Origin of the sequence: Kitasatospora indigofera (genome assembly GCF_014655955.1) — a bacterium.
Classification (GTDB): domain Bacteria; phylum Actinomycetota; class Actinomycetes; order Streptomycetales; family Streptomycetaceae; genus Kitasatospora; species Kitasatospora indigofera.
Genome location: NZ_BNBO01000059.1, coordinates 1 through 54,385 on the forward strand (window position 1 = coordinate 1; position 54,385 = coordinate 54,385).

A 54,385-nucleotide genomic window follows, 5' to 3' on the forward strand; every position below is an offset into this window, starting at 1 on the left:
GCGGCCAGGGTGGCCGCCACGGTGAGCAGGCAGGCGGCGGTGAGGGTACGGGATCTGCGAATGGTCATGCTCACGACACTCCTTGAGGGCGGCGGTGGGGGCCGTCGGGGGTTTCGGTCCTGAAGGTCCGGAGCCGGCTCCGGTGCCGGCCGGCGGCTCCGGGCGGCTGCGGGTACGTCGGGTGACACATGGTCGACCTGTGCCGAGGCCGGCGGACGTGCGTGTTCGGGTGACTCCGAGCGCCGCCGGGCGATCCCGGGGGGCCGGGTCGCTGGCGTTTACAACGTTATACACATCGGAAGCGGGCGCGCCAAGAGATCGCTCTCCCGGTTTCCGGAACATTTCCTTACCGTGACCTGGGCGGCCCCGTGGAGACCTTCGCGGACACCACCGCGCACGGCCGTCCGGGCGCCGCGTAAGCGCTGGTCCAGCACTGTGGGACCGGGGGCGGGACGGCGCCGGTGCGGCGGTGCCGGTTTCGGGCGAACTGCGCCGGACCTCTGGACACGACTCCTGACGCGTGCTCTTATGCCGTTGGCAGCAACGTTTCCAACGTTGGAAGAGCGTCTCCTTCGACCCCGGCCTCCACCCGGCCGAGCCGCCGTCACCCGCCGCGTCACCCCGCGGCACCCACCCGGCACGTCCCCCGCCGGCACCACCGCGCCCCGGTCGCACGGCGGGCACCCCGCCGCCCGGGCGCACGCCGGTGCGGCCCACCCGCACCCCCACGTCCCCCGGACGGGCGGACCGCCGCCTCCGAGGGGTGCCCCACCACCCTCCGTCCCCCCGTGTGAGGAGCCACCGCATGACACGACAGCCGGCCACCCGACACCCACGCAGGATGTGGGCGCTGCTGCTGGCAGCGACCCTCTCGCTGCCCGTCGCCGGTCTCGTCCCCGCCGCCTCGGCCGCCGAACCCTCCGACAGCACCGCGACCTTCGCCGCCGCCGACCCCGCCACCCAGGTGCACGGCCTGAAGGGCGAGTACTACCGGATGTCGGCCCCGGGCGCCCGTGACTTCGCCGAGCTCGGCGGCGTCGCGCTCGACCCGCAGATCAACCTCCCCGGCCTGGCCTCCACCTTCCAGGAGACGACCGGCCGCCAGGAGAACACCACCGCCCGCTGGACCGGCCAGATCGAGGCCCCCGCCGACGGCGACTACACCTTCTACGCCATCGGCGACAACGGCTTCCGGCTCTTCGTCGACGGCGCGCCCGTCATCGACCACTGGGTGCCCGACTGGGACCGCGAGCAGACCAGCGCCGTCCTCCACCTCAAGGCCGGCGAACGGCACGACTTCCGCCTGGAGATGTTCCAGGACGTCGGCGGCGCCAACATGTACCTGCGCTGGTCCAGCCCGGAGATGCCCAAGCAACTGGTGCCGGAGAGCGCCTTCACCCCGCCCGCCGGGTTCAGCGTCTACCCGGTCGCCCTGTCCGTCGCCGAGGACGGCCTCAAGGTCCAGGCCACCTTCGACGGCAAGGTCGCCGGCGTGGCAGGCGTCGCCGGCCACCTGACGGTCGAGTCCGACACCACGCCGATGCCCGTCAAGGCGGTCACCACCGCCTCCGACGACAAGCGCTCGGTGATCGTCAAGCTCTCCGAACCGATCCAGAAGGGCCAGCAGGTCCGGGTCCGCTACGACGGCAAGGGCGGCCTGACCTCCGCCGGCCAGAACGTCCCCGAGATCGCCCGCACCGCCGCCAACGCCTCCGAGCACCGCCTCACCACCCCGTGGACCGACAAGGTCGACAAGAACCACCCGCTGCCCGAGTACCCCCGCCCCCAGCAGGTGCGCGACGACTGGCTGAACCTCAACGGCCCCTGGCAGTTCGCCGGCGCCGCCGCGGGCGAGCAGCCCGTCTTCGGCAAGGACCTCGGCGAGAAGATCATCGTGCCGTACCCGGTCGAGTCGATGCTCTCCGGCCTGGAGCGGCACGAGGACCACATGTTCTACCGCCGCACCGTCACCGTCCCCAAGGGCTGGAAGATCGGCTCCGGCCAGCGCCTCAAGCTGAACTTCGGCGCCGTCGACAACCAGGCCACCGTCTGGGTCAACGGCACCAAGGTCGCCGAGCACACCGGCGGCTACACCGGCTTTTCCGCCGACATCACCGACGCCCTCAAGGGCACCGGCCCTCAGGAGATCGTCGTCGCGGTCACCGACACCGCCGGCGCCAACCAGCCCCTCGGCAAGCAGTCCGCCAACCCCGGCGGCATCGTCTACACCCAGTCGTCCGGCATCTGGCAGACCGTCTGGATGGAACCCGTCGCGGCCACCTCCGTCGACAGCGTCACCACCACCCCCGACATCGACACCGGCACCCTCGCCGTCACCGTCAACTCCCCAGGCGCCCCGGCCGGCACCCTCGTCAAGGCCGTCGCCAAGGACACCGCCGGAAACGTCGTCGGCTCCGTCAGCGGCCCCGCCAACACCCTGCTCCACCTGCCGGTGAGCAACCAGCACCTGTGGACGCCCGACGACCCGTACCTCTACGACCTCAAGGTCACCCTGACCAGCGGCAAGCAGACCGACACCGTCAAGAGCTACTTCGGCATGCGCAAGGTCGCCATCCAGGACGTCGGCGGCTACCAGAAGATCGTCCTCAACGGGAAGCCGATCTTCTCACTCGCCGAACTCGACCAGGGCTTCTGGCCGGACGGCCTCTACACCGCACCCACCGACGCCGCCATCACCTTCGACCTCAAGGCGCAGAAGGACCTCGGCTTCAACGCCGTCCGCAAGCACATCAAGGTCGAGTCGCCGCGCTGGTACTACCAGGCCGACAAGCTGGGCCTGCTCGTCTGGCAGGACTTCGTCTCCGGCGACTTCAGCACCCCCGCCGGACAGCAGGAGTTCGTCGCCGAGGGCATGGCCGAGATGAAGCTCCTCCACAACTCCCCGTCCCTGATCGGCTGGATCGTCTTCAACGAGGGCTGGGGCGAGTGGAACCGCGAGGAGACCGGCAAGCTCACCGAGGCCGTCAAGGCCGCCGACCCCTCCCGCATCGTCAACGCCCACAGCGGCGTCAACTGCTGCGCCTCCAAGGGTGACTCCGGCAAGGGCGACATCATCGACCACCACGACTACGGCAACAACGACCCGGCGTTCCCGGACAGCAAGCGCGCCGCCATGGACGGCGAGCACGGCGGCTTCACCCTCCGCGCCCCCGGCCACATGTGGCCCGGCGCCCCGACCGTCATCTACAGCGGCGTGACCGACAAGGCCGCCCTCACCCGGAAGTACGTCGAGAACACCGAGACGTTCTACCTCGCCGCCGCCGGCGCCGAACTCTCCGGCTCCGTCTACACCCAGGTCACCGACCTGGAGAACGAGCTGAACGGCCTCTGGACGTACGACCGCCGCCAGATCAAGGTCGACCCGGCCCAGGTCCGCGCGATCAACCTCAAGGTCATCGCGGCCGGCGCCGCCGCCGGCGCCCGCTCCGAGCTCAAGGGCGGCGCCTCCTGGCCGCTCGACGAGGGCACCGGCACCACCGCCGCCGACCAGGGCCCCAACAAGGCCCCGCTCACCCTGACCGCCGGCACCACCTGGACCCCCGGCGTCAGCGGCAGCGCCCTGAAGTTCGACGGCCAGGCCCAGTACGCCCAGACCGCCGGGCCCGTCCTCGACACCACCGGCAACTACTCGATCTCCGCCTGGGCCACCCTGGACGCCCTGCCCGGCAACTACGCCACCGTGGCCAGCCAGGACGGCCGCCGCACCGAGAACCCCTTCTACCTGCAGTACGGCCAGGGCGCCTTCGCCTTCAGCGTCCCCGGCGGCGTCCGGGCCCGGCTGCCGATCACCCCGCAGCTCGGCCACTGGTACCACCTGGTCGGCGTCCACGACGCGGCGGCCGGCACCATCTCCCTGTACGTCGACGGCACCCTCGCCGCCACCGTCCCCTCCACGTCGGCCGACGTCTCCACCGGCCCGCTCAGCCTCGGCCGCGCCAAGTGGAACGGCGGCAACGTGGACTTCTGGAACGGCTCGATCGACCAGGTCCACGCCTACGACAAGGCCCTCACCGCCGCGGAGGTGAGCACCCTGCACACCGCCGAGCAGCCCGCCTAACGCCCGGCGGCCCGCACCGCACCATCTCGCACCGCACCATCTGGCACCGCATCGCATCATCTGGCACCGCACTGCACCACCCGGTGCCGCACTGACCGCGCCGCCCCCGGCGGGAGGACTTCCCTCCCGCCGGGGGCGGCGCCGGCGGTCGGCCGCCGGGCCGCTGCCGCCGTGCCGTTGCCGCTGTGCCGTCGGCCCAGGCAGCCATGTCAGCCCATGTGCAGGTGAGGCCGGCCGGCCCGGCACCGGGCCGGCCCGCCCTCCCCGGCCCGGGCGGGCCGTGGCAGCTCGGCGCCCGCCCGCCGTTCCGCAGCGAGCCCGCTGCTAGCATCCGCCCGGTCCAGACGGAAGATCGAACAAGGCGGGCCCCGGATGCACGACAGCACGGACGACGACCGGCAGGACATGAGGGCGCCGAGCCGCCGCAAGCTCACCCTGGGCATCGCGGGCGGGCTGCTCCTGCTCGGCCTGGCCGGCGGCGCCCTGCTCCTGTCGGGCCCGGACGGCCCCGCACCGGTCGGCTCCGGGACCGGCCCGGGCCCCTCGCCCAGCCCGACCCCCGGCGCACCGGACCCGACGAGCCCCACCCCCACCGAACCGGCGCCGCCGGCCGCGGCCCCGGCACCCACCGCGGCCCCCACACCGGCGGACGACCCGGCACCCACCGCCGCCGCGGCACCGGCGGCAGGCCCCTCACCCAGCAGGACGACGGCCGCCACCAGGCCGGCCGCCCCCGCACCCACCAAGGCGCCACCCACCAAGGCACCCGCCTACCCCAGCCCGCCGCCGAGACCGGTGCCGGTCCTGCCGACGCTGCCGGCCAGCTGCCCCCCGTTCCAGTACCCCACCTACATGGGATGCGCCACCCTGCCTCCTGCGATCACCCTCGGCCCGGTACCCACCGCTTCCGCGCGGCCGTCCGGCTGACACCGCCTCGGCGGGCCGAGCCCGCTCCGGCGACCCCGCCCCGGACCGCACCGCACCGCCCCGATGTCCCCGGCCGCCGACAGGGTCCGGCCGGGCGTGCACCGCGACCAGCCCGGCAGGAGGCGTGGGATGTTCAACCGCAAGCGGTCCGGCCGCCGGACGGACTCGGCCACCTGGGAGGTCGCCCTGACCCTCCTGACCGGCCTCATGGCCCTCGGCCCCGGCTCCCGCACCCACCACATCGTCCTCGGAACCGCGTTCGCCATCGCGCTCACGGGCCTGCTCTGCGACGTCGTGGGCCGCCTGCTGCTGCGCCGGGCGGCGGCGGCCGGCCGCCTGAAGGGCCGCCACAGCCTGACGGACCACCACCCGGCACCCGAGCCCCCCTCCCGGCCGCCCGCCTGAAGCACCGCGCCCGCCCCCGCGCACAGCGGGGGCCCCGACCGTAGGGCAGCCGCGCACGCCCCGGCCGCCTACCGCCGGGCCGGCTCGAAGAACGGCGGCGGCAGCTGCTCGTCCTCGTCCTCAAGGGAGAAGGCCTCGGTGGTGGTCCGCCCGCTCAGCAGGCCGTGGAGGAACCCGACCGCACCCACGTCGTGAGCCTCGTAGTACCAGCTGCGCGGACTCCAGGCGACGACGGTCCAGCTGTCCGGTTCACCGTCGGTGAGCCAGCAGAGCCGGGCCCCACTGTCGACGCCGGCCCACGGCAGAAGCCCGCCGGGCTCCGGGTGGAACGGGTACGGGCACTTCTCCGGGTTCCTCCGCCGGAACGACCGTTCGCCGTCGAGCAGCCCCTGGGCCTGCTCGACCAGCAGATTGCGACCGCCGAAAGGCGTCAACGGGCTGATGAAGCCGACGAACTGACCGAATCCGTAGCGCTCGACCAGGGCCTTGAAGTCCGCGGGCAGCCCAAGCCCGAGGGCGGCTTCGGCCTCCGCCCAGTCGCCGCTCCCGTGGACCGGGTGCGCGGGCGGCTCCACCAGGCGGATCAGATCGTCGATCGTCGTCATGCCGGGGAGTGTATTGACCCCCCACCCCGGGCCCCGGGCCGGTCTGCCAGGACCTCGCCGCGACCGGCGCCGCAGGGCAGCACCGCCCACCGCCAGGGCCCGTCCGTCACCGCCCGGTGGCCGGTTCGGTCAGTGTGCGGGGCCGGTGTTCTCGGGGAGGGCGGCCACGGTGAGGAGGACGGCCTCCTCGGGGGTGGCGGTGCGGGCGATGAGCTCTCCCTTGTCCCGTACGAGGTACCACCCGGTGTGGTGCGGGTCGATGGAGTACCCGGCGCGTGTGTAGGGGAAGGTGGCGCGGGTGGAGAACCAGAGGACGAAGTGGCTGGTGACCGGCCTCAGCCGGCGCAGGGCGGGCTGGGCGTGAGCTGCCTCCAGGAGCGCGAGAACGTGGGGGTGGCGGTCTCCCGGAGATGTGTGGAAGCTGTCGATGAGGTGCCTCCAGGCGAGCTCTACCTGGTCGAACGGCTCACGTTCGTGGTCGAGGGCCCAGGGCCTGAACCGGATGAACGGGGCCGTTTCCCGGGTGCCTTCGAGACCGCAGCCGCCCGTCCAGGCTGCCACGGCCCAGGCGACGGCGGCCAGGTCCGCGGTGACGCCGCCGGCCAGCCAGGCGCCTCGCGCGCGGCAGCGCACCCGGAAGCCGGTCTCCTCGGGCAGGGCGAACACGGTCACCAGGCGGCCGCCGCCGTCGTCGTGGAACTCGACCTGGCGCTCCCACTTCTCCTCCAGGGCGGGCAGGTCGAGGCCCAGTTCTGCCGCCGTACGTCGCAGTCCGGCCGCGAGGGTGGTGCTGCCGGCAGCGGGACCAGGAAGGGCAGGAGGGAGGGCAGCAGGGGCCGGCGACCGGTCCGGCGGCAAGGAGGTCATGGCTACAGTCTGCTCCCCGGCTCCCGGCCGGCGGTTCCTGAGGTCCTGACACCCCTGACGTCCTGACGCCCGGCCCGTCCGGTCCGCCCGGTCCGCCCGGGGTGGTGACCGCCCTCGCTGCGCCGCTCCTCGCTGCGCCGCTCCCCGCCGCGCCGGTCCTGGCTGCCGAGGCCCTGATGTGCCAGGTGGTGGCCGGGCAGGCTACTTTGCTCGGGTGAGTCTTCTTGATGATGTGGCCGAGCGCGACGGCTGGCGCTGCTGGGTGTGCGACGAACCGGTCGACCCCGACAAGTCGGTGAACGACGCGCGGGGGCCCAGCGTCGACAGCCGCACCGCGGACCGGAAGGCCAAGGTCGCCGAGCGGCTGGCGCACCGCGGGTGCAACAGCCGCAAGGGTGCGGTCAAGGTGGTCATCGCCTGGCCGGAGCGCCTGTACGTGGCCGAACCCGCGCCGCTGATCACCGTGGCCGGGCGGCTGGAGCGCAAGGGGGGCCGCGAGATGGTGGGCCGGTGCCCGACCAGGAAGGACGCCCAGGAGACGGCGGACTGGCTGGTGGACCGGTTCTCCCGGCTGGTGCCCGGGCTGCCGGTGACCGCCGACGTCGAGGCGGGCGGCGGCCAGTTCCTCGTCGTCCTGGCCACCGGCCGCCGCTGACCGGGGATCACCTGCGCGTACCCGCGCCGGCCCCGAGCCGGCGCATGCGGGCGGGACGGCGCCGCCGGGCGTTGCGCGTTCCGCCGTCCCCGGCCGCTGCCGGGTGCGTCATGACCCATCACCGGGTCAGGGGCCGGAACAGGCCCGTGGCAGACTTTCGCTCCTTGCTCCCCGGCCGTTCGGGCGGGAGCACAACGGGAGGAACGAGACGTGGCACTCTTCGGCAACGCGCACCAGGTGGACCCGGCGGCGGCCCGGCAGGAGTTCGCCAAGCTGTTCGGGAACGACGAGCAGGTGCACGCGGCGTACCAGCTGATCCGCGACACGTTCATGTTCACCGACCGCCGGCTGATCCTGGTCGACAAGCAGGGCATCACCGGCAAGAAGACCGAGTACCACTCGATTCCCTACAAGAGCATCACGCACTTCGCGGTCGAGACGGCCGGCAGCTTCGACCTCGACGCCGAGCTGAAGATCTGGGTCTCCGGCAATCCGCTGCCGATCCAGAAGACCTTCACCAAGGGCGTCGACATCTACGAGGTGCAGGCCCTGCTGACCCAGTACGTGGCCGTGAAGTAGCCCGCCGGGCCGCCCGGGCCCGGGCGGCCTTGTGCGACGACGGTGCCGGCGCCGGCCCGGCCGGCGGGACCGGGGCCGGGCGCGGGCACCTCGCCGGGGGCGGGTTCAGCCGGTGTGCCCGAGGCCCCGGTCGGGCGCGGTCATGTCCCCGGTCCCGGGCGTGCCCCCGGCCAGCCCGTAGCGCAGGTGCACGGACCCCTTCGGGCCGGCCACCGGTGCCTCCAGGAGCGTGAGGTTGGTGGGCACCGCGCCGCCGTCGAACACCTTCTTCCCGACACCGAGCACGATCGGGTGAACCAGGAGGTTCAGGCGGTCGAAGAGCTTCTCCCGCAGGAGCGTCTGCACCAGGTTCAGACTCCCGACGACCTTCACGTGCTCGTGCCGCTCGCGGACCTCGCGCACCGCGCCGGCCAGGTCCGTGCCGAGCTGCGTGGACCCGGCCCACGACAGGTCGGGCTTGCCCCGGGAGGCCACGTACTTGGGGATGCTGTTGAACAGCCTGGCGATCTCCCCCTCCTGCTGACCCGGCCAGTAGGCGGCGAAGATGTCGTACGTCCGCCGTCCGAGCAGGAGGGCGTCCGTGCCCTCGTACGAGGCGATGATCCGCTCCCCGGCGAAATCGTCCAGCATCGGAACCTGCCAACCCCCGAACGGGAACCCCTCCGGGTCCTCGTCGGGCCCGCCCGGCGCCTGCGCGACGAGATCGAGGGTCGAGAACAGCTCGATGTGGATGAGTCCCATGCCGTACTCCCGCTGATCGGTCGGCCCGACCAGGACGTCGGGACCGCGGAAACCGCGGAGCCGTCGCTCCGCGCCACCCAGTCTCGCCCGACGCACCGGCCACCGCCCCGCAGCCACGAGCACGGGCCGGGGCCCGCTTCCACGCGGCAGCCGGGCGGCCGGCCCCGCCGCCGCCCTACCGCCCCGGCCCCGGCCCCCGGGACCGCCTTCGCCGACAGCCGTGCCGGAGGGTCACTTCCAGGTGATGCCGTTGCCGAGGGTGCAGGGGGAGTCCCAGTATTCGACGGCCGTGACCCTGGAGGTCGTGGGGGACATCACCGGTATGCAGAAGTCGGCGGACCTGCCGTTGGTGAACTCGCCGGGCAGCGAGCCGTCGGAGCACTTGGCGACCGAGGGGGCCGCAGTGAAGGGATCGCTGCCCGCGGGGGCGGTCGGGACGGCCGCCGGGGTGGTGAAGGCCGTGGAGGTCGTGCTGTCGGACGCGGACCCGCCGTCGCTGCAGGCGGTCAGGGCAACGGTGAGCGTGCCGGCCGCGGTCGGGCCGGCCAGGACCGTCGTGCGGCGACTTCTGCCGATGGGCTTCACGTGACGTCCCCCGTTCGCGTGGGCCACGGGGTCGCGGCCCTCCTGAGGGGTCTTCATGCCGCAGCCCGCGGAGGGGGCACCACCTCGATGACGGCTCGCTGGAAGCACGATGACGGACACTCACCAGCCGGGCTGCCCGCCCGGTGCGGCCGCCCCGAGGCGTCCTGCCCGGCCCCCTGCCCGGGTCCTGCCCCGGGCCCTGGCTGCCACCCGCCACCCACCGGCTGCGCCCTGCGGCACTCCGGGGCCGCCGGGCCTACCCCGGCCTACCCGGCCTACCGGGCCGCGGCCTCCGGGCCGGCCAGGGTGGCGCGCCAGAGCGGGCTGTCGACGTAGTGGTTGTCGTACTGCTCGGAGGAGTCCTTGATCTCCTGCGGGCTGGCCTCGCCGCGCATGACCCGGCCGAGCAGGCGCAGGTAGTCGAAGCGCGGCATGCCCGGGGTGAAGGTGAACAGCACGTCGGCCTCGGAGCCGGGCGCCGCCGCGAAGGCGTGCGGGGTGTGCGGCGGGACGAGCAGGAAGTCACCCTCGTTGAGGGTCTTCACCTCGTCGTCGACCAGCACCTGGAGTGCGCCGCCGATGACGAAGAACAGTTCCGAGGCCCTGGTGTGGAAGTGGGCCGGGGCCCCGACGGCGCCCTTGGCGAAGGTCGAGCGGTAGCTGGTGACCGGGCTGCCGTCGGTGCCGCAGTCGGCCAGCAGGGTCATCGTGCTGCTCGGGTCGCTGGTCGTCTCGGCCTCGGCGGCACGGGTCAGAACGGGCTTCAGCGCGGCGGTGCTCATGGTGGTCTCCCCTGGTCATCGGCCGTTCCGGCGTTCCCTCCCGGCCTTGTGTCCACCACTCTATGCCGCGAAAAGACCCATGAAATGGTGCAATCCTGATGAACAATCATGGGTCAATTGCCGGGTCGCCGATCACCTGGAAGGCGCCGCTCCGGGTGCGCCACTGCGGTCCGGGGCAGCACGGCGGCCCGGCGCGGCCCGGCGCCGGCCGAGGCCGAGGCCCGCCGGCAACCTGCCTGTTGTGCTTGGTCCGGCCCGCCCGCGCTCAGCGGGGACGGCTGTCGTGCCGGGTGGTGTGGCCGGGGAGCGGGCCGTAGGTGGCGCACTGCTCGCAGTCGCAGGTGGTGAGGGAGTTGGCCGGGCAGTGGGGGGTGGGCCAGTACAGGGATGTGCAGGGGCCGGGGTCCACCGGGGTGTCGTCGGTCAGGGTGCGCTCGCACCAGGTGCACCGGACGGCGGCCGGCACGCCGGCCCGGCGCAGCTTCCGGGCCGCGGCGGCGGCGTCGACGAACGGCTCGTCCGTGCGCACGGTGACGGGTGCGCCGCCCAGCAGCAGCTTGCTGTGCCACAGGCTCAGGCCGGTGACCTCGCCGACTGCTCTGAGCGCCTCGGGCCCGCCGACTGAGGTGCCGGTCAGCAGGACGGTGAACTGCGGATCCTCCACCGGTTCCCTCCACCTCGGGTCGATCGTGTGCCGCCGGTCCAGTCAACAGCCCGACGGCGGCGGCCTCAAGGGGATATCGGCCAGCCCCCGGCGCCCGCCCGCGGGCCTCGCCGCCGGCCGCTTCGTGGAACCGGGCCGCGGGGCCCGGCGTCCCCCCACGAGTCCGCACGACCGGCTCTGCTGAAGGATGCGCCCATGACCGCGACGGCCGCCCGCTACCTCTATCTCGCCCGCCACGGCGAGGCGTCGCCGGACGAGAGCGAACTGACGGACGCGGGCCGCCGGCAGGCGGTCCTGCTGGGGGAGCGACTGCGCGCGGTCCCGCTGGCGGCGATCCACCACGGGCCCCTCGCCCGTGCCGAGCAGACCGCCCGGCTGGCCGGTGAACGGCTGCCCGGCGTCCCGCGGCATCGCTCCGAAGCGGCCGGCGACTACCTTCCCTACCTGCCGGCACGTGAGGAGCTGCCGCCGGTGGCGGCGGACGCCTGGCTCGGGTTCCTGGGCGGGTTCACGGCCGAGGAGCGCGAGCGGGGCCCGGGGCTCGCGGCGGCGGCACTCGCGGAGTTCACCGGGCCCGTGGCCGGCGAGGAGCCGCGCCACGAACTCGTCGTCACCCACAACTTCCTCGTCGGCTGGCTCGTGCGGGCCGCCCTCGACGCGCCGAAGTGGCGGTGGCTGGGCATCAACCACGCCAACGCGGCCCTGACGGTCATCCGCTACGCACCCGACCGGCCCCCGGCGGTCCTTCTCTTCAACGACACCGGTCACCTCCCCGTCGGGCTCCGCTGGACCGGCTTCCCGGAGGAGCTGCACGTCTGAGGCCGACGGGCGCACCGCCGCCGCCCATCCGCCGGAGGAACACCTGCCTGCCGACGGCCGGCGGCGGCATCGCCGTTCAGGGGTCCAGGGCCCGTAGCGCTCGGGCACGTCCCGGCGGCCGCCACCGGTGCGAAACCGCCACGACGGCATCCGTCGCGTCAGAACGCGCCAGGGACGCAGGCCGACAACCGAGCCCCGCCGAGATCGGAACCTCGAACCGGCTCCTAGCCCGGCCCGCCGGCCCTGTGGGACGCTGGCGTGAGCGGGATGCGGCCGCGGCGGAACACCGGGACGGGGAGTCGAAGTGAGCGCACGCCTGGTCGGGTCACGATGAACATCAGCGTGGTCGTCCCGTCCTACAACGCGGGCCCGCAGGTGCGGCGACTGCTGTCGTGCCTGGCCCTCTGCGAGCTCGACGCCGGCGACTCGTTCGAAGTCGTCGTGGTGGACGACGGCTCCGACGACGGCACCGGGGAACTCCTCACCGCACTGGCGCCGCGCTACCCCCTGGAGTACCTGTTCCTGCCGCGGACCTCGGCCTCCGGCCGGGCGGCGGCGCGCAACGCCGGGATCCGCGCGGCCTCCGGCGACGTGGTCGTCCTGGTCGACGCCGACCAGGTCGTCGAACCCGGCTTCCTCGCCGCGCACGCCCGGTACCACCGGCTCCGCACCGACCTGGTCGTGGCCGGTCCCCGGGGCGACATGGCCGAGGGGGAGATCGACGACGAGCGCCTGGCACGGGAGTTCTCGCTCGACGCGATGCCGGAGATCGTCGGATGGGACGGCCGGGAGTTCCTGCTGGCCGAGTTCTCGGAGAACTTCGACAACCTGGAGACCTGCTGGCACTATGCGTTCACCTGCAACCTGTCGGTGCGCCGCGAGCACCTGCTCGCGGTCGGGGGCTTCGACGAGGGGTTCCTGGGCTGGGGCCTGGAGGACTCCGAGCTCGGCTACCGGCTGCGGCGCCGGGGGCTGGCGTTCGCGTTCCAGCCGGAGGCGCTGTCCTACCAGACGCGGCGCGAGGTCACGGCGGAGATGCTCGGCCAGTGGCGCACCAACCTCGACCATTTCGTCGCCAGGCACGCGGGGGCGGCCGATGTGGCGATCCAGCAGGTCATCTGCCGGGCCTTCGACCCGGCGGAGGCGGAACGCGGCCTCGGCTGGCTGGACTGCACGGTCCGGATGGAGTACGCCGCGCGGGCGCTGGCCGGCCGCCTGCCCGAACCGACCTCGTACACGTTGCTGGAGGTGGACGACGGCAATGCCCGGGACGTCCTCGCCCGGCTGCCCGGGCTGGCCGCCGAACGCGATCTGCTGGTCCTGGACGACACGGAGCGGGCGGTGCTGGCCGGGCCGGCGCAGTGCGCCGGGACGACGCGTGAGCTGGTGTACTTCCACCGGCCGTCCGCCGACGCCAGGAAGAAGATCCTCGCCCGCTACCCCGTCGGGCCCGTCGGCCTGACACCCCAGCTGATCGTTTCGGAGTGAGTGCGGTTCGGTCCTAACCGCCGCCCATGCCGCCCTGGCCGGCGATCATGGTCAGGTTCAGCCGGGTCACGGCCCGGCCGAGGCCCGGCGCCTGCTCGGTGAGCCGGCCGGTGAGCCCGGTGATCCGCCCGGCGTGGGCCTTCCGGTCGTGGCGGGAGAGCACGAGGCGCAGGTGCCCGTGGGCGGCCAGCGCGGCCAGGACGGCGTCGGCGTACGGCACCTGCGCGAGGGGAGCGTCGCCGCGGACGAGTCCGGCCACCCGCAGCTGCAGGTCCAGGGCCTCGCGCGGATCGTCGACCGTCACCGTCCGGTGCGGCTGGACGGGGCCGTGCGGGTCGCGGTCGGCGCTGCTCGTGACGCCGAGGACGGTGAGCTGCTCCTCGACGGCCTCCAGCGTGTCCTCACGGCCGCGCCTGATCCACGACTTCCAGGTGCGGGGCCGCTCGCCCAGCTCGGTGAGCAGCGCGTCCAGGACCCGGTCGCCGGTGGGGTCCGCGAGGGTGACCCGCACGCGGCCGTCCGGGTCCTCGGCGGCGGCCCCCCGGTGGGCGAGTTCGGCCAGGGCGGCGGCGCGTACCAGGTACCCGGCGCGGGTGCGGTCCTGCAGCGACCGGGCCCGGGTGTCGAAGGCCAGCAGGTAGGCGGCCAGATGCAGTGCACGGCTCATGCCACCGACGATACGGCGCGTCCTCGTGTCCGCCGTCAACCCGGGGGACCAACCGGCCCTCCACCTGAAGGGGTATACCGGCCGGGCACCGCCGGCCCTCCCGTCCGGCCGCCGGCCCCTGCCGGCGGGGGCGCGGGTGGCTGCCGCGGCCCGCGGGGTACGGGCGCGGGCCGCCCGGCAGAGGTGCACCGGGCGGCCCGAGGGGGGCTGGAGGGGTCAACAGGGTCAGCGGGCCAGCAGGGCCAGCGGGGCCAGCAGGTCCGGAGGGATCGGTGCGGGCCGGAGGGTGGTGCTCAGGCAGTGGTGGGCAGCTTGGCGGTGTACGCCGTCGGGACCTTCACCACGTCCGTGAGGCTGTACTTGCCGGGGCCGAAGTCGGCTGCGGTCAGGGCCTTCTTCTGGCCGGCCGCGGTGACCAGCCAGACCGTCGCGTTGTCGGGCGACAGGAGCAGGGTGCCCTGGGCGGGCGCGGGCCTCGCGACGGCGGCCTGCTCCCAGGTGCCGGGGACGCTCTGCAGGGGCCGCTGGTCGTAGCCCAGCGCGGTGAAGTCCCCGCCGGACAGCGGGACGGCGGCGCCGCCCGCCATCACGTAGACGCTCGGGTCGGTGCCGGAGATGTTCTTGACCACGGTGCCGTTCGCGGGGGACTTCGCCACGGCGCCCTGGAGCCAGGTGCCCGGCGCACCCATCAGCGGGCGGGTGTCGTAGCCGTTGGCGGTCCACTCGGCGCCTGAGATCGGCAGGGCGGCGCCGGCGACCATCACGTACCGGGACGGGTCGGAACCGGACTGGTTCATCACCACGGTGCCGTCGGCGGGGGACTTCGCCACGGCGCCCTGGAGCCAGGTGCCGGGCACGCCCATCAGCGGGCGGGTGTCGTAGCCGTTGGCGGTCCACTCGGCGCCTGAGATCGGCAGGGCGGCGCCGGCGAGCATCACGTAGACGCTGGGGTCGGTCCCCGAGATGTTCTTCACGACGGTGCCGGACCCGGGGGTGCGGGCCGCGGCGGCGTGCAGCCAGTCGGTGGGGACGCCCATCAGCGGCCGCGAGTCGTAGCCGTTCGCCGTCCACTCGGCGCCGGAGATCGGCAGCGCCGCACCGTCCACCATCACGTACCGGCTCGGGTCGCTGCCGGACTGGGCGGACACCACCAGGCCGGAGGAGAGGACGCCCTGCCGGGCACCCTGCAGCCAGGAGGTCGGCACCCCGAGGGCCGGACGGGTGCTGTACCCGTCACCGGTCCAGTCCGAGCCGGAGACCGGCAGCGCCGCACCGTCCACGACCACGTACCGGCTCGCGTCGGAGCCGGACTGGTCGAGGACGACGGTGCCCGCCGGCGGCACACCGGGCAGCGACCGGAACGCGGTGTCGTCGACGAGCACGATCCGGCTCAGGTCGTAGTGGTCGGCGGTGACGTCGGAGGCCGCGACCGGGAGCCCGGCGCCGGCGATCATCACCTTCACGTCGGGCCCGGCGGCCGACTTGACCAGCGTCCCGGCCGGCAGCGAGAGCGGGTCCGGGGGCGTGGTGGACGCGGCGCCGACGGCGTTGACGATCCGCTGCGCGTCGGCGGCCTCCAACTGGTAGCGGTCCGGGTAGTTCGACACCTGGACCGACTGGCACACCACGCCGACCTGCTTGTTCTGCCACGCGTTGTTCGGGTACAGGTTGAGCAGCCGGTTGAGGAACAGGTTGGTGCTGATCGCCGGGTTGAGCCGGTCGGACGTGCTGCCCCAGCTCGCGCGCTGCTGGAACAGCCCGACGCTGTCCAGGTCGATCTGGTTGGGGTTGTTCTCCAGCACCGACTCCGTGATGGCGGTCGTGACGGCGATCACCGCGAGCTGGTCCGGCAGGCCACGGGCACGGACGGCGTCGACGATCGCCCGGGCGCAGGAGAACCGGTAGGCGGTCATCGCGCCGTTGCGCAGCTTCCCGGTGAGCACCTGGTTCAGGCTCGCGGCCGCCGTGCTGTCGGAGCCGGTGAGCGTCCCGCAGGAGACGTTGGGCTGCCCGGCGGCGTACGACGGGACGGCTCCCAGGGCCAACGCCCCGGTGAGGGCCGTGCCGGCGGCGAGGGCGGCGATCGTGCGGTGCAGACGCTTGGTCATGACAGTGGTGTCCTTCGTCGACGCGTGCGGCGGGGCGCCACCGGGGACGCGAGGGGCCCCGACGGCAGCTGATGGGAGGTCAGGAAGGCGGCGCCGCGGACTCGTACCCGGTGATCGGGCCGCCGTCCCGCCCGGCGCTGCGCCTTGCTGTGGTGTCAGCTTTGCCGTCGCACGGGGCGGGCGGAAGCGTGCGGGGCGGGACGGAACCGGCCCTGGACCGTTCCGTCCGGCGGCGGTCCCGGCAGCCCCGGCGGGCCCGGCAGCCCCGGCGGACCCGGCGGTCCTGCCGGGCCCGGAGCGCCCGCACGCCGTGCAGCGCCGTCCCGTCTTCTGCTCCGGTGCGGGAGGAAGTCGGGACGGCGCTGCGGGGTGTGGGGGGTGTGGGGGTGTGGGGGTGTGGGGTGCGAGGGGGCTCAGCGGGCGGGGAGCCAGCCTGCCCGGGCGGCGTTGACGCCGGCCTGGAAGCGGCTGCGGGCGCCGAGCCGTTCGATGAGGTCGGTGGCGGTGCGGCGGGCGGTGCGGGGGGAGACGCCGAGGCGTTTGGCGATCGCTTCGTCGGTGTGGCCGTCGGAGAGCAGGCGGATGACGGTCTGTTCCTGGGGGGTGAGGCCGTTGGTGTCGCGCGGCGGTGTGCTGCCGAGGGGCCGGGCGGCGGCCCAGGCGCTGTCGAAGAGGGCGCACAGGGCACTGAGGGTGCCGTGGCCGGTGAGGACGACGGCGCCGGCGGCGGTGTCGTCGCTGCTGACCGGGATGACGGCGTTCGTCCGGTCGATGATGATCATGCGGGTGGGCAGGGTGGCGGTGGTGCGGACCTCGCCGCCGTGCTCGGCCAGCCAGTCGGCGTAGGCGACGGTGGGCGCGTTGTGGCGGACGCTGTCGAGGTAGAGGGTGCGCATCCGGACGCCGCGTTCCAGGAGGCGCAGGTCCAGGGGGCGGGAGGCCTCCATGTTCTCGGTGCTCTGCGCGCCGTCCGGGCTGAAGCTCATCACCTCCTCGCGGACGTCGCGGGTCAGCCGGGTGAGGCGTTCGCGGATCCGGTCGATGCCGACGAGGTGCTCGACACCGGCGTGGGCGGTGGCCGGGCGCAGGTCCGCGTACTCGGAGATGAGCTGTGCGGCCGCCGCGCGCGAGGCCTCCACGCGGTGCTGCTGGGCGGCGAGCTCGGCCTGCTGGCGGGCCATCAGGATCTCCATCCCGATGTCGGGGGAGACCGCGCGCAACTGCCCGTTCTGTTCGTAGGAGGGCCGGGCGAGGGCGAGTTCGCTCAGGGTGTCCAGGCCGGCGCGGACGTCGTCCTCGCCCCGCCCGAGTGCGGCCGCGAGCGCGGCGACGCCGTCCTGCGGCCGGGCGAGCATCGCCCGGTAGAGCGCCTCCGTCGTCGTGTCCAGGCCCAGCGCTGTCAGCATGTCGGTGTCCTCCATGGTCCGTGTCTTTTCCCGTCGGCTGTTCGTGTCAGGGGTCGCGGACCGGCCCGGCTGTGCGGAGCCGCCGGACCTCCGGCGCCGGGACTGCCGGACCTGCGCCCGCTCGCCGCGGGGACCGGGCCACGTCGGCGGCACGGCCTGAAGCTGCGGGGCGGACTCGGCGGTGGCGCGGGAGGCGGCGAAGGTGACTGCGTGGGGCGGGGGCGAACCGGTCCGGGCCGACGAAACGCCACGGCGTCCCCGACGAACCGGACCCGGTCACGATCGGGCAGCTCTGCGAGTCATGGCGGGGCCTTGAGGACTGTCCGCCGACGAGGATGCTCAGCGACGGCCGGCCCGCCGGTCAGTCGACGCCTTCGACGATGCGGAAGTCGCGCTCGAAGCCGTCGGGGAGGGCCACCAGCGCCTTCCGGTACGCCTCGCTCCCGTACGCCGCGACGGCCTGTTCAAAGCTGTCGAACTCGATCAGAACGACGCGTTGCGTGATTCCGGCCTCGTGGGCGACGACCCGACCGCCACGGGACAGGAGGCGCCCGCCCCCGGCCCGGACGGCCGGACCGGCCAGCTCCTCATAGGCAGTCAGCCTCTCAGGGCCGGACACGGCGGGGTAGACACTGACCCAGTAGCCCTTGGCCATGGAAATCTCCTGTGTTCGGCGGGACACGTCCGACGTCGGGTCGACATCCGGATCGATCGACCCGGCGATCGGCAACGCGGCCGGGGGAATCGTCATATGCGCAGGCTAGGGCCTGATTTGCCCTCTAGGGAAAGACCGGTACGGCATAGACTCAGAACGGATCGTTATCAATCGGCGGGGAGGGAGGGCGCATGGCGCCGGACACGGTGAGCCTGCGGTACTTCCTGGTGCTGGCACAGGAGTTGAACTTCACCCGCGCGGCCACGCGGATCGGAATCGCCCAGCCCGCACTCAGCGCCCGGATACGCCGGTTGGAGGCGGAACTCGGTACGGCCCTGCTGCTCCGCAACACGCGGAGCGTCGTACTGACCACGGCCGGTGCGGTTCTGGCGGAGTCAGCGCCGCCCGCGCTGGCGGCGCTGGACCGGGCATGGGACACCGCCCGGAGCGCGGCGGCCGGTGAACTGGGCACGCTGCGCATCGGATACAGCCTCAGCACCGGGTCCGAGACGGCACCGGCCCTGGTGGACAGGCTGATTCGCGACAACGGCGGACTCAAGGTCGACGCGGTCCCGATGGCGACACCGGAGATCTCCCCCGCGGTCGCCGACGGCCGCATCGATGCCGGGATCACCCGCGGTGAACAACCGGGCCGTGGCGTGCGCCGGTTCCTGCTGCGGCGTGCGCGCGTCGGGGTCCAGCTGGCGCGGCACCATCCGCTGGCCGGACACCCGGAGATCGAGATCGCCGACGCGGCCGCGTACCCGCTGCGGCTCCCGGACCGTGCGGCCAACCCCGTGATCCACGATCAACTGGCCGCAGTGTTCCAGGACACCCGGCCACAACCCCGCTTCCACACGCCCGCGGTCTCGTTCGACATGTCCCAGCGCGACCTGCTCGACGGGGTCACCCTCGCCCCGGCCGGAGAGGCCGCGGTCACGGCACAACGGCCGGCCTCACCTGGCGACCGCTGCGGGGCGCGCCCGGCCTGACGATCCACCTGGTCCTCCCGCGCGAGCAGTCGCCGCTGCACCACCGCATCCGTGCCGTCGCCAAAACCCTGGCGCACGAGCTGCACTGGCTGCCGGGCTGACGTGCGTCAGGGGTGCGGACCGGGCCCGGCCGCGCGGGGCCTTGGGGCCTGCACCGCCGGGCCCCGCCCGCCCCGGGCGCCCCGCCCCGGGGCTACGCCGGCGGCACGGCCTCAAGCGGCGCCACGGCCTCAAGCGGCGCCAGGGGCCGAGGCTGCTGGGCGGCCTCGGCCTGCGCCTCGGCGGCGGTGTGGGCGGAGGCGAAGGTGAAGGCGCGCGGGGAGGGGCCGTGCTGCTGAAGGTCGGCCAGTCGCTCCAGGGCCTCGCCGACGGTGGGGAGATGACCGGCGGGGACCCACCAGAGGACCAGGTGCGCCTCGACGTGCCGGTGGAACCAGTCGCGGCGCCGGCGGACGACCTCCAGGTGCCCGCTGCGGTAGGTGAAGTCCCACAGGGCCTCCTGGCTCTCCCACACGGACAGGTTGACGATGACGTCCTCGCCCGCCGGGCGCAGGCCGGTGGCGTCGCCCTCCCCCTCCTCCGTGAGCCGCCACACGAAGCCGGGCGCGGCGTCGGCGGCGGCGTTGACCGGTCCGAGCAGCTCGACGAAGGGTGCGGTGCGGGGGTCGTCCAGGGGGTGCCGGAGGGTGGCGACGTTGAGCTGGGCGAGGTGGGCGGCAGGCCCGGATGAGGTCATGGCCTCATTCCAGCACGGCCGACTTTTCTATGTCAATCATCGTTGTTTTTAGAAGCTTCGACGACCACGCAGCACTCGCCCGGCCGGGCGTCCATCCGCGCGCGGACGGGACCGTCCATGCCCAGCAGCCCCTCCAGCAGCGCGAGGTTCATGCCGCAGACGAGCGGCGGGAAGCGTTCGGCGACGGCGTGGAAGGGGCAGTTGCGCATGCGGACGACGCCCGCGGCCGCCGCCCCGGCCGCCCCCTCGGCGTGCCCGGCGCCTTCCAGGTGCGGTTCGTAGCCGCGGGCGGCCAGCACCTCCATGGCCTCGTCGAGACCCCCGCAGGGCGCGGCCGCACCGCGCAGCGCCTCGCCCCGGCGGCGCGCCGCCGCGCAGAGCCCCGCGTCCAGGCCGGCCTCCTCGGCGGCCTCGGCGAGCAGTTCGGCGGCGGTCCGGTAGTCACGGGCGGGCAGCGACACCGAGTGTTCGCCCGCCGCCCGCGTGTAGACCTTGGCCGGACGGCCCGCCCCCGGCCCCGAGCGGCCCGACAGCCGGCGGCTGCCGCTCGCCAGCAGCCCGGCCTCGGTCAGCCGGTCCAGGTGGTGCGCGGCAAGAGTGCGCGCCACCCCGGCCGCCTCGGCGGCCTCGTTGCGGCCGACCTCGCGGCCCTGCGCCACCACGTACTCGTACAGGCGTCGCCGCACCGGGTCCTGCAACGCCGCGATCGCATCGATATCCCTCACCCGGCCATTCTAGGAACAATGCAGGTTGGAGATAGAAGGGGCGGATGGCCTTTCCGGATGGCCTTCCCGGGGCCCGTCGGGCGGGCAGTTGCGGGGCCGTGGCGGGGCCGGGGCCGGGGCCGAGGGGCCGCGGTGGCCGGCGTCCCGGGGGCGTGGCCGGCCCCGGGCGGTGGCCGGTTCCGTCCATGGCCCGAAGTGTCCGGTTCGTCGCGCTGGTCCGCACAACCGGCGGCTTGGGACAGTTGAGGGCATGTATCTCGTCCACGCCCGTCTGCGCGCGCCCGCCGGGGCGGAACTGCATGCCTCGGCCGGCAGCCTGCTGCGGGCCTTCGCCATGCCCGCCGACGGGCTCGAACACGTCGCGGTGCACCCCCGCGCCGAGCCCGATCCCGTCCTCGGCCTCTATCTGCTCAGCCCGAGCCTGGAGGAGGCGGAGGCCTGTGCGGCGCGGCTGTGCCGGCGCGCCTTCGACACCCTGCCCCGGCTGGCCGGCTGGCAACTGCTCTCCGCCCGGGCCCCGATGGTGACCCCGTTCTACGAGCACCTGCTCGGCCTCCCCGGCGGCGGTGGCCCGATCCGTCCAGGGCCCGATCCGTCCACCTGACAGCCCTTCCAACCCTCCTGAGCTGCGACCAAGCTGGTACTCGCCAGCAGGGAACACCGGCCGGCAGGCAGAACGGACGACGCGCCACCGCGGGACGCGAAAGCCGTGACAGCCCCTCACCCGAGCCCTCCTCAGGAAGGAACACCGTCATGCTCCGCACCCGTATCGCCCAGGCCGCCGCGGTCGCCACCCTCGCCCTCACCGCCGTCCTCACGGCCCCGGCCCTCGCCGCCGCCGGCCAGGCGGACCCGTCCGCCACCACGGCACCGCTGCCCACCGCCGGCGCCACCGAGGACAGCATGGGCTGGCAGTAGCCCGCACCGGGCTCCCCGGCCCGAGGCGCCGGGGCCGCATGTCCCGCCCTGCACCGCACTGCACTGCACCGCACTGCACCGTCCCGTACCGCCCCGCGCCGCCCCCTTGCCCCGGGCCGCCCGCGCCGCGCTCACCGCGCTCGCCGCCCGCGCCATGTCCACTGCTGCACCGCTTCACCGCGTGCCGCGCCGTGCTCCGGACGGTCCCGCCCGTTCACCCGCTGTGCCTGCAGGGCAGCCGGTGTCCCGGTCGCGGCCCTCGTCCCGTCGGGCGCCGGTACACCGCCTTCCTGCTCATCGCGCCCGGCCGGCTCACCCCGTGGCCCCAGCACGAGCACACACCTGTCCAGCCCATGCCCGTCCGACCCACAGACCTTCAGGAGTATCTCCGTGTTGACGCGTCGTTTCACCCGTCTCGCCCTGTCCGCCGCCCTGGTCACCGCCGCGGGGGCCGGCCTCCTCAGCACCGGCAGCGCCCACGCGGTGGGCATCTCGACGGTCGGCGGGCAGATCACCCGCTCCGAGGTCCTCGCCCGTGCCCAGTCCTGGGTCGACGAAGGCGTCTGGTACAGCCAGCAGGGAACCTACAGCGACAGCAACGGCTCCTACCGCCCCGACTGCTCCGGCTACGTCTCCATGTCCTGGCACCTCGGCCAGAGCCGCACCACCTGGACGCTGCCCGGTGTCTCCGCCCAGCTGGGGAGCTTCGACGACCTCAAGCCCGGCGACGCGCTCGACCGCTACAACCCCGCCACCGCCCAGTACGACACCCACGTCATCCTCTTCGCCGGCTGGGTGGACGGCGCGCACACCTCGGCGAACATCTACACCGAGTCCCAGTCGGGCACCCAGGCGTCGCGGAAGACCTACAGCCGCAGCTACCTCAACTCCCAGAACTACGTCGGCTTCCGGTACAACAACATCGTCGACGCCTCCCCGACCTCCTACCCGGACCCGGCCTCGCTGCCGACCGGCACCCTGGTGAAGGCCTCCGGCGATCCGACGGTCAAGCTGATGATCAGCGGTGCGGGTCTGGCGGTGTCCGGCTCCGACGTCACCCCGGACGGGTACGACATGAGCAAGGTCGTGACGGTGGACGACGCCAAGTTCTGGGCCCTGCCCAGCTCGTTGCCGGCCGGAACGGTGGTGCACGACCAGGGCGGCGGTGCGAACCGCTACGTGATCGTCGGGGGAGCGGCGCTGCCGATCACCGGCGCGGAGTGGACGGCGGACGGCTACAGCATCCGCCCCGACATGGGCGTGCCGACCTCCTGGCTGAACGCCGCGACGGCCGCCTCGTTGCCGGCCGGAACGGTGGTGCACGACCAGGGCGGCGGTGCGAACCGCTACGTGATCGTCGGGGGAGCGGCGCTGCCGATCACCGGCGCGGAGTGGACGGCGGACGGCTACAGCATCCGCCCCGACATGGGCGTCCCCGGCGCCTGGCTGGCCTCCGCCCAGCAGACGGTCCTGCCGACCGGCACGCTGGTCACCGGCCAGTCGGGCGGCGACCCGAGCATCTACGTGATGGTCAACAACTCCGCGCTGCCGATCACCGGCAGCGAGTGGACCGCGGACGGCTACGCCGGCCAGGCCCTGATGGGTGTCCCGGAGACCTGGCTGGGCGCCGCCGTCGCCAAGCCCCTGGCCGACCGCACGGTCGTCAAGGACGTCTCCGGCGCCAACGCCACCGTCCACGTCATGGCCGGCGGCAAGGCCGTCGCGCTCAGCGGCGCCGACTACACCGCCCTGCACTACGACGCCGCCCCCCTCGTCGCGGCGCCCGGCACCTGGCTCGCCGCCGCGGCCGCCAGGCCCGCCCCCGCCGACGGCACCCTCCTGGTCTCCCCGGACAGCGCCACCGTCTGGCTCGTCACCGGTCACGGTGGCAAGAAGGCCCTGACCGCCGCCGACTTCGGCCCCGGCAAGTACGACCTCGCGAAGGTCGTCACCGTTCCCGCCGCCCTGACCGCGAGCCTGCCGACCGTCACCTCCTGACCCTGACTGCTCCTGATCCTGACCGCTCCTGATCCCGCCGGCGGCGCGAGCCGGCCCGGCCCTCCTCGAAGGGGGGCCCGGGCCGGCTCGCCCGGCGTTCACCCCGCGGGAGCGCGCCGCACCGCCCGGGCGGCCGCACCGGGCCGCGCGAACGGCCGCGCGAACGGGCCGCGCGAACCGCGGCGCCGCGTCCGGCTACTGCGCAGCGGAGCCGGAGCCCGGGGCGGGCCGGCCGGGCCGGGCGGCCTCCTCGGTGACGGCCTCCTCGGTGGCGGGCCCCTCGGTGACGGGCTCCAGCATGGCGGCCAGCAGTTCGGCGAGCCGGTCGTTGTCGACGCCCGCCAGCGCCCGGGTCCCCACGACGGCGCGCAACAGCCAGGTCCCGGCCGTCAGGGCGAGCCCGAGCTGGGCGCGGAGCTCCGCCTCGGAGCCGCCGATCAGCCCGGCGAGGCGGGCGCCCACGTGGGCCTCGATGCCCTGCCGGACGATGTCCGCCGCCTCGGGGTCGGACGCGGACCGCAGGGTGAGCAGAAACGGGTCGAGGTGTTCGGTGCCGTGTGCCGTGTTCTCGGCGAGTGCCCGCGCCATGGTGCGCGTCAGGCCGTGGCGTTCGGTGCCGACCACGGTCGGCGGCCCGAAGGAGCGGTCCACCGCCTCGGCGAACAGGCCCTGCTTGGAACCGAAGTAACGGTTGATCATCATCGCCGACACGCCCGCCCGCTCGGCGATCTGCCGGACACCGGCTCCGGCGTACCCGTACTCGGTGAACTCCACGACGGCTGCGGCGAGGATCGCTTCACGCGTCGCTGCGGCATCGCGCCGACGGGCTGGTTGTGCGGCACTCATGGGACCGAGCATACGGCCCGGCCCCCACGGTCGCGGACGAGCGCCCGGCAGCCGCGCGGCATCCGCAACGGCCCGGCGGCCTCTCCCGGCCACACTCCGCCCGCAGGCCCGGCACGCCCCCACGTCCGGCCCGCCAGCCCGCCCGGCACGCCTGGCGGCGCGCCGCTGCCGGAGGCCGGGCCGGGCAGGCCGGAGGCAGCTATGTATACAGGTGTAGACTTGCTGTTGCAGCGGCCGTTCCACCGGACCACCAGGGTTCGGGGGCCGGTCCTGGAAGGGAAGCAGCAGATGAACCTCGACCTCCTCGGCAAGCGCGCGCTGGTGACCGGTTCGAGCGCCGGACTCGGCGAGGCCACCGCCAGGCTGCTGGCGGCGGAAGGGGCGGCCGTGGTGATCCACGGGCGCGACAAGGACCGGGTGGAAGCGGTCGCGGCATCGATCCGTGCGACCGGCGGGACGGCCGACACCGCGCTCGGCGACCTGGCCACCGACGAGGGCGCCGCCGAGACCGCCCGGGCGGCGACCGCGGGCGGCCCCGTGGACATCCTCGTCAACAACGCCGGCTTCTACCGTCACCTGTCGTGGGCGGAGGCGACACCGGCGGAGTGGAACGACACCTACAACGTCAACGTCGTCTCGGGGGTGCGGATGATCCAGCACCTCGTCCCCGCGATGCGCGAACGCGGTTGGGGCCGGGTCGTCACCATCGGCGGCGGCCTGGCCTCCCAGCCGATGAACACCCACCCCCAGTACAACGCCACCCTCGCGGCCCGCCACAACCTCGCGGTGTCGCTGGCCCGCGACCTCAAGGGCACGGGCGTCACGTCGAACGTCGTCTCGCCCGGCGCGATCCTCGTCGAAGCCACCAAGGAACTCGTCACCCAGATCGGCCCCGCCCGTGGCTGGGGCCGGACCTGGGACGAGATCCGGCCCAACGCGGTCGAGGCCCTCATCCCCAACGACCAGGGACGGTTCGGCGAGCCCGACGAGATCGCGGCCGCGGTGGCGTACCTGTGCAGCACCTACGCCCAGTACATCAGCGGAGCGACGATCCGCGTGGACGGCGGGCTCATCCGCTCCGCCTTCTGAACCGGCCCCGGTTCCGCTCCCGCTCCCGTCCCCGTCCCCGTCCCCGGCCCCGACGCGGCGCCGGGCCGCGTCCCGGCATTCGGCTACGCTGCGCCCGAGGGTGTACGGGAACGAACGCGGGGGAGTGCGCACATGACGGAGATCGTCGTACCCGGGCCGGAACCTGACTGGCAGCCGGCCATCAGCCTGCCCTACGGCTCGGGCCGGAACCCGGCCCTGCAGTGCGGCCTCTGGGTGGCGGCAGCCGGCTCCTTCCGGATGATCGCCGGGCTCAGGCCGCCGCTGCAGGCCCTCGCGGCCCGGCTGCGCCTGAGCGTGGAGCGCAGCTGGGAGGATCTCGGCGAGGTGGACGCCGCCGTGTTCACGATCGACCGGCGGCACTTCGCGCTCAGCCTCATGACCTACGGGCAGAGCGAGACGTGGGTGTGGCTGCACCGGTCCCACGAGGACGCCGACGGCGCGCTCGACGTCCTGCTGCGGGCCCTCGGGCTGGGCCAGGACGCCGTGGTGTTCACCGGCGGCCCGGACGACGGCTTCCACTACCGCGACACCGGCCTGCCCGGCTGAGGCGCGCCCTTTGCCCGGCCGGCTGCTGCGGCAACGCACGGCACGGCGCACCTGGACGGGGCGGCCGGCTGCCACGGCCGGCGGGCGGGCCGTCCGCACGCTGCCGCAGGTGCCGTCCGGACGGCCGTCACGGTGACGCCGACCCGAACGGCGTGCCCTGACGGCGCGTGCTCTGACAGCGCGTGCCCTGACGGCGCCTGTCCTGACGGCGCGTGCCCGGACCGGCTAGGTACGCGGCCCGCCGCCGGCTCCGGCGGGCCGCCGTGGCACCGGCCCCTCCGGCCAGAGCGTCCCGAAGCTCGGGTCCTCGTGGTCGCCTCGGTGGCCGCGGGGCCGGGCGCACAGCAGGCGGGTGCCGTCCCCCCGGCCGGCCGCCGGGCACAGGTCCGCGCCCCGGTGGCGGACCCGCAGTTCGGGGCGGCCGCCGGCCTCGGTGATGTCGTCGCAGTGCCAGTCGATGACGGCGAGCGCGGCGATGGCGGCCGTGACGTCCCCGGAGTTCCAGAGCACGACGGTGCCGCCGACGCCGGCCGCCGGGCTGACGGTGTACTCGCGCACCCCCACCCGGCCGTGCCCGGCAGCGCCCGTGCCGGGCAGCGCGCGATCGAGGTACTCGGCAAGGTGCTCACCGGGGCTCATGAAGACCCACCCGCTGCGCAGCCGGGTGCCGGCGCGGGTACGGGCGTAGGGGTGGAGATGCCAGGGAGCAACCGGACGGCGTGGACGCCCTGTCCGGGCATCGATCACGACGACCGGGCCGGTGGGCGGGACATCCTGTACCTGGATCACGGCCGGCAGCGCACCGTCCCGGGTCCTGGCCTCCCGGTACGCCTGGCCACGCTCGATGTGGTGTCGGGTGCTGCGGCTGAAGATCTGATCCCGTCCCGGTACGGGCGGCAGGCCCTGTCCGGCCGTCCCGGCGGACATGCTAGAGCCCCGGCGCGGGAGCGGCGAACGAATTCCCCACCGGCGGGCCCCGCCCGCCCGTCCGCCGCCGGCACCTGACGCACGGGCATCGCACACCGGCGCCCGGGCCGGTCCGCTCTCCATTTGCGCTGCGCGTTCGGCCCGTCCGCGCGGGTGGATGCCGCCCTCGCGGCCGGCGGATGCTGCCCCCCGGGGCCGGCGGCTGCTGCCCGAAAGGGCAGGGGCCGGCCGCGGCCGGGCGGGCGTACGGCCGGTTCCTCCCCGTCCGACGGCGGGTCAGAGCCAGCCGCGTTGGGCCGCTTTGATGCCTGCTTCGAAACGGCTGGTGGCGTTGAGGCGCTCCAGGATGGAGGCCATGTGGCGGCGGACGGTGCGGGGCGAGAGCCCGAGCCGTTGGCTCGCGGTTTCGTCGGTGAGGCCGGTGGCGAGCAGGCGCAGGAGTTCGCGCTCGGTGTCGGTGAGGCCGGTCTTCGGGTCCTCGGTGCGGGTGGCGCCGAGGGGGACGGCGGTCGACCAGGCCTGTTCGAAGAGGTCGATGAGGGCGGCGAGGACACCGGGTTCGGTGATGTGCAGGGCGCCCTTGCGGCTGTCGGCGGGGTCGATGGGGACCAGTGCCTGGGTGCGGTCGACGATGACCAGGCGCTGGGGCAGGACCGGGGCGGTGCGCACTTCGCTGCCGTTGGCCAGCAGCCAGTGGGCGAAGGCGGTGGTGTGGGGGTCGTTGCGGGTGGAGTCCTGGTAGAGGCCCTTCATGGTGACGCCGCGGGCCAGGGCGGGTGCGTCGGCGGCGCGGGCGGCAGCGAGGTCCTCGGGGCGGTGGCCCGCGCCGGGGTGGACGCCGAGGACCTCCCGCACGGCGGAGCGTCCCATCTCTTCGAGGCGGGCGTGGATGGCGTCCATGCCCAACAGGCGGGTGCCGGGGGCGCGGTCGGCGGCGGTGCGTTCGGCGACCATGTGGACGACGGCGGCGCGCGAGGTGGCGAGCTGGGCCTGGCGGGCGGCGAGGTCGGCCTCCTGGCGGGCGAGGATGTCGGCCAGGCCGATCTCGGGGTCGACGGCGCGCATCCGTCCGGGATGCTCGCTGGAGGCCCGTACCAGCAGGAGCCCGGCGAGTTCGTCGAGGCCGTCGTGGACCTGGACGGGTGTCAGGCGGCAGAGGGCGGCGATCTCCTCGACCCCCGCCGCGGGGTGGTCGAGCATGCTCCGGTAGACGGCCGCCGCCGCGGCGCTCAGCCCGAGTGTTTCCAGCATCTCAGCGTGTCCCGCCAGTAGTGGCGCGGCCCCCTGGCGACACCTGGTGCGCCCGATGATGGCACCTGCACATCCGCGCTTCAAGATCGATCTCCGGGGGTGGATCGCGGCCTGCGCCGCCGGCCGGGCATCGCCGAGGGGCCCCGCGGGCCGGCGCGGACAGGGCCGGCCGGGCAGGCGCCGCGGGCGGGCGGACATGGTCGGCACCCTCATTTCTGACGCGCTCATGTCACCGCGTCCTAAAGCGGCAGGACCGCTTCAGGACGCCCCGGACACCTGTCGGCAGGGCCGCCCCCGCCGCCAAGCTGGGGTCACAGCCGAACGGGAACACCCCAGGCGGCGGCAACCGGCCGACGTGTCAATCAACCGACACCGCACCGGACATGAACCCCTTCGTCATCAAGGAGAACCAGCATGATCCGCACCCGCCTCGTCCAGGCCGCCGCGATCGCCGCCCTCGCCCTCGCCCTGCTCCCCGCCGCCACCGCGGCCGCCGAGAGCGTCCCGGCCCCGGCGCCCGCCACCGTCCCGTCCGCCGGTGCCACCGTCACGCCCAGCGTCCTGCAGTGGGGCTGAGCCGGTTGGACATCGTCTACCTCTCCCTGACCCGCCGGCCCGGCACCCCGGCGCATCCCGCCGAGGCCGCTGACGTCGTCGACATCCTGTGGGCCCACGCCCGCCCCGGCGACGACCTGGAGCACGTCAGCGCGAACGCCGGACCCGGCCGCCTCGACCTCCTCCTCTACCTCCGGACCCGCGAGACCGCCCCGGGCCCCCGGAACCACCTCCACCGGGCCGGCCGGCTCCTGGCCCGTTGCCACCAGGCCTCGGCCCTGATGCGCGAGCGCTATCTGCCGGCCGGTCCGCCCGCAGCCCGGCCGGACGCCGCAGCGTCCTGACGGTCCGGCCCCGGCGACCGCTGTTCCTGCAGGACAGCCGTCCCGCCGACCCACCGTCACCTCCCGCGGGCACCACCACGGGTCCCGCCACCGTCGGCACCACCCACCGCCTGCCCCGTCCGGCGTCGCAGCCTGCCGGTCCGGTGCACGCCCGTCCGGTGCACGCCCGGCGCCTCCCGGGCCGGCCGTCCCCGCACGACATCCGCCACCACCGGCCGCACCGCGCCGCCGGCACGGGGCCGCCCGTCGCCGTCCGCAACCGGCGCGACCCGCCTTCCGCCGCTCACCGTTCCCAGGAGAAACCGCCATGACCGCAAGGGCCGCAGTATCCGCCTCGCTCGCCGCAGCCGTCCTCGCCTCCGCGCTGGCGTTCGCCCCCACGGCCTCCGCCTCGCTCGACGACGGCAACCACCAGGCCTGCAACGCGGCCAACATCATCAGCCCCAGCAACAACCCCTACGACAGCCACACCGGGCCCGACGCCTGGGCGGCCTGGGTGGGCTGCATCCTCGCGGCCAAGGACGACCACGAACGCACGGCCAGGGCACGAGGGCAGTTCGTCCAGGACCTCGTCGCGCTGCTCAACACCCTGAGCAACGGCTACGCCAACATCATGGTGTTCGACGTCGCCGGGGACAACGCGTTCGGCGACCCGTGGTTCACCCACCCCTACGCCGCGAACCTGCAGGGCGTCATCGGCCAGGCCGACGTGACGTACCACGACGTGACCTCACGCGAGGACCAGACCTACCGCGTCTGGGCCTTCACCGGCGGGGGCACCTTCACCAACCCCGGCGACGGCGGCTGGGTCAACTGGGGATTCTCGGGCTACTACACCCGCAACGGCGGCACCGTCACCTTCAACCCCGCCCCCGCCCCCGTCCCGGCCGTGTCCGGGAACACCTCGGGCGCCCCGCTCACCCCGGGCGCCCCCGGCACCATGGGCGCCGTCACCGACCTCGGCGGACTGCTCACCGGAGCCACCCCCGCCGTCGGGGGGACGACCGGCCCCGAGGGAACCCTCACCCCGCTGCTGCCTCCCGTCAGCGCCGGCGGCGACAACGTCACCCGCGTCGCCGCCACCGGTGTGACCGCCGGCGTCACCTCCCTCACCGGGGGCGCGAAGTTCCTGCGGACCGCCCACGGCCTGGGCGCCCTGTCCCTGAAGTCCGCGGCCGGCTCACCGGTCTCCGCCGGCACCCTCGCCCCGGGCGGCTCGACCTGGCTGCTCAAGCCGGTCGCCGGCGGCCGCTACGAGATCACCAACGGCTTCGGCCTCGACCTCACCGAGAACACCAAGAGCTACACCGCCGAACTCCAGCCCTGGAAGAACACCGCCAACCAGAAGTGGCAGGTGCTTCCCCTGAACAACGGCACCCACCAGATCCGCATCAGCGACCAGGACTGCCTCACCTACGACGAGGACTTCAAGACCCTGGGAGTGTGGACGTGCGACAACTCCGCCGCCCAGCAGTGGACCATCGCCGACCTGTAGCAACCCGCAACCCGCAACCCGCACCGCCGTCCCCGCACCTGCCGCTCGCCCCGCCGGGCGGTTCGGCGGGGCGGACGCGGTTGGGCGGCGGGCCCGCCGACAGCAACGGAGTTGACGCCGGGGTGACGCGTCGGCCCCCGGCGTGAGAGCCTCCCGGCATGTCCGAGCCGCGGGAGGACACCGGCCGCCCGGTCAGGCTGCTGGGCTTCTGGGGCACGCCCGAGAACCGGACGCTGCCGGACCCCGCCGGTCTTGTCGATGCCGCGTGGGAGGAGTCGGAACGGCACTGGGTCTCGGACTACCTGGACCACGGCCAGGTCGCCGGCTTCTCGATGGGCGTATCGAGGTGCCGGCTCTGTGCGTGCGTCAACGGTTCCCGCGACCTCACCGACGGCTACTACCTCTGGCCGGAAGGACTCGGCCACTACGTCCTCGACCACGGCGTCAGGCTGCCGGCCGAGTTCGTCGAGCACATCGGGCACAGACTGCAGGCTCTCGAAGACCTTGCCAGGGACAGCTCGTGGTGGCCCCGGAACGCCGCCAGGACGTAGGACGCCCGGTCGGCGGCTCCTTCGCGAAGGGGGGCGGCCGCCCGCGGCCGCTCCCGGTGCCTGTCGGTGCCGGCCGGCATGATCCCGTCATGGACCTGAGACCGGAGCTGCTGCCCCCGCCGGTGAGCCGGGAACGGCTGGATGAGGTGTGCCGCGAGATCGAGCGGATCGCTGACCTGGTGGCTGCGCGCGCCGAGGGCGCGGATGCGGCGATCATGGCCTTCAACGCGACGACCGGACACGGCTACGGATTCCCCGACTTCGCCGAGTACGACGGCAGCCGGAGCCTGGAGGACTTCGCGAGGGAGGCCGCCCGCCCGGCTCGCCCCCGGGTGCCGGACGTCACCCGGGACGAGCTTGCCGAAGTCGTCCGCAGAGTGCTGGCGGCCTCCCTGGAGAGCGACTACTACCTGCGCCTCCTCGAAGCCAACGTGCCGCATCCCCGGGTCTGCGCCCTGCTGTTCGATCCGCCGGCCGGGCTTCGGGACGCTTCCGCGGAGCAGATCCTCCACGAGGCCCTGGAGTACCGACCGATCGCGCTCTGAACGTCCGGACGTCAGCCGTACTCAGCCCTCCCGGCTGTTCGTCAGCCGGCCGCTGCCGGCCGTTCGTCGCGCCGCTCGCGCCGGGCCTCGCGCCGCACCGGGCCGCCCGCCTGCCCTCCCGCCCACCGGCGAGCGTCCCTCCGGCCGCGCGTGGGAGCCGAAGGTCCGTCCCGGGGGTCCCCTTCCCGCGACCACCCGATCCCCACCGCCGGGCGGCACCTTCGAGGAGGCCGGGCCACTCACGGGCCCGGCTGCCTCCATGCGCCTCACGGGCCCCCGCGGCCGGCAAATCCTTCTCAACACGCCGGGCTGTGAGAATGGCCCGATGAGTGGGGTGGACGAGGTCCTGGAACGGGCCGGCGCGGACGAGGTCCTGGCACGGGAGTGGCTGCGTGGGCTGGCGTGCAATCCGGCATTGCCGGGGGCGGTGCTGCGGCGGCTGCTGGAGTTCGAGGAGCTGCCGGCGCACCCGCTGTGGCTCACCTGGCGAGAGCTCGACGCTGAGGCGACCGCCGCCGCCGTGTCGTCCCCCCGGATGCGGTACCGGCTGGACGTCGTGCAGAATCCGACCGCGGACGCCGATGCGCTGGCGCCGCTCGCGCACGACGTGGAGCCGCGGGTCCGGTTCGCGTACGCGGCCCTGCTCACCGACTTCGGACGCCGGGTCCCGGCAGGCGTGCCGGAGGTGCTGGCCGGGGACGCGCACCCGGGGGTCAGGCGCCTGGTCACCGGCTGTCCGGAGCTGCCTCCCGCCGTGCAGCGCCGGCTCGTCGAGGACGAGGACCCGGGGGTACGGGCCGGAATGCTGAGCCCGGAGCTGTGGGAACGGCTCGCGGCGCCGGTACGCGAGCGGCTGCTCGACGATCCCTCCCCGCAGGTGGCCGAGCGGATCGCCGAGCTGTTGCGCGTCGAGGAGGAGCCGGAGGCGCTGACGGCCCGGGCGCGGGTGGCGCACACCGACCCCTATGTCCGGCGGGACGCTGCCGGCGACCCGCAGGTGCCGCTCGCGCTCGCCCTGCGGCTGGCCGACGATCCCGAGGAGGAGGTCCGGCTCGCCCTGTCGATGCGGGAGGACCTGACCGAGGCGCAGCGCGCGGCGGTCCCGTACACGTTGCCGGACGTGCCCCGGGCGCCGCACTGGATCCGGGAGCGGGCGAGGGAGCCGGAGGCGGCACGGCGGATCGCGGCGTCGGCCCACGCCGGACTGCGGCGGGTGCTCGCCATGCAGCCGCACCTGCCGGAGGACGTGGTGGCACGGCTGGCCGCGGACGAGGACCCGTGGGTGCGGCGGATCCTCTGCGACCACTGCCAGGACGCGCCGCACGAGCTGCTGGTGGAGCTGTACGCCACGGCGCAGGACCGGAACTGGTCCGCGCTGCGGCGCCACCACAACTTCGCCCGGCCCGGCCTGGCCCGCTTCGCCGACCACCCCGATCCACGACTGCGGCACGCCGCGCTCGACGACCCCGAAGCGGGCCCGGAACTTCCCCTGCGGCTGGCCGACGACCCCGAGGTGGGAGTCTGGGCGGTACGTGACCCGAGGCTCCCCGCCGGGGAGCTGCTGCGACGGCTCGCCCTTCCGGGCAGCGCGTTCGCCGCCGCGGCCAACCCGGCCCTGCCGCCGGCAGTGATGCACCGGCTGGTCGATGCCGCACAGGGCCGGTAGCCGTTCAACGACGCGCGCCGGAGCCCTATCTCCTGCACGACGCCGCCGGCCACCGGTTGCCGGGCCGCGCCGCCCCCCCGGGGGCCCGGCTGATTCAAAGTCCTGATGATCTTTCATCTGCACCAGGAGGCCGCCGTCCGGCCGCCGCCCGTTAGCCGCCGGCGGGCCCGGTACCACTGGGACACCACGTCGGGCCCCGTCGACCGAGTGCCGGTTCCGTTCGGGGTGTCGGTACGACGTGGTGGAATCAGAGCCATGAACGCTGAGTCGATCGGTCGTCCGGCCGAGTCGGTACGTGATCGGGCGGACCGGTCCCCGGAAGTGGATCCCCTCCTCCCGGCACCGGTGGTGGCCGGCCCGGTACCGGCAGCCGCACGCGAGCGCACTGTCGGCGTGGACGGTGCGACGCCCGGCACGGTGCTCATGCCCGCCGCCACGGCGGCCAGGACGCGCACGGCAGCCTGACCCCGATCCCCTGCGCGCGCTCTGCCCGCCGCGCCGCAACGGACGAAGCCGAGACCTGCTCAGAGCTCACTTCACCTCCTCGCCACGGGGCGCATCGAGCTCTACTCCCGCCGAAACACGCACCCGTGGCGACCCCCCCGCCCCGGCACACCGCACCCTGGAGACGACGATGGCCCGCACGACCCCGCCACGCCGCGTAGATGTGGAGCAGCTCTTCCCCGAACTGGTGCCGCTGCGCCGCGACGCGATACGCCTCCATCCCCGGGCCGGAAGCCCGTCCCCGACCGAGAGCTCGGTCGGCGGGCCGCTGCTGTGGCCCGCCGACGAGCCGTGGCCGCTCTGTCCGGGCACGAGCCACCCCGGGCACTGGGGCGAACCCGCGACGCAGGGGCCGGTGCCCATGGTGCCCGTCGTCCAGATCCACCGCCGGGACGTCCCCCAACTCGACTTCCCTGCCGGGACGGACCTGCTCCAGGTGCTCTGGTGCCCGTTCATCGTCGACCTCTGCCCGGCGCCTACACCCCGGGTGCTCTGGCGCAGTTCCGACGCGGTGGGCCCGGTCCTCGACACCGCGCCGTCGACCGTCGCCACGGCCCCCGGGGACAGCATCCCGGCCCCGTGCGTCCTGCACCCCGAGCCGGTGACCGACTACCCGAGCTGGGACATGCCGGAGGAGGTGAGCGACGCACTGAGGGTCCGGATGGAGGAACTGAAGGCCCGCACCGGCCTGTGGTACAGCTACCACCTGGCCGAAGCCCCGGGGATCAAGCTCGGCGGATACCCGAGCTGGACCCAGGAACCCGGCTGGCCGGACTGCCCGGCCTGCGGGCGGACGATGGACCATCTCCTGACGGTGACCAGCTGGGAGTATGACGGCATGTCGTACCGCACCTGGCTCCCGCTGGAGGACCGCGACAGCGAGACCGGCGAGGAGCGCCGCGACGCCACCGGGAGCCGCGGCGCGCACAGTCCCGCCCAGGTGATGTTCGGGGACGCGGGCGGCGTCTACATCTTCGAGTGCAGGTCGTGCCCGGACCGTCCGGTCGGCCACCACTGGGACTGTTCGTGAGGCAGCGCGACCGCGCCAGACACCGGACCGGTGACCTCAGTGGGGAGTCGCAAGGTCTCCTGGCCTTCCGCCGCCCCGGCCGACTGCGGCCCGCCGCCCTCCCCACTTTCGGCCGGCCGGGCCGCCGGCAGGGCTCCGTGGCACCGGGGCCGGCTGACGGCCACCGGGATTGGAAAAGTTGATGTGGGTCGAATATGCGCGCTCCCTGGACGCCGGTATCGAGGTCCGCGATCCCGTGCTGCCGGGGCAGTTGGCGGAGGCCGAGAGGGCCCTCGGATGCCGAATTCCGGCCAAGCTGGCATCCCTGCTCCTGGAGACCGACGGAATTTCCGGCCGCCACGGCCTGCCGGTGGTGTGGAACCTGAAGGCCATGGTGGAGGAGAACAAAGCACTCCGCGGCACTGTCGAGTTCCGCGATCTCTACATGCCGTTCGAGCCGATCCTCTTCTTCGGAGGAGGCCCGGGGGGCGACCTTTTCGGATTCGTCAGAATTCCCGAGCGGGACCATGAGGTCTTCGTCTGGGAGCATGAGACGGACGGACGATGGCTGGTGTCGTACGGCCTCAAGGACTACCTGCAGAAAAGCTTGGCCGGCCCCGGAGGGGACTGGTTCCGGGGACTTCGATGACACATGGGGAGAAGCCTGTCGGGAGCCGGCCGTCCTGCCGGCCGCGGCCGTCTGCCCGAAAGGTGCCGTCGGGCGCCCCGTCCCCGCGGTTCCGGCCGGGCGGGGCACCGCGATGGCACCGCGATGCCCGGGGCTGCGTCAGGAGGCAGCGGCCCGCCGCCCGCCCGGCGCCCTCCGCGGCCGGGCGGTCCCTCCCCGGCTGGCGCCGGCCGGCGGCCACTCGGAGCGGGCCGCAGTCGCCCCGCCCGTCACGGAAGCGAGGCGGAGTGAATTCGGGCGACAGGGCGGCCGGTTTCCCGGACGATGACAGCCGGTGGCGAGCAGGACGGCGTGGTGGGCGGGATGACGGTGACGGGGATGTCCCTGGAGGCACTGGACGCGGTGGCGTGGGAAGGACTTGAGACGGCGCATCCGCACTACCCGGTGGCGGAGGTTCCGCGGACGCTGCGACGGCTCGCAGTGGCGGGTCCGGGGGCGACGGAGGAGGACTTCGGCCGGCTGTTCGAGTGCCTGACGGCGTGGAACGGTGTGACGTCGTCCGCGGCGGCGGCCGCCCTGCCGTTCGTCGTGGCCCTCGCCGCCGACCCGGCGATGGGCGCGCGGGCCACCCTCGTCGAACTCCTGGTGGCGATGAACGGGTCGGGTGCGACGGACGAGGACCGGGCCGGGGCGCGGTCCCTGCTCGCGGACCCGGACCCGGTGGTGCGGCGGGCGGCGATCCCGCTCGCGGGCAGCGTCGCCCGGCTGCTGGAGCGGTGGCGGGTGGAGACGGATGCGGTTGTCCGGCTGCCGCTGCTGCTGGCCCTCGGCGAGGCCGCAGCCTCGCCGCAGGCCGACCGGGGCGCTGTCGCGGCGGCGCGGGCCGTACTGGCGCAGGTGCTGACCGGGGAGGACCCGGTGCCCTGGGTCGCGGCCGTGTACGCCTCGGCCGGCCTGGACCAGGACCTGGCGGTCCGGCACCTGGACCGGCTGGTGGAGGTGTTCGCCGACCCTGCGGTACGGCCACGGTTCGAGGAGACGTGGTACCAGACGGAATTCGGGCTTTCCTGCAACCGCGAGCACGTGCTCTGGTGGATCTCCCGGCGCCTGGAGTACGACCTGGAGGCGAACCTGTCCTTCGTCGTCCGGCTGACCGGTGCGGCGGGCAGCGGCGGGGACACCCTGTTGCGCCGCGCGGCCCTGGACCTTGCCTGGGACCTCTTCGTTCGACGGCGGGCGGTGGCACCCGTGCTCCTGCCCCTGGCGGGCGCTCTGCTGGACGATCCGGACGGGGCCGTCCGGCTGCGGGCGGCGAACCTCCTCGCTGCGCTCGGCCCGGTGTCGGCCCCGTACGCCGACCGGCTCGCCGGACTGCTCGACGACGACGGGGCCGACGAGTACTTCGACGGAACGGTCGGCGAGATCGCCCGTTGGGCACTGGCCCGGATCGGCGACCCACGCGCCCTGCCGGGACTCGTCCGGCAACTCCGCGCGCAGGAGGAGGAGCAGGGCCGCGGCTACTGCCTCGGTGATCCGAGACGGCCGGACCCCAAGGACGTGCTGATCCCGCTGCGCGCGCACGCGGACGTCCTGCTGCCCGCAATACGGGAGGCGATCCGCGACGGCGGGGCCCGTGGCGGCGCGCCCCACGTATTCCTCGCGGTGCTGGAGGCCTGGGGCGAGGACGCGTTGCCGGCCCTGCCCGATCTCCTTCCGCTGCTTGCCGACACCGGGGCTTCGGTCTCCGTACTCGGGGTGCTGCGGGCGATGGGGCCGGCCGCCGCCTTGGCCGAACCGGCGGTGCGTGCCTGGGAGGTGCTGGACTCCCCGGGCAGCTTTCCGTGGGTGGCCATGACCGCCGCGTGCATCGGAGAGGACCGCGAGGCCGCACTGCGGCTCGTCGGCGACGCGGTCATGACGTCCGAGGCACCCGGATACTGGCCGGTCGGTGCCCTGGCCGGCTTCGGCCTCGCCGCGGCCCCCTACACCGACCGGGTCCGGTCGATCCTGGAAAACAGCACCCAGGGGCGGCGTCTCACCGCCGCGACCACCCTGTGGTCGATCACCGGCCGGAGGCAGCCGACCGTGCAGGTCCTGGAGGAGTTCGTCCTGCCGATCGCCGACGGCGACGACAGCTTCGGATCCTTCCGCGACGCGCTCCAGGGCCTGATCCGGATCGGCTGGATCAGCCCGGCCATCCGGGACGCACTGCTGAGGGTGCGGCAGTCGCAGCACCGCCTGTCCCAGCTCGACGGCTACGAGGCGGTCCTCCAGGACGAGGCGCTGCGCCGGCTGACCGAGCAGGCCCTCGCATGTGCTCAGGCCCCACCCGGCGAGGCACGCTGAACCGGCGTCCGTGCCGCCTCGCCGGACGCCGTGGTGACCCGTCCGTCCGGTGGCGAGCCGCGGTCCCGCCGGGCGGCCGGGGCGTGTCCGTCAGGGGCGGGGCGTCCGGCGGGGCGGGGCAAGGGCGGTGTCGGTGAGGATCCGTTCGACGGTGTCGTCCAGGGTGCTGTGCCGGCTGATGAGGTGTTCGAGGCGGCCGGGCAGGACGTCGTGGGCCCGGTACCAGCCGGCCATCTGCTCGGGGGAGACTTCACCGGCCAGCGGCCGGGTGGCGTGCCGCCGCAGGGTTTCGTCGAAGTCGACGTCCAGGTAGTAGAGGAAGCTGCGCCCGCAGTGGTCGGCCGCCAGCCGGGCCAGCATCGCGCCGTAGCGGTCGGCGGCGAGGATGCCCTCGACGACGACGTGAAAGCCGTGGTCCAGGGCGTGCCGTGCCACCAGGTCGATCAGGGTGATGTTCGCCCCGCCGGCGACATCCCGCTCCCGCAGCACGTCGCGCCGCAGAACGTCCTGGCCGACCACGGCGATGCCCCGGCCGTACGCGGCACGAAGCCCCGCGGCGGTACTGGACTTGCCGGCCCCGCTCGGCCCGCGCACCACGATCAGCACCGTGTCCGGCCGGCCCGTGACGCCGGTACCGCCCACGCCGCCCGGCAGACGCCTCGCGCTGTCGTCCATGACGCACGACGGTACCCGCCGCCAGGTCACGGGCGGGGGAGATCCGCTGCCGTCCGTCCGGTGCCTCGTCCTCCTGCGCAGCCGCCGCGGGGCGGTGGGGCACCTCCGGCACCGATGCGGGATCCCGTCCGGAGCACCGCGATACTTCCGTCATGGACAACACCTCCCACCCGGTGCTCAGGCAGGTGCCCTTCCCGTTCCCCGACGGCCGGTTCCCGCACGATCTCGGCGCGGTGGTCCAGCGCACCGTCGCCGAGGGACACCTGCCGGCGCTCGTCGTCGTCCACGACAGCGACGGCGACTGGCTGGTCGGGGACGGCGTCAACGACCCGAACCTGCCCGATGCCAGCGGCGTGTACTGCCTCGCCTCCCTGGTGCAGGACGACGCCACCCTCGCCGGCACGGCCGCCCTGCAGCCGGGCTTCGCTGCCTACCGGGACGGCCCGGGCCTGCCGTGGACCGTCGAACCGTTCAGCTTCGACGACGAGGACGAACCTGACACCTGAGGCCGGCCGCCCGCACCGTGGTGATACGCATGCCGCTCCGATCGCGAAAGGTGGATCATCATCGCGCGGACCGTGCCTTGCTGAACAGGCTCGCCGTCCACGGTGACGAGGGCTGCCGGAGCTGGCCGGTCGCCCCGCCGCCTTCGGCCGGTCGGGGCCGATGGTGAGGCCGCCTGTCCTCGGCCCGCTCAACGTGCCGGTCGCGCCCGGCACACGCCCGGTGCGGCACGGCACACCTGCCGGCAGGTGCGGCCCGCCCGGCCCTGCCGGGCGCTCGTAACCAATGCCACGAAGCTTAAGTTGATCTTGTTGTGGTGGCAGGGGCGTCAAGCAGGGCGAACCTGAGGATCGGTGGACCTGCATGGCGGGTGCCGGCGTCTGTCGCCCTCTTCACGCGGTAAGAGTTGCGGCGGGCACGTTTGACGACGCGTGGGTGGCTGCGGTGGCGCCGTTCAGGGTTGCAGTTCCGACGGCCCGCGAGTGTTGTGAGGATCTCGACCGTCACGGCGTCCCGCCGCTCAGAGGGGAAAGGCCGCCGTCCCGGTGGCGGTGCGGCGGACGATGTTGACGGCCCCGAGGAAGCTGATCCGGTCGGGGTCGGGGTCGGGGTCGGGGTCGGGGTCGGGGTCGGGGTCGGCGCCGGTGGCGGCCTGGCAGATCAAGGAGCTGATCGCATAGTGGACCAGCAGGTAGGCCCAGATCTCCTGGTGGACCAGGTCCGGGCTCTTGGAACGCAACACCTTCCCCGGCCCACGCAGGACGCTCTTGAGCTGCCCGTTCGCAGTCTCCTCCTCCCATCTTTGCTGGTAGGCACCAGCGAGTTCGCCGGCTGTCAGGGCATCGGGGTCGGTGATGTTGGTGATCAGGCAGACCAGTTCCCGCCCGTCACGGTCGGGGACGTCGTACTCAACGACGCGCACCACATGGGCCGCGGCGGGGTCCGGCTTCGCCCCCGACCTTGCTTCGTCAAACAGTTCCTCGCGTTCGCGGCCGCGAATCGCAGGGTCCACCAGCGCCGACAGATACGTGCCGTCGGGCAGCACCTTCAGGACCGGCAGCAACAGCTCCGTGGGCGCCCGCCAGCACAGCGCGGCCCCGGTCATCGCGGCGGCGCTGAACGCGGCGAAGCTGTAGAACCCGCGATCGGCCAGCAGCAGCCAGTCGCTGGAGATCGAGATCAGCAACGAGGCCGCCATCGCCTTCTCGCTGCGATTCCACGGGCCGACCTCGGCGTCCATGAACGCGTGGGACCCGCATTCGACCACGGCCACCACCCGGGCCTTGGGGAAAGCCGAGCGGGACCGGTCGTTGCCCGCATAGCCGAACTCGGCCGCGTTCTCGGCCGTGTCGGGCAGGTCCAGATCGAATCCGGCGATCGCCGTCAGCCGCCACTGCCGCAACCACGCCCCCCGGGTCTTGGTGACGGCCGTCGGCTCGGCGACCCGGTAGAAGGTCTCACGCAGTACGTCACGGCCCAGCCGCTTGCGCGCCTGCGTGATGCCCGACGACGTCGGTGGCTCCCACGCCGCATCCCAGATCCCGAACCCCGGCAGCGACCCGGTGACCTTCTGCGCGACCTCCTCGGCCTCGTCGTCGGCGAACAGGCACAGCGCCATCGTCAGGTACGCGGTCACATGCGGAGGAAGCTCCCCGCCGCGGCGCCGCTCAACCACCCCGCACACCTCAGCGGCCTCATCGACCTTGAACCGCGGCACCGCAGCGACCAATACCCCCAGCGACACCTGGTCCGGCCGCGCAACCGGCCTACCCGCTCCAACCGCCCCCTGATCCATGCACCAACCGTAGCCGTCCGCCCGAAACGGATTTCAGCGACACAAGCGACCACTGGGCGTTGCCCCCTATGACACCTTGATCAACTTAAGCTTCGCGGCATTGTCCCTTGGACTGTCGGCGGTGTGGGCAAGCGTTCTGGTCACTGCCGGGAGGGGGATCATGAACGTGCGAATGGATTGGTCGGGGACCCGGGAACGCGTTGTTCGCCTTCGACACCGCCGGAATCCGCCCTGATGCCTGATCACCCCAGCGAGCGTCCCTGACAAGTCGGAAGTCCCCCAGGGGCGGTCACCACCGGGCGGGTGTTGTGCGGTGCGCTCCCTCCTGGACTGCTTGGCTTCGTGGTCGCGGGCGGGGGAGCCGCAACCGGTCGGGCCCGGTGGGCGTCCGTATTTCGTGACAACGACGATGATCGCATTGTCAGGGTGCGGCTACTTTCCGTACAACCTTTGCCGGGGGGCATGGTGGCGCAGGGGACGTTCCGGGTACAGGCCGATCAGTTGGACGGCCTGGGGCGGGAACTGGAGGAGGCGGTCGGCAGTATGCGGGGCGCGATGTCGGCGCTTCGGGGGACGCAGCCGCAGGTGGTGGGGCACGAGGCGTTGGAGTTGGCCTGCGACGGGTTCGGGGAGGGCTGGTCCTTCGGGCTGAAGCAGCTCGGTGAGACGTTGAAGGCCCTGGGCGGTGGTCTGCAGGCGACGGCCAAGGGCTATCGGCAGGCGGACGAGGCGGTACGCAAGGTGATGTCCGGGCAGGTGTCCTGATGGGCGGCTTCCCAGGGCTCGGCGTGGCGGTGCCCCGCGGTCGGCCGGGCTTCGAGGGGATCGGCTTCGACCCGGCGCCAGGCGACACCGGAGGCGTCGAGGCGCTGGCGGGCGACCTGCGCCAAGCGGCCAAGGAGATCGACGACGCCCGGAAGATCGTGGCCCGGGTCTCCCACAACGGCGGCGACTGGCAGGGTGGGGCCGCCGACTCGTTCTCCGCCCGCATCAGCAAACTCCCCGCCCAACTCGACACCGCCCACGCGTCGTTCACTACCGCGTACACCGCTCTGCACAGCTGGCGCGACCAGCTCGCCGACCTGCAACACCGCGCCGCCGACGACGAGAAGCAGGCCGGGGCCGCCCGCACCAGGCTCGCCACGGCCAGGAGCAACCCGGACCTGAAACTCGCCGGGCAGTGGCTCCCCGACGACCTGGTCGAGGACGCCACCCTCAGGTTCAAGACCGCCTCGGCCGACCTCCAGGTCGCCACCGGTGAACTCAACCAGATCATCGCCCGCGCCGAGGCCCTGCGGCACCAGCACGACCAACTGGCGATTGAGGCGGCGGTGGCCGTCAAACGCGCCGGCGATCAGGCACCCGACGGACCAGGCTGGTTCGGCCACCTGATGGACGAGGTCCAGAAGGTCGTCACCCTGCACATCCAACTCGCCGAGGACGCCGCTGCCTGGGCCCGGGCACACGCCAACTCGATCGCCGCCGTCGGCGACCTGCTCTCCAACGCCAGTACTCTCACCGGCCTGGCCTCCATCGCTCTGGCAGGTGCGGGCGTGTTCTTCCCACCGCTCGAGATCGGGGCAGCCGCCCTCAACGGGGCCTCCATGGCCCTGTCCGGTGCCGCACTCGGCTTTCATGGTGTCGCCGCCGCAGCCGGGGCGGACGTTCCGCCGCTGTCCTTCGCGGTGGATGTGATGGGAATGGTCCCGGTGGTCGGCGAACTCGGCAAGGCCGCCCCGCTGGCCGTCTCGCTGTACGAACGGCAGGTTCTGGGCACCGGAGTCGGCCTCGGCGCCACCGGCCTCTCCCTCGGCGGATGGTCCCAGGACCCCAGCGGGCTCCAACAGTTCCTCCCCCGCGGACCACGGCAGTGGGGAGAGCTCCTGCTGCCGGGCGGTTTGCTGGGCATAGGCATGGAGAACGCCTGGAAGGACGGCTCCGCGAAGGACGATGCGGCTGTCCAGAACGGGTGACCGGCGCATGAATACGGCCGAGGGCCCGGGCACGAGCAGCCGGCCCGGAGGCCGGCAGGCTGACACTGCGCGCCGCCGACACGCCACCTGCTTCACGCCGACACGCCACCTGCTTCAAACGGGCGGTCCCGTCTCCGGCCGCACCGCCTCATACCGGAAGGGAGGCCACGAGATGGACATGACCCAGGCAGCCCTGTTCCTGGACGGCCGGGGGAGAGTTGACGAGGCGGTGAACCTCTTCACCTTCGGCGAGGACGAGATGCGCTGGCTGTGCTGGCTGTACGGCTACCGACTGGAGTACTTCCACCAGGTCAGCAGTTCCTACCGGAGCGCCCACCTGCGCGCCGTCCTCGACCCGGACCCCCGGGCCCGCCTGCGCGGCGACTGGATGCGGAGGCCCGACCTGCGCCCCGACACGCCCTCGCCGCTCCCGTGGACGGTCCGCCGAAGCGGCGACACGTCGCCGCTCTGGACGCCTCCGGGCTGGCCGCCCGGCCACGGACCGCTGCGCCCCGCGCCCGGGCGGATGCCGCTCCCCGGACCTGAGCAGATCCAGGACCGCTACCACCCGGCCGGAGTGTTCGCCCTGGCCGGCGCACTGGCCCTGGGCGCAGCCGCCGTGGCAGCCACCCACCCACTCCTCGCCGCCGGGCTCGCGCTGGCAGCCCTTGCCGCCTGCACGGCCTACCGGCCGCTCAAGCACCACCGTGAACGGCTGCAGCAGAGCGCCGCACATCGACAACTCCCGTACGACCGAGCGCCCGGCGCCGGCCCGCCACCGCTGCCCGACGACCTTGCGTCGGAGCGCCCGCACCGAGAGGACGAACTGTGAGCGGCACGAGGGTCGAGTTCCTGGCCCCGCCGGACTTCGTGGCGTTCGCCGCTGTCGACGACGTCGAGGAGGCCTACGAGCGGGTCGTCGAACGCCTCGGCCCGTCGGCCCAGGACCTCGGCCCTGATCAGCGCCGAGCCGTCACCGACCTGTACCTCGCCGCCTCCGCCGCGCTCACCGATGCCGGCGTCATCTGGTCGGGCACGTGCTTGGGTACGGTCGCGGGCCGGCTTTCGGCCGCCACGCTGTCCGTCACCCAGGCCGGCACGGAGGACGACAGCTCGCAGGAGGTCGCGGTCCAAGGCCTGATCGAAGCCCTCACCGTGCCGTCGGGACCGCCAAGCCGATTGGTCAGTCGATTCGACGCGGTCGTCGGTCCGGTCGTCATGACCCTTGAACAGAGCGAGGGGTGGCAGATCGGTCCCCAGGAACGGATCCCGCTGCTCTCGGCCAAGGCCTACCTGCCTCTGCCGTCCGGGTCGAACCGTGTCCTGATCATCGAGCTCAGCACGCCGGACGTCGATCACTGGCCGGACGTCTACGCCCCCGTGCTCGCGCAGGTCGTCCGGAGCGTCCGTCTGTCCGGCCTTGCGGCGACCACGTCGGCCGCGGAGCCGATCCGCCGGACGTCCACGACCGCACCTGCAGGCCCCGACGACCCGTTCGCCACAGTGCTCCACCCATGAGGGGTAACCGGGTCGCTGAACGGGACCTCGTTCAGCGACCGCCCGCCCGTTGGTACCACCCAAGGTTACGGGCGGGCTGGCTTCGACCTCCTGCGACGCCGGATACTCCTCACCCCCTGAGCCCGGCTTGGCGACTGCGGTGCGAAAGACTGACGGCATGCCTGCCAACGCCCCTCTCGCTTCCTCGGAACAGATCCACACCCACCTCGTCACCCAGCTCAACGACGCTCTCCGTCGACCGGGGATGTGGGGAGGTGAGCTCGCCATCCGGCTGACGCTGGATCATCTCCTGTTCGTTGAGCGTCGCCAGGAAGCATGGGGCGATGAGCAGCGCGCCCTGGAGCAGCGCAAGGCATGGACTCCGACCGGCGTGAAGGGTGCCTTCGAGGGCGCCCTGCCGGCTGATCACGGCACCAGCGTGGCCTCCGTCTACGCGGAGTTCGCGCACCGGCAGGGATGGCTCAAGCTGGACCGGGTGCTGAGCGCGGACGAGTACGCCACGATGCTTGCCGCCATCGACTCATGGGCCAGTCAGGACCGGGTGTGGGCCGACGTGATCTCGGCCTTCGGCGCGCCGTCGGTGCTCTTCGGCAGCACCAACCCCTACTACGGGAAGACGCTCGGCTACGTGACCGCGGACCTCTCCGCGCCAATGCTGTTCTTTCACCTCTGGAACGGCACCGACCCGGACACCGAGCCTTCCTGGCCTCCGAGCCGCGAGCACCCACTGCTCTTGGCAGTCCGCCGTGGTGACGCTCCGTTGGACGCTAGCTTCACCTTCACCCCAGAAGGACTGCGCCGTCGACCAGCGCAGGAAGGGTAGCCTCCGTGTCCCTCCTGCTCGTGGGTCGTTTACGCTCGGTCATCCCGAAATGTTGATCAGAGCCATTGGATCTTCCCGCCTGCGGCCACTGATGGGAAGTCAACCGGCCAGGGCTTCGGTCACCGTCAGTCACGCCCGTCAGATGCCGTCATCCCGTACGACGGATCCCGTGGTGGCCGGGCCGAGGTCGACAGGGAGATGGAACACCGCCAGGGTGACGGCGTCCTCGGCCGTTGTGGTTTCACCGATGGCGTTGGCATGTGGGTGACTCATCACGCGGTACGGGCTGCCCTTGTGCGCCGGGGCGATGGCGACCTCATCCCGGAAGGGGAATCCGGTGCAGGAGCTGAAGCCGAGTGTCCAGTGGCTGGAGTACACGTAGAGCTGTCGCAGCCGCGGCTCGGCAAAGGCAGCTTCCACGAGTGCGTCGAATTCCGGGAAGCCCGGGGCATCGGCTGCCTGTTCCCGCATGTTCCGCCACTGAAGCTCCACCACCGCCGCCGGACCGCGCTCGTGCGCCTCGGCACGCTCGTTGGAGCGCAGAAAAGGCAGCTGCAGTGTGAGCTCCCGCAGGGGCATGCCCTCCCTCCAGGCCACCCCGGCCCTGACGACGTCCGCGAGGTCCGGCGTGGCCCCGGTGATCAGCTCGATGCCCGGGCCGCCCCATCCGGAGACGCTGAACACGCGACTGTGCGAGCCGGTGTAGATGGACATCGCCTTTCGCCCTGAGACCGGCGAAGAGATTCCCGCCGTTACCGGGGAGCCGCCTTCGTGGGGAACCACCGTGATGTCGACACCAAGTTCGGCCGCCACCAGTTCCAGCGCTGCGGTCAGGCTGCCCGCAGCAGCCAGGTCGGGGTAGAGGTCAGCGTCCATCCCCATAGTCTGGCCCAGCAATGCCGGCGAGTGAACGGCTGGCAGGCGAAGCGGCGAGGGAGGCAAATTCGTCACTCCGTGTGCCCGCTCGTTGCGACCCGGAGAGCGAAACTGGCCGTCAGTGAGGGCCGTGAGCGGGGGTCTTCGCCGCGCGGCAGCGGTCCCGGTCCTCCCTCCAGCACCTGGGCAGGTAGAGCCCGCAGACGGAAGGCCCCCGCTACCCGCCTCCCACGCGTGCGGTGACCAGGCCGGACTCGTAGGCCGCGATGACCGCCTGGGCGCGGTCCCGGACGTCGAGTTTGCCGAAGATGCTGGTGATGTAGTTCTTCACCGTCGACAGGCTGATGTCGAGGGCCCGGGCGATCTCGGTGTTGTCGAGGCCGGTGGCCATCAGCCGCCACACCTCGACCTCCCGGGGCGTCAGTGCGCCCGTGTCGGTGACCGGCGGCGGGGCGCCGACCGGGGCTCGGACGTAGGTGGAGATCAGCCGGGTGAGCAGGCGCGGGGCGACCACCGCCTCGCCGGCGTGGACGGTGCGGATCGCCGCGCCCAGTTCCTCCGGCGAGACGTCCTTGGGCAGGAAACCGTGGGCGCCGGCGCGCAGCGCGGCCACCACGTACTCGTCCATGTCGAAGGTGCTGAGGGCGAGGACCCGGCAGGAGGGGAGGGTGCGGGCAAGCTCCTGGGTCGCGCCGACCCCGTCGAGCACGGGCATCCGGATGTCCATCACCACGACGTCGGGGCGCAGCAGGCGGGCGGCGGTGACGGCCTGCTCCCCGTTCTCGGCCTCGCCCACCACCTTGAAGGACGGGTCGGGGGAGAGGATCAGGGACAGGCCGCGGCGCACCAGCGGCTGGTCGTCCGCGATGAGGACCCGGATGCTCGCTGCCACCGTGCCCGCCGGGCCGCCGTCGTCCGACCTCATCGAGCCGCCGTCGTGCGTGCCCGCCGGGCCGTCGCCGTTCACCGGGCTGTCGCCGTGCGCGTTCACCGGGCGGTCGCCGTTCCGTGCTGGACGGCCGCGTCGGCCGTCTCCTCCGGGACCAGTGGCAGGTCGGCCAGGACGGCGAAGCCGCCCTCCGGACGTGGTCCGGTCCGCAGGGTGCCGCCGTGCAGGGCGACGCGCTCGCGCATGCCGATCAGGCCGTACCCGCTCCGGCCGCCGGCCGGCGCCGACTCCTGCGGTGCGGTGCCGCCCGTGCCCGCCGTGCCCCCGTCGTCGCGCACCTCGACGGTGACCCGGTCCGGACCGTACGTCAGGGTGACGCTCGCGCGGGCGGGCCCGGCATGCTTGCGGGCGTTGGTGAGGCCCTCCTGGACGATCCGGAACACGGTCAGGCCGACGGTGGGCGGCAGCGGGCGGCGGGGCCCGTGGACGCCGAAGTCGGTCGGCAGGCCGGCCACCCGGGACTCGTCCACCAGCCGGCCGAGGTCCTCGGCCCCGGGCTGGGGCGCGGGCGGGGCGGTGTCCGGTTCGTCGCCGGCCCGCAGGACGTCCAGGAGCTGGCGCATCTCCCGCAGGGCCATCCGTCCGGAGGACTCCAGGGTGACCAGGGCGTCCCGGACCACCTCCGGGTGGGCGAGGTTGGCCCGGGCGCCGCCGGCCATCAGCTGCATGGTGGTGATGTGGTGCGCCACGATGTCGTGCAACTCCCGTGCGATGCGGCGGCGTTCCTCGGCCACCGCGCGGTCTGCCAGCAGTTTGCGGTTGGCCGCGACCTCCCGCTGCCAGCGCGCCACGGCGAGGCCGGCGCCGGCCACGAGCAGGGTGGAGCAGGAGGTGCCGGCGAGCGCCTGCCAGGAGGGGACGTGCAGGTGGCTCTGGCTCAGCGTGGTCAGCACCGTCGTCGCCGCCGCGGCGGCCGCCGTCACCGGGGCGGGCCGGGCCCGGGCGACCGAGTACAAGCCGGCCATCAGGACGGCGCCGAAGTGGGTGCTCGCCGGTGTGGACAGGTCGATCGCGGCCTCGACGGCCAGGACCGCGGCGAGCGCCGGCACCGGGTGGCGGCGCCGGAGGAGCAGCGGCAGGGCCGACAGCGCGACGAGGAGCAGGCCCGGCGGGGTCACCCGGCGTACCCCGTCCATCTCGCTGAAGAGCAGGAAGTTGAGCAGGTCGAGCGCGCAGGCGCCGGCGGCCACCAGCGCGTCGGTGTGGGTCCACGGCGCGCCGTCGGTCTCCAGCGGCGCGTCCGCCACCCCGCCGGGCCCCGGGCTCCCGCTCGCCCGGTCAGCCCGGTCAGCCCGGTGTGCCGGGTGTGCCGCGTGCGCCGGGTCCGCCCCGAGTGCCGCGTCCAGCGTGGGGCGCTGATGACCGCCCATGTCCGTTCCCCCTCCGTGCCCGGCCCGCGCCGCGCCCCACCGATGAGCCCTGACGGGCCCTGACGAGCCCCGACCAGCCCCGACGAGCCCGATCAGGCCCCGATGAGACCCTGAACAGGCTCTGAACAGGCTCTGAACAGGTCCGATGACCCCATTCTGGCATCGGCCCACCCCACCCCGGCATGGTCCCCACGGCCGATCACGGGGGCCCGGACCAGGACCACGGTCCCGGGTCCGGACCCGGCCGAGGAGCAGGGGCCCGGTGCGGATCGTCCGTCGCGGGGACGTCCGCGGCCCACCCCGGGTGATGGTCTGGAACCCGGCCGGGAACCCCCGGAGCCGAGAACGACCTTGCGGACGCTCGCGTCCACCGCCGGAGGAAACCTTGATCCGCGCACTGACCGGATACTCCACCAGGAACCCGTGGAAGGTGATCACCCTCTGGGTGGTGCTGGGAATCTCCCTGGCCCTGCTGAGCCCGATGCTCCTCGACCGCGTCACCCAGTCCCAGACCGGGGACTTCCTGCCCAGGAGCTACGACTCGGCCGCCGCACTGCGGATCGCCGAGGAGAACTTCGGGATGAAGCCCGACGCCACCACGGTCACCGTGCTGGTCGCCAGGACCGACGGCCAGGCCCTCACCGCCGCCGACCAGCAACGGGTCGAGGCCGAGGCGGCGAAGCTCGCCCAGCGTCGGGTCGTCATGCCCAGGAAGGACGACGCGCCGGCCTTCCTCGTCCCCGACCGGTCCCAGACCCCCCGGGTCGCCCCGGCCATGGTCGCGCCCGACCGCGGCTTCGAACTGCTCTCCGTCGAACTGACCGGCAACGCCGCGAACGAGGGCGTCCAGGACGTCTACCGGGCGTTCCGGGACGCCACCCGCGCCCAGTTCGCCGACGCCGGGATGCGCACCGGGTTCACCGGGGGACTGGCCGACGCCGCGGACACCGCCGACTCCCACCGCACCGCCGCAACGGTCGGCAGCGCGCTCGTCATGGGGCTGATCGTCCTGCTCAACGTGCTGGTGTTCCGCAGCGTGGCGGCGGCCCTGCTGCCGCTGCTCGCCGTCGCCATGATCGGCAGCGTGGCCGGCGGAGCCGTGGCTGTCGCCGCGACGCTGACCGGCCTCAAGCTCGACGCCGGCACCCCCGGGCTGGTCTCCGTGGTCCTGCTCGGCATCGGCGTCGACTACCTGCTCTTCCTGCTCTTCCGCTTCCGCGAGCACCTCCGGGCCCGGCCCGATCAGCCCGCCCGCGAAGCCGCCGCCCAGGTGACCGCCCGGGTGGGCACCGCGATCACCTCGGCCGCGCTGACCATCGTCGCCGCCTTCGCCACCCTCGGCGTGGCCAGCTTCGGCCAGTTCCGCTCGCTCGGCCCGGCCATCGCCGTCGCCGTCCTGGTCATGCTGCTGGGCAGCCTCACCATGATGCCCGCCCTGCTCGCCGCCTGCGGCCGCGGCATGTTCTGGCCCTCCCGCAGCCTGCGCCGCCAGCCGGGCGAGGGCTTCGCCGCCCGCTTCGGCACGCTCGTCGCCCGGCGGCCGCTGCCGATGCTGCTCGCCGCCCTCGCCCTGCTCGGCGCGCTGGCCGCCGGGATGACCGGGATCCGGATGGACTACGGCCTCGGCGGCGCCGACGCCCGGACCCCGGCCGCCGCCACCGCCGCCGAGATCTCCCGCACCCTGCCGGCCGGCGTCTCCGACCCGACCAGCGTCTACGTCGTCACCACGGACGGCACCACCCTCACCCCCGACCGGCTCGACGGCCTCTCCCACGCCCTCACCCAGGTCGAGGGCGTCGGCAAGACGGGCGGCACCGTCCTCAACGGGGACCGCCACGCCGCCAGGATCGACCTCTACCTCACCGCGGACCCGCAGAGCCGGCGCGCCCGCGACCTGGCCTCCGGCCCCGTCCGCGCCGCGGTCGCCGCCCACACACCCGCCGGGACCAGCGCCCACGTGGGCGGCACGGCGGCGATCTTCGCCGACATCTCCACCGCCGTCGACCACGACCTGGCGATCGTCTTCCCGGTCGCGGCCGCCCTGATCGCCCTGATCCTGCTGCTGCTCCTGCGCAGCCTGCTCGCCCCGCTGGTCCTGATGCTCTCGGTCGGGCTCGGCTTCGCCGCCACCCTCGGCGCCGCGACCCTGCTGTTCCAGCACGGGCTGGGCGAACCGGGCGTCAGCTTCACCCTCCCGCTGGTGCTGTTCCTGTTCGTCGTGGCGCTGGGCACCGACTACAACATCCTCATCACCGACCGGATCCGCGAGGAGATGCAGCGCCCCGGCCCGCCCCGCGCCGCCGTCGCCCGCGCCGTACGGCACACCACGCCCGCCATCGCCACGGCCGGCCTGGTCCTGGCCGGGTCCTTCGCGACCCTCGCCGCCACCCCGGGCAGCGAACAAGTCGCCTTCGCGCTGACGCTCGGCATCCTGCTCTCCGCCGTCGTCCTGTCCCTGGTCCTGGTGCCCGCCGTCGCCGCCCTGCTCGGCCGCGCCCTCTGGTGGCCGCTCCGCCAGGCCCGCCACCCCCACCGGGCCGAGCCGGCCCCGGAGCCGTACCGCGTCCCGGTGCCCTGACTGGCGGGCCGTCAGTACTCCCGTAGTACTCCAGCTGTCGATCGTGATCACGTGGCGAGACTGCACCCGGGGCAGTCCGCCACGTGACCGGCCGGGTCAGCGGACCACGTCCGAGAGGTCCAGCCGCTCCATGCGGTCCAGGCAGCGGCCGATCTCGACGACCAGGTCCTCGGCGCTCGGGGGAAACTCCTCCGGTCCTGTGGACAGCAGTTCCTCGCTGTTCCCCGCGTCGTCCTCGACGCTGACGCCGGCCAGGATGTCCGTGCCACTGGCCCTGAAGCTGACGGACAGCGCGAAGACCACCGTGAGACTGCCCGCCAGCCCGAGCACCTGGCCATCGGTGTAGGAGGCTTCGTCCGGGTCGTCCGAGTACTGCCAGACCGGCCCCAGCGACTCGCGTTCACGCACGGCCCGGGCCTGTGCCCGTTCCTCCCAGACCCGTGCCAGCCGTTTCAGCCTGAAGTGGGCATCTCGAAGGGCCACTGCCAGCGCAACGGCACCGCGCCCCGTGTCATCCATCATGTCCCGCTCCCCGCCCGGCACCGTCGGCCGAGACCTCGACAGCCCGCCTCGTACCGCATGGTTGCACCTGCTGGGCGCTTCCGGAGGAGGCGGGGCGGGCGCCGGCCCCCTTGGGCCTGCCTCCCTGATCCGTCGAACCCGATCGCGCCCGAACCTGATCGCGCCGTGGCGTTGCCCGGGCCGCCGCTGACACCTCCCTCGGCTGCTGTCCGGCCGCGCCGCTCCGGCTGAACGGGGCTGCCGTCGATGGCGGCGGGATCGCGGAAATCACCACGGTCCCGCCGTCCGGATCCGGCCCCGGTACCGACTGCACTCACCGTGCAGCGGCCGGTCCGTCACGGAGCGGGCTGTTCCTCGCAGGATGCTCCCCAGACCCGCCGCCGGGCGGTACGCATCACGGGGTCCGCCCCGCTCACGCGGTGCGCCGCCACGCCTGCGGGCGACGGTGACTCAGTCGTTCATATCAAAATGGGTGTTGAGGGTTCCGTCCGCGACGACCAGATCGCTGTAGCCGAGCTGTTCGCCGATCGCTTCGAACCTGGCCAGCCGGCTCAGCCCGATGGGGGCGAAGGACGACTTCAGGGCGCGCAGGAAAAGACGCATCCCGAGGTCCGCCCCCAGGTCTGCCACTACGCGCTCCAGCAGGGGCACGATCGATTCCTTGATGGAGGGTTCGCACCGTTCCAGCAGAGACTTGCGGACCGTATCGAGCTCGTTCAGGATCTGACGACGAATCAAGTTGGAGTCGAACTCGCAAGCTTGAGCCGCGAAGGCTTCTTCATCGCCTGCCAGAATGAACCTTGCACAGATGTCCGCGATTTCGACCAGGAAATCTCTGATCCCACCCGGTCCGCCGCCCGGGGCGAATCGTCTGCCGGTGGTGGAAATCCAGAGTGTCTCCAGCTCGGCGTCGGAGAAGGCGGATGCGACGAGCCGGTGGACGTCCGTGCTCAATGCCGCGGCTTCCTGAGGCCCCGTTCGGTCGAGGCGGAGCGTGACGAATTCCAGCGCCCCAGCCCGATCGGCCGGGCCGTAGAGGCCGCCGATCTTCATGCCGAGCCCGGAGATTCCGAAGTCTCCGTCGGGTCCTAGTGGCTCCATGTTCTTTATCGGTCTCCACTCCGACTGTTGGGGGAATGCCGTAAATGCGATGAAATTGTCCGGATATCTGGCCATGTGCTTCAGCTCGACGACGACCCTCCGGGTTGAAGCCGATATTCTTTCCGATTCGATCCTGCTGTGCTTTGATCCGGTTCGGAAGGGCGCGCTCGTTGGCGGGCACCTTCCGCCACTCTGCGACCGCGAATTGCACAGCCTTCTGGGCGGTCGCGGCACCGGTCCAGACTGTGACCACGCCCTTCGCCGAGGGCCGAGCCACCGTGCGCATGCGCGTCGCCGAGGATAACCCCATGATCCCTACTTGGGCGGCGATTTTCCCACCTGACCACCCGTTGCCTCACGAGGCCGCCACGGTCGTTCGTACTGCCACCGAAGCGTCCTGTCGGCCGATGGGGTCAGGCTCGGGGGAGGAGACGTCGCCAGAGTGCCGGCCGGGCGGGGGAGTCTCGTTCGTCGGGGTGCAGGACCCGGCGGCATTCGGCGCCGAGTCGGCCGACGGCCAGTTCCATCAGCCCCTGGTCCTCGCGGGCGTAACGCATCTGACTTGCCACCAGCTCCTCCCGGTCGCGGCCGGCCGCGACCGCGGAGACCCAGTCGCGCAGCCGGCCGGCGAGCACCTCCACGTGCAGCGCGGCGGACTCCGCGCAGTGCGCGACACCGTACGGGCCCTCCACCACCACCGCGCCGACCGCGCCCGCGACCACGCCTCGCAATTCCTCCAACTCGTCGAGCCGGGCCTGGGCCGCGGCTACGGAGAAGTCGTCGTCCCGGAACCGATCGAGAAGCCCGACCGCCGTGTCCCTGCGGCCGAGGACGGCGGTCGCGCACGCCGCGTACACCTGTCGGCGAGCCTTCTGCTCCTCCAGCGCGGCCTGTCCACTGGCGGTCGCCCGGGCCGAACCGAGCGTGCCCACCACCCCTATACCGGCCACCACGACCGTCCCCCCGATGCCCGCCAGGCCGAGCAGCGCTGTTGAGTCCATCCGCACAGTGTGGCGGCACCACAATCCTCCCCACGATCTGGGGCGGTCCTGCGGCGGTCCCACCTTGCTGAGCCCAAGAGCTCGGTAAGGACTCTTGACAGTCAGGTGGTCCAGACCACCAGTATTGGTCCAGGCCGGAGTGCTTCAGGTCGCCGAAGTCCCCCACCTTCGAAGGGAGCGCGGTCCATGACCGGACCCGTTCGCGCACCACTCCGAGCCCTGCTCGCCGGAGCCGTCACCGCCGCCATCGCCGGCGTGGCGCTCACCGGCACCGTCCACGCGGCGGGCACCCCACTGCCCGCCCAGGTCTTCGCCCCGTACGTCGAGGCCCAGGCCGACGACAGCCTGTCCCAGCTCGCTTCGCAGTCGGGTGACAAGCACCCGGCGATGGCCTTCCTCCAAGCCGCCGCCACCGCCGCCTCCTCCCCGTCGCCCTCCGCGTCGAGTGTCCAGGTGCCCGCCATCCAGGTGCAGGTCAGCCCGTCTTCGGGCACGGTGACCGCCGGCTCGTCGACCACCGCGACCGTGAGCACGGCCATCATCAACAACGGCTCGAACACGTCCATCGCGATGACGGTCAGCGGCGTTCCTGTGGGGGTCACCGCCTCGGTCAGCCCGTCCTCGGTCAACGGGAGCTCCAGCGCCGCCCTGTCGGTGTCGACCGTGTCCACGGTCGTCCCCGGCACCTACACGCTGACGGTCAAGGGCACGCTGACCGGCACCTCGGCCACGTCCTCCGCGACCTACACGCTCACCGTGGCCGGCACCGCCCCGGCGTGCTCCACCGCCTCCTGGGGCGGCACACAGGTCTACACCGGTGGCAACACCGTCTCGTGGAAGGGCCACCGGTGGAGCGCCAAGTGGTGGACGCTGGGCGAGGAGCCCGGCACCACCGGTCAGTGGGGCGTCTGGCAGGACCTCGGTACCTGCTGATCCGCACGCGTCGCCGGGCCGGGCCCCGGAATCGGGGCCCGGCC

The 54,385-nt window shown here is 73.3% G+C and carries 53 protein-coding genes; 30 read left to right on the forward strand and 23 right to left on the reverse strand.

All coding sequences use genetic code 11. The features are described from left to right. Positions 1 to 805 precede the first annotated feature (805 nt). The 3 genes from IE329_RS33060 to IE329_RS33070 all read left to right on the forward strand — a co-directional run bounded on the left by IE329_RS33060 (position 806) and on the right by IE329_RS33070 (position 5,410). A complete protein-coding gene (locus tag IE329_RS33060; protein ID WP_190214725.1) occupies positions 806 to 4,078 on the forward strand; it encodes a LamG-like jellyroll fold domain-containing protein in 3,273 nt (1,090 codons plus the stop codon). A 372-nt stretch (positions 4,079 to 4,450) separates the two neighbouring features. Continuing rightward, on the forward strand, positions 4,451 to 5,005 hold the full coding sequence (locus tag IE329_RS33065; protein WP_190214726.1) for a hypothetical protein: 555 nt from the start codon (positions 4,451 to 4,453) through the stop codon (positions 5,003 to 5,005). Between the two features lie 129 nt (positions 5,006 to 5,134). Then, entirely contained in the window at positions 5,135 to 5,410 is a 276-nt protein-coding gene (locus IE329_RS33070; RefSeq protein ID WP_190214727.1) for a hypothetical protein, read from the forward strand. A 68-nt stretch (positions 5,411 to 5,478) separates the two neighbouring features. Here IE329_RS33070 and IE329_RS33075 read toward each other — a convergent pair whose 3' ends face one another. Beyond that, positions 5,479 to 6,015: an SMI1/KNR4 family protein gene (locus tag IE329_RS33075; protein WP_190214728.1), complete on the reverse strand. Its 537-nt coding sequence runs from the start codon at positions 6,013 to 6,015 to the stop codon at positions 5,479 to 5,481. A 129-nt stretch (positions 6,016 to 6,144) separates the two neighbouring features. Continuing rightward, positions 6,145 to 6,882, reverse strand: coding sequence for a DUF6193 family natural product biosynthesis protein (locus tag IE329_RS33080; RefSeq protein WP_190214729.1), 738 nt, complete (start codon positions 6,880 to 6,882; stop codon positions 6,145 to 6,147). Between the two features lie 214 nt (positions 6,883 to 7,096). On the opposite strand from IE329_RS33080, the gene IE329_RS33085 reads away from it, so the two are divergent. Both IE329_RS33085 and IE329_RS33090 read left to right on the forward strand, forming a co-directional pair. Then, positions 7,097 to 7,537 carry a hypothetical protein gene (locus IE329_RS33085; RefSeq protein ID WP_190214730.1) on the forward strand — a complete coding sequence of 147 codons (441 nt, stop codon included), beginning with the start codon at positions 7,097 to 7,099 and terminating at the stop codon, positions 7,535 to 7,537. Positions 7,538 to 7,747: 210 nt separating this feature from the next. Continuing rightward, positions 7,748 to 8,116, forward strand: a complete 369-nt coding sequence (locus IE329_RS33090) for a PH domain-containing protein (protein WP_190214731.1) — start codon at positions 7,748 to 7,750, stop codon at positions 8,114 to 8,116. Between the two features lie 105 nt (positions 8,117 to 8,221). On the opposite strand, the gene IE329_RS33095 is transcribed toward IE329_RS33090, so the two are convergent. The 4 genes from IE329_RS33095 to IE329_RS33110 form a co-directional block, all read right to left on the reverse strand. Beyond that, on the reverse strand, positions 8,222 to 8,857 hold the full coding sequence (locus tag IE329_RS33095; protein WP_190214732.1) for a dihydrofolate reductase family protein: 636 nt from the start codon (positions 8,855 to 8,857) through the stop codon (positions 8,222 to 8,224). A gap of 231 nt (positions 8,858 to 9,088) precedes the next feature. Continuing rightward, a complete protein-coding gene (locus tag IE329_RS33100) occupies positions 9,089 to 9,442 on the reverse strand; it encodes a hypothetical protein (RefSeq protein WP_190214733.1) in 354 nt (117 codons plus the stop codon). A 275-nt stretch (positions 9,443 to 9,717) separates the two neighbouring features. Continuing rightward, complete coding sequence (locus IE329_RS33105; protein WP_190214734.1) at positions 9,718 to 10,224, reverse strand: cupin domain-containing protein; 507 nt, start codon at positions 10,222 to 10,224, stop codon at positions 9,718 to 9,720. Between the two features lie 265 nt (positions 10,225 to 10,489). Then, entirely contained in the window at positions 10,490 to 10,888 is a 399-nt protein-coding gene (locus IE329_RS33110; RefSeq protein WP_190214735.1) for a hypothetical protein, read from the reverse strand. Positions 10,889 to 11,083: 195 nt separating this feature from the next. Between IE329_RS33110 and IE329_RS33115 the strand changes: the two genes are divergently transcribed. Beyond that, a complete protein-coding gene (locus IE329_RS33115; protein WP_190214736.1) occupies positions 11,084 to 11,707 on the forward strand; it encodes a histidine phosphatase family protein in 624 nt (207 codons plus the stop codon). Between the two features lie 330 nt (positions 11,708 to 12,037). Continuing rightward, positions 12,038 to 13,195, forward strand: a complete 1,158-nt coding sequence (locus IE329_RS33120; RefSeq protein ID WP_190214737.1) for a glycosyltransferase family 2 protein — start codon at positions 12,038 to 12,040, stop codon at positions 13,193 to 13,195. Between the two features lie 13 nt (positions 13,196 to 13,208). Here the strand turns inward: IE329_RS33120 and IE329_RS33125 are convergent, their stop codons facing one another. The 4 genes from IE329_RS33125 to IE329_RS33140 form a co-directional block, all read right to left on the reverse strand. After that, a complete protein-coding gene (locus tag IE329_RS33125) occupies positions 13,209 to 13,862 on the reverse strand; it encodes a GOLPH3/VPS74 family protein (RefSeq protein ID WP_190214738.1) in 654 nt (217 codons plus the stop codon). Between the two features lie 293 nt (positions 13,863 to 14,155). Then, positions 14,156 to 15,970: a hypothetical protein gene (locus tag IE329_RS33130; RefSeq protein ID WP_190214739.1), complete on the reverse strand. Its 1,815-nt coding sequence runs from the start codon at positions 15,968 to 15,970 to the stop codon at positions 14,156 to 14,158. 413 nt (positions 15,971 to 16,383) lie between these two features. Beyond that, positions 16,384 to 17,376, reverse strand: coding sequence for a helix-turn-helix domain-containing protein (locus tag IE329_RS33135; protein WP_190214771.1), 993 nt, complete (start codon positions 17,374 to 17,376; stop codon positions 16,384 to 16,386). 361 nt (positions 17,377 to 17,737) lie between these two features. Continuing rightward, on the reverse strand, positions 17,738 to 18,031 hold the full coding sequence (locus IE329_RS33140; protein ID WP_190214772.1) for a DUF1330 domain-containing protein: 294 nt from the start codon (positions 18,029 to 18,031) through the stop codon (positions 17,738 to 17,740). Between the two features lie 191 nt (positions 18,032 to 18,222). Here IE329_RS33140 and IE329_RS33145 point away from each other — a divergent pair, with 191 nt between their 5' ends. Then, positions 18,223 to 19,023: a LysR family transcriptional regulator gene (locus tag IE329_RS33145; RefSeq protein ID WP_229927959.1), complete on the forward strand. Its 801-nt coding sequence runs from the start codon at positions 18,223 to 18,225 to the stop codon at positions 19,021 to 19,023. Between the two features lie 193 nt (positions 19,024 to 19,216). Here IE329_RS33145 and IE329_RS33150 read toward each other — a convergent pair whose 3' ends face one another. Next, positions 19,217 to 19,759: a DUF3291 domain-containing protein gene (locus IE329_RS33150; RefSeq protein ID WP_190214740.1), complete on the reverse strand. Its 543-nt coding sequence runs from the start codon at positions 19,757 to 19,759 to the stop codon at positions 19,217 to 19,219. Positions 19,760 to 19,791: 32 nt separating this feature from the next. After that, the gene (locus IE329_RS33155) at positions 19,792 to 20,484 is read right to left on the reverse strand and encodes a helix-turn-helix transcriptional regulator (RefSeq protein WP_190214741.1); all 693 of its coding nucleotides are present in this window, start codon (positions 20,482 to 20,484) and stop codon (positions 19,792 to 19,794) included. A gap of 250 nt (positions 20,485 to 20,734) precedes the next feature. On the opposite strand from IE329_RS33155, the gene IE329_RS33160 reads away from it, so the two are divergent. From IE329_RS33160 to IE329_RS33170, 3 genes are all read left to right on the forward strand, one after another. Then, on the forward strand, positions 20,735 to 21,088 hold the full coding sequence (locus IE329_RS33160; protein WP_190214742.1) for a hypothetical protein: 354 nt from the start codon (positions 20,735 to 20,737) through the stop codon (positions 21,086 to 21,088). 149 nt (positions 21,089 to 21,237) lie between these two features. After that, on the forward strand, positions 21,238 to 21,402 hold the full coding sequence (locus IE329_RS33165; protein ID WP_190214743.1) for a hypothetical protein: 165 nt from the start codon (positions 21,238 to 21,240) through the stop codon (positions 21,400 to 21,402). Positions 21,403 to 21,792: 390 nt separating this feature from the next. Further along, positions 21,793 to 23,400 carry a hypothetical protein gene (locus tag IE329_RS33170; protein WP_190214744.1) on the forward strand — a complete coding sequence of 536 codons (1,608 nt, stop codon included), beginning with the start codon at positions 21,793 to 21,795 and terminating at the stop codon, positions 23,398 to 23,400. 195 nt (positions 23,401 to 23,595) lie between these two features. On the opposite strand, the gene IE329_RS33175 is transcribed toward IE329_RS33170, so the two are convergent. Then, a complete protein-coding gene (locus IE329_RS33175; RefSeq protein ID WP_229927960.1) occupies positions 23,596 to 24,246 on the reverse strand; it encodes a TetR/AcrR family transcriptional regulator in 651 nt (216 codons plus the stop codon). Positions 24,247 to 24,534: 288 nt separating this feature from the next. Here IE329_RS33175 and IE329_RS33180 point away from each other — a divergent pair, with 288 nt between their 5' ends. Beyond that, complete coding sequence (locus IE329_RS33180; protein WP_190214746.1) at positions 24,535 to 25,335, forward strand: SDR family NAD(P)-dependent oxidoreductase; 801 nt, start codon at positions 24,535 to 24,537, stop codon at positions 25,333 to 25,335. Between the two features lie 132 nt (positions 25,336 to 25,467). Further along, complete coding sequence (locus tag IE329_RS33185; protein WP_190214747.1) at positions 25,468 to 25,902, forward strand: hypothetical protein; 435 nt, start codon at positions 25,468 to 25,470, stop codon at positions 25,900 to 25,902. A 225-nt stretch (positions 25,903 to 26,127) separates the two neighbouring features. Here IE329_RS33185 and IE329_RS33190 read toward each other — a convergent pair whose 3' ends face one another. After that, positions 26,128 to 26,541, reverse strand: coding sequence for a hypothetical protein (locus tag IE329_RS33190; protein WP_190214748.1), 414 nt, complete (start codon positions 26,539 to 26,541; stop codon positions 26,128 to 26,130). Between the two features lie 564 nt (positions 26,542 to 27,105). Beyond that, positions 27,106 to 28,080 carry a helix-turn-helix transcriptional regulator gene (locus IE329_RS33195; protein WP_190214749.1) on the reverse strand — a complete coding sequence of 325 codons (975 nt, stop codon included), beginning with the start codon at positions 28,078 to 28,080 and terminating at the stop codon, positions 27,106 to 27,108. Positions 28,081 to 28,494: 414 nt separating this feature from the next. Here IE329_RS33195 and IE329_RS33200 point away from each other — a divergent pair, with 414 nt between their 5' ends. From IE329_RS33200 to IE329_RS33240, 9 genes are all read left to right on the forward strand, one after another. After that, positions 28,495 to 28,656, forward strand: coding sequence for a hypothetical protein (locus IE329_RS33200; RefSeq protein ID WP_190214750.1), 162 nt, complete (start codon positions 28,495 to 28,497; stop codon positions 28,654 to 28,656). Next, positions 28,647 to 28,979 carry a hypothetical protein gene (locus IE329_RS33205; protein WP_190214751.1) on the forward strand — a complete coding sequence of 111 codons (333 nt, stop codon included), beginning with the start codon at positions 28,647 to 28,649 and terminating at the stop codon, positions 28,977 to 28,979. Before IE329_RS33200 ends, IE329_RS33205 begins: the two co-directional genes overlap by 10 nt. A 307-nt stretch (positions 28,980 to 29,286) precedes the next feature. Next, on the forward strand, positions 29,287 to 30,474 hold the full coding sequence (locus IE329_RS33210) for an RICIN domain-containing protein (protein WP_190214752.1): 1,188 nt from the start codon (positions 29,287 to 29,289) through the stop codon (positions 30,472 to 30,474). 158 nt (positions 30,475 to 30,632) lie between these two features. Further along, complete coding sequence (locus IE329_RS33215) at positions 30,633 to 31,025, forward strand: hypothetical protein (RefSeq protein WP_229927961.1); 393 nt, start codon at positions 30,633 to 30,635, stop codon at positions 31,023 to 31,025. An 89-nt stretch (positions 31,026 to 31,114) separates the two neighbouring features. Next, complete coding sequence (locus tag IE329_RS33220; RefSeq protein WP_190214753.1) at positions 31,115 to 31,570, forward strand: hypothetical protein; 456 nt, start codon at positions 31,115 to 31,117, stop codon at positions 31,568 to 31,570. A 325-nt stretch (positions 31,571 to 31,895) separates the two neighbouring features. Next, a complete protein-coding gene (locus IE329_RS33225) occupies positions 31,896 to 33,236 on the forward strand; it encodes a hypothetical protein (protein ID WP_190214754.1) in 1,341 nt (446 codons plus the stop codon). A 634-nt stretch (positions 33,237 to 33,870) separates the two neighbouring features. Further along, positions 33,871 to 34,770: a YwqG family protein gene (locus tag IE329_RS33230; RefSeq protein ID WP_190214755.1), complete on the forward strand. Its 900-nt coding sequence runs from the start codon at positions 33,871 to 33,873 to the stop codon at positions 34,768 to 34,770. A gap of 181 nt (positions 34,771 to 34,951) precedes the next feature. Continuing rightward, the gene (locus IE329_RS33235) at positions 34,952 to 35,398 is read left to right on the forward strand and encodes an SMI1/KNR4 family protein (protein WP_190214756.1); all 447 of its coding nucleotides are present in this window, start codon (positions 34,952 to 34,954) and stop codon (positions 35,396 to 35,398) included. Positions 35,399 to 35,701: 303 nt separating this feature from the next. Next, a complete protein-coding gene (locus tag IE329_RS33240; protein WP_190214757.1) occupies positions 35,702 to 37,723 on the forward strand; it encodes a hypothetical protein in 2,022 nt (673 codons plus the stop codon). A 90-nt stretch (positions 37,724 to 37,813) separates the two neighbouring features. Here the strand turns inward: IE329_RS33240 and IE329_RS33245 are convergent, their stop codons facing one another. After that, positions 37,814 to 38,398 carry an AAA family ATPase gene (locus tag IE329_RS33245; RefSeq protein ID WP_229927962.1) on the reverse strand — a complete coding sequence of 195 codons (585 nt, stop codon included), beginning with the start codon at positions 38,396 to 38,398 and terminating at the stop codon, positions 37,814 to 37,816. A gap of 152 nt (positions 38,399 to 38,550) precedes the next feature. Here IE329_RS33245 and IE329_RS33250 point away from each other — a divergent pair, with 152 nt between their 5' ends. Beyond that, complete coding sequence (locus IE329_RS33250) at positions 38,551 to 38,904, forward strand: hypothetical protein (RefSeq protein ID WP_190214758.1); 354 nt, start codon at positions 38,551 to 38,553, stop codon at positions 38,902 to 38,904. Between the two features lie 518 nt (positions 38,905 to 39,422). Here IE329_RS33250 and IE329_RS33255 read toward each other — a convergent pair. Further along, on the reverse strand, positions 39,423 to 40,697 hold the full coding sequence (locus tag IE329_RS33255; protein WP_190214759.1) for an IS4 family transposase: 1,275 nt from the start codon (positions 40,695 to 40,697) through the stop codon (positions 39,423 to 39,425). Between the two features lie 555 nt (positions 40,698 to 41,252). Here IE329_RS33255 and IE329_RS33260 point away from each other — a divergent pair. From IE329_RS33260 to IE329_RS33280, 5 genes are all read left to right on the forward strand, one after another. Further along, entirely contained in the window at positions 41,253 to 41,462 is a 210-nt protein-coding gene (locus tag IE329_RS33260; protein ID WP_190214760.1) for a hypothetical protein, read from the forward strand. After that, positions 41,462 to 42,670 carry a putative T7SS-secreted protein gene (locus IE329_RS33265; protein WP_190214761.1) on the forward strand — a complete coding sequence of 403 codons (1,209 nt, stop codon included), beginning with the start codon at positions 41,462 to 41,464 and terminating at the stop codon, positions 42,668 to 42,670. Before IE329_RS33260 ends, IE329_RS33265 begins: the two co-directional genes overlap by 1 nt. 172 nt (positions 42,671 to 42,842) lie before the next feature. Beyond that, positions 42,843 to 43,502 (forward strand): hypothetical protein, encoded by a 660-nt coding sequence (locus IE329_RS33270; protein WP_190214762.1) that lies wholly within the window; start codon positions 42,843 to 42,845, stop codon positions 43,500 to 43,502. Continuing rightward, the gene (locus IE329_RS33275; RefSeq protein WP_190214763.1) at positions 43,499 to 44,188 is read left to right on the forward strand and encodes a hypothetical protein; all 690 of its coding nucleotides are present in this window, start codon (positions 43,499 to 43,501) and stop codon (positions 44,186 to 44,188) included. Before IE329_RS33270 ends, IE329_RS33275 begins: the two co-directional genes overlap by 4 nt. 157 nt (positions 44,189 to 44,345) lie before the next feature. Further along, positions 44,346 to 45,011, forward strand: coding sequence for a hypothetical protein (locus IE329_RS33280; protein WP_229927963.1), 666 nt, complete (start codon positions 44,346 to 44,348; stop codon positions 45,009 to 45,011). A 138-nt stretch (positions 45,012 to 45,149) separates the two neighbouring features. Here IE329_RS33280 and IE329_RS33285 read toward each other — a convergent pair whose 3' ends face one another. From IE329_RS33285 to IE329_RS33295, 3 genes are all read right to left on the reverse strand, one after another. After that, the gene (locus tag IE329_RS33285) at positions 45,150 to 45,887 is read right to left on the reverse strand and encodes a DUF6193 family natural product biosynthesis protein (protein ID WP_190214764.1); all 738 of its coding nucleotides are present in this window, start codon (positions 45,885 to 45,887) and stop codon (positions 45,150 to 45,152) included. A gap of 217 nt (positions 45,888 to 46,104) precedes the next feature. Next, on the reverse strand, positions 46,105 to 46,812 hold the full coding sequence (locus tag IE329_RS33290; RefSeq protein ID WP_190214776.1) for a response regulator: 708 nt from the start codon (positions 46,810 to 46,812) through the stop codon (positions 46,105 to 46,107). A gap of 62 nt (positions 46,813 to 46,874) precedes the next feature. Continuing rightward, complete coding sequence (locus IE329_RS33295) at positions 46,875 to 48,083, reverse strand: sensor histidine kinase (protein ID WP_229927964.1); 1,209 nt, start codon at positions 48,081 to 48,083, stop codon at positions 46,875 to 46,877. Positions 48,084 to 48,591: 508 nt separating this feature from the next. Between IE329_RS33295 and IE329_RS33300 the strand changes: the two genes are divergently transcribed. Continuing rightward, on the forward strand, positions 48,592 to 50,784 hold the full coding sequence (locus IE329_RS33300; protein ID WP_190214766.1) for an MMPL family transporter: 2,193 nt from the start codon (positions 48,592 to 48,594) through the stop codon (positions 50,782 to 50,784). A 96-nt stretch (positions 50,785 to 50,880) separates the two neighbouring features. Here the strand turns inward: IE329_RS33300 and IE329_RS33305 are convergent, their stop codons facing one another. The 3 genes from IE329_RS33305 to IE329_RS33315 form a co-directional block, all read right to left on the reverse strand. Beyond that, entirely contained in the window at positions 50,881 to 51,192 is a 312-nt protein-coding gene (locus tag IE329_RS33305; RefSeq protein ID WP_190214767.1) for a hypothetical protein, read from the reverse strand. 564 nt (positions 51,193 to 51,756) lie between these two features. Beyond that, on the reverse strand, positions 51,757 to 52,359 hold the full coding sequence (locus IE329_RS33310) for a hypothetical protein (protein ID WP_229927965.1): 603 nt from the start codon (positions 52,357 to 52,359) through the stop codon (positions 51,757 to 51,759). A gap of 461 nt (positions 52,360 to 52,820) precedes the next feature. Continuing rightward, positions 52,821 to 53,408 carry a hypothetical protein gene (locus IE329_RS33315; RefSeq protein WP_190214769.1) on the reverse strand — a complete coding sequence of 196 codons (588 nt, stop codon included), beginning with the start codon at positions 53,406 to 53,408 and terminating at the stop codon, positions 52,821 to 52,823. A 186-nt stretch (positions 53,409 to 53,594) separates the two neighbouring features. Here IE329_RS33315 and IE329_RS33320 point away from each other — a divergent pair, with 186 nt between their 5' ends. Further along, a complete protein-coding gene (locus tag IE329_RS33320) occupies positions 53,595 to 54,341 on the forward strand; it encodes a hypothetical protein (RefSeq protein WP_190214770.1) in 747 nt (248 codons plus the stop codon). The last annotated feature ends 44 nt before the right edge of the window (positions 54,342 to 54,385 follow it).

Coding starts and splice junctions, on each gene's coding strand:
- IE329_RS33060 (WP_190214725.1), top strand. CDS start 806: ATGACACGACAGCCGGCCACCCGACACCCACGCAGGATGTGGGCGCTG.
- IE329_RS33065 (WP_190214726.1), top strand. CDS start 4,451: ATGCACGACAGCACGGACGACGACCGGCAGGACATGAGGGCGCCGAGC.
- IE329_RS33070 (WP_190214727.1), top strand. CDS start 5,135: ATGTTCAACCGCAAGCGGTCCGGCCGCCGGACGGACTCGGCCACCTGG.
- IE329_RS33075 (WP_190214728.1), bottom strand. CDS start 6,015: ATGACGACGATCGACGATCTGATCCGCCTGGTGGAGCCGCCCGCGCAC.
- IE329_RS33080 (WP_190214729.1), bottom strand. CDS start 6,882: ATGACCTCCTTGCCGCCGGACCGGTCGCCGGCCCCTGCTGCCCTCCCT.
- IE329_RS33095 (WP_190214732.1), bottom strand. CDS start 8,857: ATGGGACTCATCCACATCGAGCTGTTCTCGACCCTCGATCTCGTCGCG.
- IE329_RS33105 (WP_190214734.1), bottom strand. CDS start 10,224: ATGAGCACCGCCGCGCTGAAGCCCGTTCTGACCCGTGCCGCCGAGGCC.
- IE329_RS33115 (WP_190214736.1), top strand. CDS start 11,084: ATGACCGCGACGGCCGCCCGCTACCTCTATCTCGCCCGCCACGGCGAG.
- IE329_RS33120 (WP_190214737.1), top strand. CDS start 12,038: ATGAACATCAGCGTGGTCGTCCCGTCCTACAACGCGGGCCCGCAGGTG.
- IE329_RS33125 (WP_190214738.1), bottom strand. CDS start 13,862: ATGAGCCGTGCACTGCATCTGGCCGCCTACCTGCTGGCCTTCGACACC.
- IE329_RS33130 (WP_190214739.1), bottom strand. CDS start 15,970: ATGACCAAGCGTCTGCACCGCACGATCGCCGCCCTCGCCGCCGGCACG.
- IE329_RS33135 (WP_190214771.1), bottom strand. CDS start 17,376: ATGCTGACAGCGCTGGGCCTGGACACGACGACGGAGGCGCTCTACCGG.
- IE329_RS33140 (WP_190214772.1), bottom strand. CDS start 18,031: ATGGCCAAGGGCTACTGGGTCAGTGTCTACCCCGCCGTGTCCGGCCCT.
- IE329_RS33145 (WP_229927959.1), top strand. CDS start 18,223: ATGGCGCCGGACACGGTGAGCCTGCGGTACTTCCTGGTGCTGGCACAG.
- IE329_RS33150 (WP_190214740.1), bottom strand. CDS start 19,759: ATGACCTCATCCGGGCCTGCCGCCCACCTCGCCCAGCTCAACGTCGCC.
- IE329_RS33160 (WP_190214742.1), top strand. CDS start 20,735: ATGTATCTCGTCCACGCCCGTCTGCGCGCGCCCGCCGGGGCGGAACTG.
- IE329_RS33165 (WP_190214743.1), top strand. CDS start 21,238: ATGCTCCGCACCCGTATCGCCCAGGCCGCCGCGGTCGCCACCCTCGCC.
- IE329_RS33175 (WP_229927960.1), bottom strand. CDS start 24,246: ATGAGTGCCGCACAACCAGCCCGTCGGCGCGATGCCGCAGCGACGCGT.
- IE329_RS33180 (WP_190214746.1), top strand. CDS start 24,535: ATGAACCTCGACCTCCTCGGCAAGCGCGCGCTGGTGACCGGTTCGAGC.
- IE329_RS33185 (WP_190214747.1), top strand. CDS start 25,468: ATGACGGAGATCGTCGTACCCGGGCCGGAACCTGACTGGCAGCCGGCC.
- IE329_RS33190 (WP_190214748.1), bottom strand. CDS start 26,541: ATGAGCCCCGGTGAGCACCTTGCCGAGTACCTCGATCGCGCGCTGCCC.
- IE329_RS33195 (WP_190214749.1), bottom strand. CDS start 28,080: ATGCTGGAAACACTCGGGCTGAGCGCCGCGGCGGCGGCCGTCTACCGG.
- IE329_RS33200 (WP_190214750.1), top strand. CDS start 28,495: ATGATCCGCACCCGCCTCGTCCAGGCCGCCGCGATCGCCGCCCTCGCC.
- IE329_RS33210 (WP_190214752.1), top strand. CDS start 29,287: ATGACCGCAAGGGCCGCAGTATCCGCCTCGCTCGCCGCAGCCGTCCTC.
- IE329_RS33215 (WP_229927961.1), top strand. CDS start 30,633: ATGTCCGAGCCGCGGGAGGACACCGGCCGCCCGGTCAGGCTGCTGGGC.
- IE329_RS33220 (WP_190214753.1), top strand. CDS start 31,115: ATGGACCTGAGACCGGAGCTGCTGCCCCCGCCGGTGAGCCGGGAACGG.
- IE329_RS33225 (WP_190214754.1), top strand. CDS start 31,896: ATGAGTGGGGTGGACGAGGTCCTGGAACGGGCCGGCGCGGACGAGGTC.
- IE329_RS33230 (WP_190214755.1), top strand. CDS start 33,871: ATGGCCCGCACGACCCCGCCACGCCGCGTAGATGTGGAGCAGCTCTTC.
- IE329_RS33235 (WP_190214756.1), top strand. CDS start 34,952: ATGTGGGTCGAATATGCGCGCTCCCTGGACGCCGGTATCGAGGTCCGC.
- IE329_RS33240 (WP_190214757.1), top strand. CDS start 35,702: ATGACAGCCGGTGGCGAGCAGGACGGCGTGGTGGGCGGGATGACGGTG.
- IE329_RS33245 (WP_229927962.1), bottom strand. CDS start 38,398: ATGGACGACAGCGCGAGGCGTCTGCCGGGCGGCGTGGGCGGTACCGGC.
- IE329_RS33250 (WP_190214758.1), top strand. CDS start 38,551: ATGGACAACACCTCCCACCCGGTGCTCAGGCAGGTGCCCTTCCCGTTC.
- IE329_RS33255 (WP_190214759.1), bottom strand. CDS start 40,697: ATGGATCAGGGGGCGGTTGGAGCGGGTAGGCCGGTTGCGCGGCCGGAC.
- IE329_RS33260 (WP_190214760.1), top strand. CDS start 41,253: ATGTCGGCGCTTCGGGGGACGCAGCCGCAGGTGGTGGGGCACGAGGCG.
- IE329_RS33265 (WP_190214761.1), top strand. CDS start 41,462: ATGGGCGGCTTCCCAGGGCTCGGCGTGGCGGTGCCCCGCGGTCGGCCG.
- IE329_RS33270 (WP_190214762.1), top strand. CDS start 42,843: ATGGACATGACCCAGGCAGCCCTGTTCCTGGACGGCCGGGGGAGAGTT.
- IE329_RS33280 (WP_229927963.1), top strand. CDS start 44,346: ATGCCTGCCAACGCCCCTCTCGCTTCCTCGGAACAGATCCACACCCAC.
- IE329_RS33285 (WP_190214764.1), bottom strand. CDS start 45,887: ATGGACGCTGACCTCTACCCCGACCTGGCTGCTGCGGGCAGCCTGACC.
- IE329_RS33290 (WP_190214776.1), bottom strand. CDS start 46,812: ATGAGGTCGGACGACGGCGGCCCGGCGGGCACGGTGGCAGCGAGCATC.
- IE329_RS33310 (WP_229927965.1), bottom strand. CDS start 52,359: ATGAAGATCGGCGGCCTCTACGGCCCGGCCGATCGGGCTGGGGCGCTG.
- IE329_RS33315 (WP_190214769.1), bottom strand. CDS start 53,408: ATGGACTCAACAGCGCTGCTCGGCCTGGCGGGCATCGGGGGGACGGTC.
- IE329_RS33320 (WP_190214770.1), top strand. CDS start 53,595: ATGACCGGACCCGTTCGCGCACCACTCCGAGCCCTGCTCGCCGGAGCC.